Below are 57671 nucleotides of genomic sequence, written 5' to 3'. Positions count from 1 at the left end.
TCCAGCGCGGCGGGCTGGAAGCCGCCGAAGAGCAGTTCCGGGCCGGGGAGCGAGCTCGGTGCGGGGCCGATGGGCCCGCAGCTGGAACTGAACGGCTTGCCCGCCCAGAGGTCGCGCATGAGGCCGATCTGCTGATCGAGGCGGCGGCCGCGAGTGCGCAGGTCGGTGCCGGAGGCCTCGTGGTCGTCGGCGCGCCCGCCCACGCCGAGGCCGAGCACGAAGCGCCCGCCGGACAGCACATCCAGGGTGGCGGCCTGTTTTGCGAGCAGTGCGGGATCGCGCAGGGGCGCGATGAGGACCTCGGTCTGCAGCTTGACGCGGCTGGTCGCGCCGGCGAGCACGCCGAGGGTGACCAGCGGTTCGGGATTGTCGTAGACCAGCCGATCGAGCAGGCCGAGGGTGGAGAAGGGGCCGGCGTCGGCGCGGCGCGCCCAGTCGAGCAGGGCGAGGGGATCGGAAATGGGGAGTCCGAGACCGATGTGCATGGGATGACCTCCATGGAGAGCTGAGTGGGCACAACTGCACTGCCGCCCACTCCGCGCCTCTCCGGAGGCGGATGCTCTCATTCTGCGGCACAACTTCTGGAGAGCATCTCTTGGATTGTGGCCAATATAGGGCGCTTTCGAACAATGTCGCAAACCGGCCGGTAGCTCCGGGTGCGCCGGGCCGGGTTGGGCGATAGTGTTGCTGCGCCGCCCTGGCGGGCCGGTGGATGGTGCTAGCGTGCCCGTACGCTGTCCGAGTTCAATCGGGGTTTTCCAGGTAATGACGATGAGAACACAACTGCCGCTGCGGCCCTACGATGTCGTGCTGATCGGCGGCGGCATCATGAGCGCGACGCTCGCGATGCTGATCAAGCATCTGGAACCCAGCTGGACCATCGGCGTGTACGAGCGATTGCCCGAGGTGGGCTCCGAAGCGTCGGCGGCCTGGAACAATTCGGGCACCGGCCATGCCGGACTGTGCGAACTCGATTACACCACCGAGAATCCCGACGGCAGTATCGATATCGAGCCGGCGCTGGAGCTCAATGAGCAGTTCCAGCTCACCCGGCAGCTGTGGGCGTCGCTGGTGGAATCCGGGGTGCTGCGCAAGCCGGAGACCTTCATCAATCCGGTTCCGCACCTGACGCTGGCGCGCGGGCAGCGGGAAGTGGATTTCCTGCGCCGCCGCCACGAAACCATGTCCGCGCACCACCTTTTCGCGAATATGCGATTCAGCGACGACCCCGAGGTCATTGCCGACTGGGCTCCGCTGATCACCCGGGGCCGTGACGCCTCCGAGCCGATCGCCGCGACTCGCGATATCACCGGCAGCGATGTGGATTTCGGCGAACTGACCGGCCAGCTCTTCCATTGGCTGCGCTGGCAGGATGTCGAGATCCACCGCAATTGCGAGGTGCGCGGGCTGCGCCGCAACAATGACGGCACCTGGCAATTGCGGGTCGACTGGCGCACCGACAACGACCGCCTCACGCGAAAGGTGGACGCCCGCTTCGTATTCGCGGGCGCGGGCGGCTGGGCGCTGAAAATCCTGCAGCGGGCCGGTGTTCCGGAAGTGCACGGTTACAGCCTGCTGCCGGTCAGCGGTCGATTCCTGCGCTGCGACAATCCCGCCGTGGTGGCCGAGCACGACGGGAAGGTCTACGGCAGCGCGCCCTCGGGTGCGCCGTCGATTGCCATGCCGCACTTGGATACCCGGGTGATCAACGGCGATCGCGCGCTGCTGTTCGGTCCGTACGCGGGGGCGAATCCGCGTTTCCTGAAACGGGGTTCGCTCTTCGACGCCGCGGGGGCGGTGCGGCCGGGCAACGCGGGCCCGATCGCGGCCATGCTGAAGTCGAATCCCGAGCTGATGCGGCTGCTGGTGACGCAGCTGGCCTCGACCCGGAAGAAGAAGCTCGCCGCGCTGCGGGAATTCGTCCCCGAGGCCCGCGCCGAGGACTGGACCCTGGTCACCGCGGGTCAGCGCGCCCAGCTGGTGAAGCCGGATCCGGAGCAGGGCGGGGTGCTGGAGTTCGGGACGGAAGTCGTTGCCGCGCAGGATGGTTCGATGGCAGCGGTGCTGGGCGCGACACCGGGTGCGTCGACCGCCCCGGTGATCCTGCTCGAGGTGCTGGAGCGCTGTTTCCCGCGCTACTCCAGGCTCTGGGAGCCGCGGTTGCGCGAGCTGATGCCGACACTGGGGCAGAGCCTGGCCAAGGATCCGCGGCTGGCGCGCCAGACCATGGCCCGGACCGCGGAGGCGCTGGGGCTGGCCGGCCGGGTGGTGGGCTGATCCGGCGGGAAGCTGCCGTATATCCGTGGCTGGAAGCTGCCGTGGACAAAGCCGCGCCCGGCCCGGTATGAAATTGGAACAGGTTTCAATTTCTGGCCGGGTAGGAGAGGCGATGGACAGCGCTACCAAGGACGAGGCGAACGCCGCCATGGGTGAGATGGTGATGGCGGGCTTCCAGAAGCTCGGCTTCATCCAGTTCACCGGTATCGAGGGTGTGCACTACGCCCCGGGCCGCAATGTGGTCCGGATGGCCGCGCGCCCCGAGCACTTCAACCACAATGGCGATATCCACGCTGCCCTGCTGTTCGGCCTGGCCGAGACGGCCGCCATGGGCGCGTCCATCTCCGGCATCGTGGACCTGCTCGGCGACACCTTCATCGTCGCCCGCGACGGCCGCATCGAATACCTGGCCCGCGCCAAGGGCGAGGCGGGCCCGTTCAGCGCCACCGCCGAGCTGACGCCGGAGACCATCGCCCAGACCCGCGCGAACATCGAATCCCGCACCGAGATCGAGCTCGAGGTGCCGGTGACGATCGCCGACGTCACCGGCAAACCCGTGGCCCGCGCCGCCTTCACCGCGGTGATCCGGCCGCGCCGGAAGTGATTCCGGCTCCAGCGAGGTGACTCAGCGCTCGCTGTCGAGCATGGCCATCTGCGCGGGCGCGTAGCGGCCGCCCGCCACCTGGTCGGCGGGCACCGCCGCCTCGATGGTGGCCAGCTCGGCCTCGGACAGCCGAATATCCACCGCCGCAACGGCTTCGGCCCAGCGTTCCGGCTTCCGCGCGCCGATCAGCGGCACGATGTCCGTGCCCCGCGACAGCACCCAGGCGATGGCCAGCTGGGCCACGCTCACCTGGTGCTCGGCCGCGATCTTCGCCAGCGCGTCGACCAGGCGCAGGTTGGCGTCGAGGTTCTCACCTTGGAAACGCGGGCTGTGTGCCCGGAAATCGGAGGGTGTGAACTGCTGCCCGGGCCGCAGCGAATCGCTCAGCAGGCCGCGGGAGAGCACCCCGTACGCGGTGATGCCGATGCCGAGTTCCCGTGCGACGGGCAGGATTTCGGCCTCGATGCCGCGCGAGACCAGGGAGTATTCGATCTGCAGGTCCACGATCGGGTGCACGGCCGCCGCCCGGCGCAGCGTCTCCGCGCCCACCTCGGACAGGCCGATGTGGCGGATGTAGCCGGCCTGCACCAGCTCCGCCAGGCCGCCGATGGTCTCCTCGATCGGAATGTTCGGGTCCAGCCGGGCGGGCCGGTAGATGTCGACGTAGTCGGTGCCCAGTCGCTGCAGGGAGTAGGCGAGGAAGTTCTTGGTGGCCGCGGGCCGGGTGTCGACGCCGCCGAAGCTGTTGTCGGGTCCGCGCAGCGCGCCGTACTTCACGCTGAGCAGGATGTCCTCGCGCTTGCGGTCGGCCAGCGCCTGCCGGATGAGCAGTTCGTTGTGGCCCATGCCGTAGAAGTCGCCGGTGTCGATGAGGTTCGCGCCCGAGTCGAGGGCGGCGTGCACGGTGGCGATCGAGACGGCGTCGTCGGCCGTGCCGTACATGCCGGACATCCCCATGGCCCCGAGGGCCAGGCGGGAGACGGCGGGCCCGGTCTTGCCGAGCTGAACGGTGCTGAGGTTCGTGGTCATGCCGATAACACTGCGCCGCCGCGGCGCGGTCCGGGAGAGGAGCGTTCATCCAGGGATCGACGATCCCTGGTTCCGCCGGTGGACGGCCGGGGCGGGATTCGCGCGGCGCAGACTGGGATCGCCGGTACCTGGCTAGCGGGCCTGGGACGGGGGACAGTGGTGAGGTGGATCGAACCGAGCTGGCCGACTTCCTGCGCCGCCGCCGTGAGCAGCTGCAACCCGCCACCGTCGGGTTGCCGCCGGGCGCGCGCCGCCGCACCCCCGGCCTGCGCCGCGACGAGGTCGCCATGCTCGCCGGCATGTCGACCGACTACTACACCCGGCTGGAGCAGGCGCGTGGCCCGCGCCCGTCCGTGCAGGTGCTGGCGTCGCTGGCGCGGGCGCTGCGGCTGACCGACAGCGAGCGCGACCACGTCTACCACCTGTCCGGCCACCAGGCCCCAGCGCGCGGCGGCGACAGCCACGTGGGACCGGGCCTGCTGCACCTGCTCTCGAAGCTGGACGACACCCCGGCCGTGGTCATCTCGGACCTGGGTGAGGTGCTGGTGCAGAACCGCATGCACACCCTGCTGTCCGGGGACTACTCGCAGCGGCGCGGGCTGGAACGATGCATTCCGTGGCGCTGGTTCACCGAACCGGGCTCCCGCGCCATCTTCCCGCCGGAGGACTGGGAAGCCATGAGTCACAAGCATGTCGCCGATCTGCGCGCGGTCTCCGCCCGTCGCGCCGGCGACGCCGACGTGACCGAGCTGGTGGCCCGGTTGCGGGCCGCCAGCCCGGAGTTCGAGCGGCTGTGGAACGAGCACGAGGTGGGTACCGGAACCGGCCACATCAAGCGCATGGTGCACCCGGAAGTCGGTGTGCTGGAGCTGATCTGCGAACCGCTGCTCACCCCCAGCGCCACCCGGCACGTGCTGATCTACTACCCCGCGCCCGGCACCGACACCCAGCAGAAGCTGGATCTGTTGCGGGTCATCGGAACTCAGTCGATGACCAGCCGCTGACTGCCGGCCGCAACGAAATCGGCCCCGAACCAGTGCGGTTCGGGGCCGACCTTGTCACTCGTGCGGCACGCCGCAGCGGCGCTTGCGCGGCTTCAGATGCAGCCCCGGCAGCGGCGGCGCCGGGATCCGCTGGTCCGGCGTGTGCCCGGCGATATCGGCGAAGCGGCCGACATCGTGCTTCTCCCAGTCGTTGCGGGCCTGTTCGATCTCCTCGTGGCTGCGGGCCACGAAGTTCCACCACATGACCAGATCCTCGCCGAACGGTTCACCGCCGAGCAGCAGCAGATGCGCGCCGCCCGTGGAGTCGTGCAGCCGGAGGGACTCGCGGTCGCTGCCCAGGTAGAACAGGCTGCCGGGCGCGACGTCGGTGTCGTCGACGCGGAGCCCGCCCGCGATCACCAGCACCGCGTGCTCGAAGTCCGGATTCAGCGGCAGCGTCACCGCCGCTCCCGCCTCGAGCCGCAGATCGGCGCCGACGATCGGGGTGTAGGCCCGCGCCGGCGAGGTGGCCCCGCCGAGCGAGCCCATCAGGACGACGCCGTGCAGCCCCGGCAGCGTGAACTCGGGCAGGTCCCGATACTGCTCGAAATGCGGTGCGATATCCCGGGATTCGTCGGGCAGCGCCACCCAGAGCTGGAGCCCGTGACCCGAGATGTGGCCCGGCACTCGATATTCCGAGTGCGCGATGCCGCGTCCGGAGGTCATGAGGTTCAGCTGCCCGGGTGCGATCTCCACATCCGAGCCCACACTGTCGCGGTGGCGGATCCGCCCGTCCAGCGGCCACGTGACCGTTTGCAATCCGATATGCGGATGCGGGTCGATGTCGTGCCCCTCCGGGTTGGCGGGCGAGCCGCCGTCGAAATGGTCCAGGAAGCACCATGCGCCGACTGTCGGCAGGTCCCGCTGCGGCAGCGACCGGAAGACGGTCACCCCGCGCACGCCGCCCAGCGGCACCTCGCGGGCCGGGAAGAACTCGGCGCGTGGCCCGGGCCGCCCGGACGATTCGCACAGCGCCTCTTCCGGCCGTGGCTCCAGATCACTCATGCCCGCTTCTCCCTGCTCACCTCTTGATGCCCTTGCCCACTACGTATTCGTCGTATTCCGGGTGCTTGTCCAACCAGCCCTTGATGAACGGGCAGCGTGCCACGATGACGCGGCCGCGGGCGATCACATCCTTGATCGCCTCCTGCGCGAGCAGATTCGCCAGGCCCTTGCCGCTGAATTCCTGATCCACCTCGGTATGAATGAAGGTGGTGTCGTTGTCGTCGCGCTCGCGGTACTCGCTGAACCCGGCGAGCGAATTCCCGTACCACACCTCGTACCGGTGTTGCGCGTCGTTACGAACGACTGCGGCCGTCACGGCCTGTTCGCTCATTGTTCAGTTCTCCTTCCGCACCCGCACCGGATGTCTGCTCATAATCGACACGCGATTGAACGCGCCGATAGTGGTCGCAGCCCAGATGAGAACGGACATCTGGTCATCCGACAAATGTTGCCGCGCAGCAGCATACTCACGCTGCATGGTCTCCTCATCCGGCAATGAAGTGACCGTCTCGGCCACCGAGAGTGCGGCCTGCTGCAGTTCCGTGAACAGGTATGGACTGCGGCGCCAGGTGGTCAGGACATCCAATTGCTGCTGGGTGACACCGGCTTCGCGGGCGTACCGGGAATGCAGGTCCAGGCAGAACGGGCAACCGGTGAGCTGGGAGACGCGGACATTCACCAATTCCATGACCGCGCGGTCCAGATCGGCGGCCGCGGCGGCGTTCCGCACGGCGAACGCGACGCTGTTGAGTTCGCGGAAGACCCCGGGCGTCTGCTTGTCGATCCACACCCGGTCGTGAGTTACAGGCGACTGCATAGTGGCTGCATCGTAAGCCGAGAATGTGAACCGTGCCTTCTGGTCTGAAAATTGGTGTTTCAGACCGGGGTCTTCCGGGTGAACTCAGCGGGGTCTTCGGCGTGAACTCAGCGTGCCGCGGCCGCCCGCTGCCGGGCGAAGAAGCCGAGCACGGCCGCGTGCCAGGCATCGGGCTGCTCCACCATGACGACATGCCCGCCCGGGAGCTCGGTGTACTCGGCCCCCGGAATCCCGGCGGCCTGCTCGCGGGCGTTGGCCGGATCGCAGCGCAGATCGCCGGCGTGCCCGATGACCAACGTCGGCACCGCCACCTGCGGCAGGTCGGCGCGCACGTTCCGTGTGCTCGATCAGCGCCGCCTGCGCGGCCGTGCCGCCCGGGATGTTCGCGGCGGTCTGCGCCAGGATCTCCGCGAGCCGGCGCCGGATGCTGCTGGCCCGGCAACGGGACGCGGTCCTGGCCGCGCCCTACGACCCGAATCCCGGTGTGGCCGAGGCGTCCGGAGCCGACTCGGAACGGTTACGCGGTTTCTTCCCGGAGGCGACGGTTGACCTCGGTGAATCCCGTTGCCACAGCGGCCAACTGCTCCGGGGTGAAGGCGTCGACGAAGAACTCGCGCACCGTCTCGACGTGGCCCGGGGCGGCCTGTTCGAGGCGCTCGCGTCCGGCGTCGGTGAGGCGGGCGTAGACCGCGCGTAGATCGGTGCGGCAGTTGCGGCGGGTCACCAGGCCCGCCTTCTCCAGCTGGTCGACCTGGTAGGTGAGCTTGCTCTTGGAGTTGAGCAGGGTCGAGGCCAGTTCGGTCATGCGCAGTTCGCCGTCGGGGGCGGCGGCGAGGCGGACCAGGATCTCGTATTGCAGGTGGGAGAGTCCGGAGTCCCGCTCGAGCTGTCTGCCGAGTCGGCGTTCCAGCAGGCTGGCGGCGCTCAGGAAGGCCAGCCAGGCCGCCCGTTCCTCCTCGTTCAGCCAGCGTGGACTCATCTGCCCAGGTTACAGCCGGTTGTTCGGGTTGGAATAACCTCTCTCACCCTGCGGTTCAAATTTGAACAGTGCCCCATTCAATGAACTGGTCCCTGGCCTCAGGAGAATTCTCATGAGCAGCACCTTCGTCGGCGCAAGCGTCCGCACCCGCGTGCGGATTCCGCTGACCTTCGCCGACGGCTACTCGACGACCGCACAGGCGGTCACCTTCGACGGCCTCGCCGACGGCCGCGAGCACGTGGCCCTCGTCCTCGGTGAACCCGACCTCGGAGCGGACGGCCCGGCCACGCCGCTGGTGCGGCTGCACTCCGAATGCCTCACCGGCGACGTCTTCGGCTCCGCCCGCTGCGACTGCGGACCGCAGCTGCGCGAGGCCGTCGAGCTCATCTCCGGCACCGGCGGCATCCTGCTCTACCTGCGCCAGGAGGGCCGCGACATCGGCCTCTACAACAAACTCGACGCCTACGCGCTACAGGACTCGGGCCTGGACACCTACCAGGCCAATACCGAACTCGGCTTCGACGAGGACGCCCGCGACTACACCGCAGCCGCCCAGATGCTGACCGCCCTCGGCGTCGGCGAACTCGACCTGCTCACCAACAATCCCGACAAGGTCCGCCAGCTGACCGCGCTCGGCGTGACGGTGCGCGACACCGTCCCCACCGGCGTCCACGCCACCCCCGACAACCTGCGCTACCTGCGCGCCAAGGCCGAGCACACCGGGCACACCATCCGGCTCGTCGGCTGAGCCGACCATCCAGCTCCGTGGCTGAGCCGACCATCCAGCTCCGTGGCTGAGCCGACCATCCAGCTCCGTGGCTGAGCCGACCATCGAGCTCCGTGGCTGAGCCGACCATCGAGCTCCGTGGCTGAGCCGACCATCGAGCTCCGTGGCTGAGCCGATTTCGAAATCAGCGAGAGGAAATCCCATGTCCCAGGCCGTGACTCATGAGCGGACCGACCGCATGCCGGTGCTCTACCTGAGCCACGGCGCACCGCCCCTGGCCGACGACCCGATCTGGCCCGGCCAGCTCGCCGCCTGGTCGGCCGAACTGCCCAGGCCCGCCGCCATTCTGGTGGTCTCCGCGCACTGGGAGGACGCGCCCGTCACCCTCGGCGCGACCACCACCGTGCCGCTGCTCTACGACTTCTGGGGCTTCCCCGAGCACTACTACCGGGTCCGCTACGCCGCCCCCGGCGCTCCGGACCTGGCCGCGAAAGTCCGTGCGCTGCTGGGCCGTCCGGGGCAGCCGGTGCACGAGGCGCCGACCCGCGGCCTCGACCACGGCGCGTACGTGCCGCTCGTCGAGATGTACCCCGATGCCGACATCCCGGTCCTGCAGCTGTCCCTGCCGACTCTCGACCCGGTCGGCCTCTACGACCTGGGCCGCCGTCTCGCCCCACTGCGCGACGAGGGCGTCCTCATCCTCGGCAGCGGCTTCTTCACGCACAACCTGCGTGAGGCGAACTTCTCCATGCCGGCCGACCTCGCGCCCGGCTGGTCCCGGGAATTCGACCACTGGGGTGACGAGGCACTGGCCGCCGGCGACATCGACGCCCTGCTGGACTTCGAGCGCACCGCCCCCGACGCCCGCCGCGCCCACCCGCGCACCGAGCATTTCGCGCCGCTGTTCGTGACCCTCGGCGCGGGCGCGGACGAACTGGCCACGCAGCACACCGCCATCGACGGCTTCTGGTACGGAATGGCCAAGCGCTCCATCCAGATCGGCTGATCCGGGCGGAGCCGGCGCTCAGTTCCCGTGGCGAGCAGCGCCGTTCGACTCGACCCGGGCAGCGCCGTTCGACCCGACCGGCGGATCACACGTCTGTCCGCCGCCGTAGAGCTCGATCTTGTAGTCCAGGACCACCAGGGTGGATTGCAGTTCCTCGATCTGGGCGAGGACTTCGGCGCGGGTCCGCCGGAACATCTCGAGCCGCTCCGGATAGGTGTGCTCCCCAGCCCGCACCAGCTCCGCGTACTTGACCATGTCGGCCACCGACATGCCCGTGCGCCGCAGCTTCCCGATGAACGCCAGCCAGCCCAGATCCCGGTCGCTGAACCGGCGCTGGCCGGAATGATCGCGGCCCACGTAGTCCATCAGGCCGATGCGCTCGTACCAGCGCAGGGTGTCCCGGGTCAGGCCGCACCGATCGGAGACCTCACCGATGGAATATCGCGGCCGTTCGTGCTCCACGGTGTCCTGCGGTGCCGGATTGCGCTGTTGGACCGGTGCTGCGCTCATCGGTCTCGCCCCTTCCTGCCGAACTATCCACGACGTTAGTGGGTTGGAGTGCACTCCAAGCAAGCCTACGGGCGTGCGACGTCGAGGGTGTGGGTGCGCGAAGTTTCGATGTGCGGCTCGACCGGCTCGTTTCGCGCCTACCCTGGGGTCATGGCTGGAAAAGACGTGGATCGGATCAGGGCCCGCTCGGCTCTGGAGACGGCCAAGGAACAACCGGTGATCACGGCCATTGCCGCGCTACCCGTGGTGGCGGTGCTGGGCGTGGTGTGGTGGCTGCTCGGCTTCTGGCCGGCGCTGCTGCTCCTGCTGATCTTCGGTGGTGTTGTGGTGTGGAAAGGCAAGCTACTCGGCTGAGCCCGGCCCTGCCGAGGTGGCCGGGCCTACCGCGGCACGTGGAATCGCACCAGTTCACCCGTGCCCGGGTCGGCGGCTGCCCACGGGCGGTCGAACTCGATGACCGCCAGCGCCGAGGTGGGGAATTTCGCGCTCATCTCCTCGGCCGGGCCGGAATGCCGGTTGGCCGCCAATTCCCATGCCGTCCAGGGCATTCCGGGGGAGTGGCCGATGACCAGCAGGGTTTCCACGGCATCGTCGGTGAGTTGCAGCATCTCGATGATGATGTGCGGGGACGCCTCGTAGATCGAGCTCTCGAACGTCACCGGCGCGGTGATGCCGGTGGCCGTCAAGGTCTCCCGCGTTCGCGTCGAAGTGGAACAGAGGACGGCGTCGATCTCCGGCTGGGTGGCGCGCAGCCAATCGCCCGCCAGCGCCGCCTCGCGCCGCCCGCGCGGGGCCAGGGGTCGCTCGTGGTCCTGCACGCCCTCGGGGTATCCGGATTTGCCGTGCCGCATCAGGATGAGAGTCCGCACCATGGGCATTACGGTAGGGGGCCTCGAGTGCGCCCGGGAGACCGGTCTCACAGCGGTGCACGCCGGTGCCGACGCGAGACAGTGCTCACACTCGAGGCACACTGAAGGTGGCGACACATCGCAGTGCCGACACCCGATGGAACGCCGCCTATATTAGAACGTGTTCTACCGACCCTGCTCGAGCCCGAGCGGAGTATTACACGCGACAGTTTCGAGGATCTGCGAGATATGGCCTATGTGATCACGCAGCGTTGTTGCAACGACGCCAGCTGCGTACCCGAGTGTCCGGTCGATTGCATTCGTCCCACGCCCGAGCAACGCGAGTTCGCCACCACCGAGCAGCTCTACATCGACCCGGACACCTGCATCGACTGCGGCGCCTGCGTCGACGCCTGCCCGGTCGACGCGATCTTCTCCGAGGACGATCTGCTCGCCTCGCTGGCGCGCTTCCGCGATATCAATGCCGCCTACTTCCAACGGCATCCGCTGGAGTCGAACTTCGAGCCGCTGGTCGCGCCGTCCCGGGCGCCCAAGGAACTGGGCACGCTGCGGGTCGCCATCGTCGGCGCGGGCCCGGCCGCCTGCTACGCCGCCGAGGAGCTGCTGCGCCGCGCCGATGTCGAGGTGGAGCTGTTCGACCGGCTGCCCACGCCGTACGGCCTGGTGCGCGCGGGCGTCGCCCCCGACCACCCGGGCACCAAGTCGGTGGCCGGCCTGTTCGAGTCGGCCTTCCGGCGCGAGGCGCTGCAGTACCGGTTGAATGTCGAAGTCGGCAAGCACATCTCACACGAGGAGCTGCTCGCCCACCACCACGCCGTCATCTACGCCGTCGGCGCGGCCACCGACCGCCACCTCGGCATCCCCGGCGAGGACCTGCCCGGCAGCCACTCCGCCACCGAGTTCGTGGCCTGGTACAACGGCCACCCGGACTTCGCCGACCGCGAATTCGACCTCTCCGGCGAGCGCGCCGTCATCGTCGGCAACGGCAATGTGGCGCTCGACGTGGCCCGCGTGCTCACCGTCGACCCGGACGAGCTGGCCAAGACCGATATCGCCGACCACGCTCTGGATGCGCTGCGCCGCAGCAACATCAAAGAGGTCGTGGTGCTGGGCCGCCGCGGTCCGCTGCAGGCGGCCTACACCTCGCCGGAGTTCCTGGCGCTCACGCACCTGAAGGGCGTCGACATCATCGTCGACCCCGAGGACCTGGTCCTGGACCCGGCCTCGCAGGCCGAGCTGGACGACCCGGAGGTCGAGCCCTCGCTGCAGCTCAAGTACACCCTCGCCCAGGAATACGCCGCCGGTTCCCGCAACCCGGACAACAAGCGAATCGTGTTCCGCTACCTGGTCTCTCCCACCGCCATCACCGGCGACGGCAAGGCCGAGGCGGTCGAGTACGTGCACAACGAGCTGGTCGAGGAGAACGGCCGCACCGTGGCCCGCGCCTCGGACCGCACCGGCACCGTCGAGGCGTCGCTGGTGCTGCGCTCCATCGGCTACAAGGGCGAGCCCGTCGCGGACGTGCCGTTCGACGAGTCCGCCGGCGTCATCCCCAATGACAAGGGCCGAGTCCTGGCCGCCGGCAACCCCGTTGCGGGCGTGTACGTCTCCGGCTGGATCAAGCGCGGCCCGCGCGGCGTCATCGGCTCCAACCGCATGGACTCGCAGGAGACCGTCGACCAGCTCATCGAGGACTTCACCCAGGGCAAGCTCGCTGCCCCGCAAGCCGGTCGCGCCGCGCTGGATGCCCTCCTCTCCGAGCGCCAGCCCGACCAGATCGGCCGGGACGGCTGGAAGGCCATCGACGCCGCCGAGAAGACCGCGGGCAAGTCCGCGGGCCGCCCGCGCGTGAAGTTCACCAGCGTCGAGAACCTCCTCAAGGCCGCCAAGGGCTAGACCAGCTCCCGGGACTCTCAGGGCACGCACCAACAGCTGTGCCCCACCTGTAATGGGTGGGGCCACAGCCGTTTTCGCGGTTGTTCGGGTGCAGTATCGAATTCAGCTCGGCAGTATCGAATTCAGCTCGGCAGTACCGGATTCAGTTGGGCAGTATCGGATTCAGCTGGGCAGCGGCCCGATGCGCACCGCCGTGGTCGTCACTCCGCCCACCACGAACCACAGCCGCAGCGCCGCCGGATGCCCGGTCCGATCGCCCGGCTCGTACCGGCTGCGCACGCTGATGTGCTGGCGCGCCAGCACCGGCGCCACGTACTCGATGACCGCGCGATGCGGCCCGGCCACCAGCTTCGGGTAGTCGACCAGGTACTGCTCCACCGCCTGCCAGTAGGCCGCGTTGTTCACGTGGTTGTACTGGTCGATATCGGTGGCACGCACCGGGAACGGCAGATCCACATCCGATTCCGGCGGCGTGGGATCGGTGAGCCAGGGCCGCCAGCGCAGCCGGTGCTGATCGGTGGTGCGGGCGAGCTCGGCCAGGCCCTCGTCACTGATCCGGGTCGGCATATTGGTGAACTCGTTGATATTGATCCAGAACCCTTCGGTCTCGATCAGGCCGCCGTTCTCGCTGGTGATTCGCACCCGCATATTGGTCCACCGCGTCGACATGGCCGAACACCAGCGCCGCAGTTCCACCCGGTCCGGCCAGTGGATGGGCCGCACCACGTCCACCACGGTGCGCCGCACGATCCAGGCCGGATCCGTCCGATGGAAGAATCCGGATTGCATTTCCTCCCAGGCGATGTCCTGGAGGTAGCGGGCCACGGCATCGAATCGCAGCCGTTGATAGGGATCCATGTCGCCGGCTCGGACGGGCCACGCGGAAGCGAAGCCCATGCCCTCCTGGGGAAGCGGGGCGAGTGGCTCATCGAGTGACACTGGTGCTCCTCGCGCTGCACGGTGTGCCGCATGTCTTTCCAAAAGCACCGGTGAGGTGCCTACTGACCGAAGTCCGTGACATGACTCTACGGGGCGTGCGGGACACACTCACGTCGAGTCACCTGTACTTCTGTTCGGGGAACGACAGTGTTTCTCGGCTGCGGAGATCAGTCCAGCCGAATGGGAAACGGCACTGTTCGGGGCTTGACGGGGCCGTCGCGCACAGTCGCGGTCATCGGCGGAACGACGGTGCCGCGATCGAGGGAATGACAGTGCGTCGCACGGCCCGTAGCCTTTCCTGTTGTATATCCAGCGGCAGGGAGGACGACGCAGGGTGGCCGCAGGGGCGAGGGCCGGTTCGCGGTTCGGGCAGTACGAGTTGCGGCGGCTGCTCGGGGTCGGCGGCATGGGCGAGGTCTACGAGGCCTACGACACGGTGCGCGACCGGGTGGTCGCGGTGAAACTGCTGGATGTCGACCTGGCGCGGCAGCCCACCTACGTCGAGCGCTTCCGCCGTGAATCCCGCACCGCCGCCAAACTCCAGGAACCGCACGTCATTCCGGTACACGACTGGGGTGAGGTGGACGGCGTCCTGTTCATCGACATGCGGCTGGTGCGCGGCCGCGACCTCAAGGCCTACCTGCACGACGAGGGCCCGATGGTGCCCGAGCAGGCCGTCACCGTGGTGGAGCAGGTCGCCGCCGCACTCGACGCCGCCCACGAGAGCGGACTCGTGCACCGCGACGTCAAACCCGCCAATATCCTGCTCACCGGCGAAACCTTCGCCTACCTGGTGGATTTCGGCATCGCGCACACCGAGTCCGACGTCCAGCTCACTCAGACCGGCAATGCCATCGGCTCCTTCGCCTACATGGCCCCGGAACGCTTCGAGCACAATGCCTCGGTCTCGCCCGGCGCCGACATCTACGCGCTGGCCTGCGTGCTCTACGAATGCCTCACCGGCGGGCCGCCGTTCCGGGTGGAGGGCAATCTCGCCACCATCCGGGCCCACATGCTCACGCCTCCGCCGCGGCCCAGTGTCCGCGCCGGGGTCCCGGTCGGCCTGGACCAGGTGGTCGCCATCGGCATGGCCAAGGATCCGACCCGGCGCTACGCCACCGCCGGGCAGCTCGCTCGCGCCGCCCGGGCCGCGCTGATACGGGCCGGCCACGGCGAGCCCACCCGCACCACCGTGCCGCCCGCCCCGCCGACCATCGGCTCCCCGGCCGTCCCGCCCGGGCACTCCGGGCCGAATTACCTCGACCAGCCGTCGGGCTCCGTCGAATACCCGCGCCCGGGTCACCCGTCCGGGTCCGGCAATGTCCCCGGGGGCGCCCATCCCTCGGGCCCGGTGGATTACCCCCGCGGCGGTCGGATTTCCGGTCCGCACACCGGGCCGGGCAACAACGAACCGACCGTGCTGCGCCCGATTCCCGCCGGGCAGGCCGGGTACCTGCCCGGTCACGCGCCGCACGAGAACCCGGCAGCGTCCTACGCCGCAAACCCCGCAGCGCCCTACGTACACCCGGCCCTGCCCCGCGAGCACCCCTCCGCGCCGCTGCCGTTGCCGCCCCGGCAGCGCAACAACCTGCCGCTGCTGGTGGGCGCGCTCATCGGGGTGGTCCTGGTGCTGGGCGCGGTGCTCGCGTGGGCACTGTTGTCCGGCAAGACCGGTGGCAACGGTGCCGGCGGCGTCACGACGGTCACCGGTCCGGCGCAGACCACCGCCGCGTACACCTCCATGACCACCGCCCGCACGACCGCCCCGACCACCACCCTGGTCCCGCTCTCGGGCACCGTATCCGGTACGGACACACAGGGTTTCACCGCGCAGCCGCCGCGCTGCAATGCCGACGACCCGGCCATGGCCATCGGCCGCACCGACAAATCGCGCCTGGTGGTGTGCCGCACCGCGACCGGCCGTTTCTACTACAAGGGCGTCCGCATCAGCGACAACGCGGGCATTCAGCTCGACGACCCGGTGCCCGACGGCACCGGCGGCTTCACGGTCACCAATCCCACCGACGGCACGCAGTACCGGATCACCGCCTACAGCTTGGTCATCACCACCGGCGGTCAGGTCGCGGCCAATGAGTCCATGATCGAATACGCCCATCGCTGAGCCTCGGCGACCGAATTCCTTCGCGCCTGCCGAATGATGTTGTTGCTCTCGGCCGTCCGCTGAAGGCGCGGGGTGCTACGTTCGGCTGGTATCCGCCGGTGAATTGATCGGAGTTGATCGAGAATGCGCGCAGCCGTGGTGAGCAAGCTGGAAGGCCCGGAGGCCATCGAGGTTCTCGAGATTCCCGAGCCGGCGGGGTATCCGGGCGGCGTCGTCATCGACGTGCACGCGGCCGGGATCGCCTTCCCCGATGTACTCATGACCCGCGGCCTGTACCAGATGAAGCCGCCGCTGCCCTACGTCGTCGGCTGCGAGGTCGGCGGCATCGTGCGCGAGGCGCCGGAGGGCTCGCACGTGCGGCCCGGCGACCGGGTGGTCGCGCTGACCCTGCTCGGCAATGCGGCCGCGGAAGTCGCGGTGGCGCCGGCGGAAATGGTCTTCACACTGCCCGACAATGTCTCGCTGGAGTCCGGGGCGGGCGTGCTGTTCAACGACCTGACCGTGCACTTCTGCCTCCGCAACCGCGGCCGGCTGGCCCCGGGGGAGACCGTGCTGGTGCACGGCGCCGCCGGCGGCATCGGCACCTCCACGCTGCGCATGGCGCAGGCGTTGGGCGCTGGGCGCGTCATCGCCGTGGTGAGCACGGAGGAGAAGGCCGAGGTCGCGCGGGCCAACGGGGCCACCGACGTGGTGCTCACCGACGGCTGGCTGGCCGCGGTCAAGGAACTCACCGGCGGCCGCGGCGTCGACATCGTGCTCGACCCGGTCGGCGGCGACCGCTTCACCGACAGCATTCGCTCGCTGGCTTCGGCCGGGCGGCTGCTGGTGGTCGGCTTCACCGCGGGCGACATCCCCACCGTCAAGGTGAACCGCCTGCTGCTCAAGAACGTCGAGGTGATCGGCGCGGCCTGGGGCGAGTGGGTCATGTCCCACCCGGGCTACCTGCAGGAGCAGTGGGCGGAGGTGGAACCGCTGCTCGCGAACGGCAAGATCACCCCGCCGGAGCCCGTGCTCTACGCCCTCGCGCACACCGCCGAGGCGGTCTCCGCCCTCGACAAGCGCACCGCCACCGGCAAGGTCGTCGTCACCCTCCGCTGACCCGGATCGCCCGGCGCGATCGCGCGCGCACCGCGCCCGGCTCCCGTAGCGTCACCGATCGTGAAGCTGTCCAACCGGGTGCTGAATCGGACCCTGCTCGCGCGTCAGCATCTGCTCGAGCGGTCCGGGCTCGGCGTGCACGAGCTGTGCGACCACCTCATCGGCCTGCAGGCGCAGGACATGCTGCCGCCATTCGTCGCATTGTGGAGCCGCACAGCCGATTTCGATCCCGAGACGGTGTCGAAGGCGCTCGATGACCGGTCACTGGTGCGAATCACCCTGATGCGCGGCACCATTCATCTGGTCACCCCGCCCGACGCACTGCGCATCGCCCCGCACATCCAGCCGGAACTCGAAAAGATCCCCTTCCGTAAGGGTTTCAACTTCGGCGCGCTGGTCGGCCTGGATCCCGAGGAGGTGCGCGCGCAGGGGGAAGAGGTATTCGGCGACGAGCCGACCCCCGCCGCGACGCTGCGCGAACACGCCGCCGCCCGGTACCCGGACCGCGATCCCGGCGCGATCGTGCAGGCCTGGCTCTACCAGCTCCCCGTCCTGCAGACCCCGCCGCGCGGCCGGTGGGGCGACAGCAGCCGCCCGGTCTGGTCCCGCCTGCAACCCTGGCTCGGCGCATCCCTCGACCCCGGCTACCCGCTCGAGGAACTGCTGCTGCGCTATCTGCGCGCCTTCGGTCCCGCCACCACCATGGACATGCAGACCTGGTCCAAGCTCACCGGCATGAAGAAGGCCGTCGAGAAGCTCGGCGACCGGGTCCGCACCTACACCGACGACCGCGGCCGCACCCTCTACGACGCCGCCGACGCCACCCTCGCCGACCCGGACCAGCCCGTCCCCGTCCGCCTGCTCGGCTGGTACGACAACGCCATCCTGTCCCACCAGGACCGCACCCGCATCGTCCCCGACGGCAATGCCCCGCCCCTGCGCGCCTTCGCCAACCAGGTCTCCCCGATCCTGATCGACGGCTTCCTGTCGGGCGTCTACAAGGTGTTCGCCAAGGGGGACACCGCGTCGCTGCGGATCAGCCCGCACGCCGGCTGGTCCCGCGCCGACCGCGCCGCGGTGGAGGCGGAAGCCGCTGCCCTGCTGTCCTTCTCGGAACCGGACCGCAAGCCCGTCATCGAAATCCTCGATCCCGGAGTGGACCTGCGGCCCTGACCAAGCGATCCCGTCGCGGATTCTCAGCGCACGGCGCGGTACGCCGGCGCCTTGCTCGACCCGGACGGGGTGAGCGTGCGCAGCAGCGGCAGGGTGCGCTGCGGCACGACGGTGGACAACACCACCACGCTGTGCGATCGCACCACCGAGCTGGTCCGGTCGATACTCAGCAGGACCGCCTGCAATCCGGCGTGCGAATCCGCGCCGATCCGGCACAGCACATCCCCGGAACCGGTGGTGGCGTAGGCCTCCAGCACCCCGGGGATGGCGTCGAGGTCGGTGGCGACCGCTTCCAGCGCGCCCTGCGCGATCTCCAGCGTCACGAACGCCTGCACATCGAAACCGGCCGCGGTGACATCGATCTGCGGATCGTAGGAGGAGATCACCCCCGCCTCCTCCATGCGCGCGATGCGCGACTGCACGGTGGCGCGGGCGACCCGGGTGCGGCGGGAGAGTTCCAGAATGCCCGCCTTCTGGTACTCGTGCATGGCGGTGAGGATGGCCAGATCCAGCTCATCCAGCCGGGCGGGCGTGCGGGACATGGCGGAACCTCCGCTCGTGAGTTCGCTGCTATTCAAATTGTCCAGCACCCGGCGGCAGATGGTGGTGCAATTCACCAGAGTGTCCAGTGGAATTCGGCGATATTGCCTAGTCGCGCCGCTGGGCCTTTCCTGGGCACATGAGCATCGACGCAGGACACCACGGCAGCGCCCACGCCCGCCCCGGGTTCGCTCGGGCCCGATCCGGCGACCTGCCCGGCGACGACGAACTCCGCCGCCTCGTCGGCCTGGTGGACCACGATGCCGCTGCCGACCCGTTCCCCGTGCTGGGCTGGGACGCCATCGTCTGGGTGGTCGGCAATGCCACCCAGACCGCGCACTACCTCCAGTCCGCCTTCGGCATGCGGCTGGAGGCCTACTCGGGTCCCGAAACCGGCAATCGTGACCACAAGGCGTTCGCGCTGCGCAGCGGCGGCGCCCGATTCGTCGTCAAGGGTGCGGTGGATCCGGCCAGTCCGCTTGTCGCACACCACGATCTGCACGGGGACGGGGTGGTGGACATTGCGCTCGAGGTCCCCGACGTGGACCGCTGCATCCGCCGCGCCCGCACCCAGGGCGCCACCGTGCTGGTCGAACCGCACGACGAGACCGACGACTACGGCACCGTCCGCACCGCCGCCATCGCCACCTACGGCGACACCCGGCACACCCTCGTCGACCGCTCCCGCTACTACGGCCCCTACCTGCCCGGCTACACCCCGCGCCGCTCCGCCTACGCCCCGCGGGCCGGGCAACCCCGGCGCATCTTCCAGGCCATCGACCACGTGGTCGGCAATGTGGAACTCGGGCGCATGGACGAATGGGTCGAGTTCTACCGGCGCGTCATGGGTTTCGAGAACATGGCCGAATTCGTCGGCGACGACATCGCCACCGAGTACTCCGCCCTGATGAGCAAGGTGGTGGCCAACGGCAACCACCGGGTCAAGTTCCCGCTCAACGAACCCGCCCCCAGCCGCAAGCGCTCCCAGATCGACGAGTACCTCGAGTTCTACCGCGGCCCCGGCGTCCAGCACATCGCGCTGGCGACCGGCGACATCCTCGCCGCCGTCGACGTGCTGCGCCGGGAGGGCATCGAATTCCTCGACACCCCCGACAGCTACTACGAGGACCCGGAACTGCGCGCCCGCATCGGCCACGTCCGCGTCCCGGTCGCCGAACTGCAGCGCCGCGGCATTCTGGTCGACCGTGACGAGGACGGCTACCTGCTGCAGATCTTCTGCAAGCCCATCACCGACCGGCCCACCGTCTTCTTCGAGCTGATCGAACGCCACGGCTCCCTCGGCTTCGGCAAGGGCAACTTCAAGGCGCTCTTCCAGGCCATCGAGCGGGAACAAGAGGCACGCGGAAACCTCTGAGCTGTATCCAATTCGCCCTCCGCTTCGCTCCGGGGTTCGCGGCGCTGAAGGTCGCAGGTCTATGGAGCCGTTCGCTCCCCCCGCTCCGCTCGGTCCAGAACGAGACGCGCCGCGAACCATGGGGTTTCGCTCTCCGTGCAACGGCTGCTGCTGGCTGTGCACAGTAGAGTCGGGTCCATGCGAATGGCGTCCGCGGTTGTCACGGGGTTGAGCCTCGCGTTGCTGCTGTCGGCGTGCGGGGGGAAGAGCGATTCCGGCGACGAACCGGGGTTCCGCCCGCCGCAGAAGGTGGCGGCGCTGGGCCCGTTCGTCGGGGAATGCGGCCACCTCACCGATGACGAGGTACGCGACCTGGGTGGGCTCGGCACCCTCACCACCGTCTTCAAGAACTCGACCGGCTGCAACTGGCAGGCCGGCGGAATCAGTTCCTCCAGCGTCACTTTCGCCTCCTACCGCGGCAGCCCCATCGATCGCGAGAAGGCGTGGGTCGCCAGCGTGGGCCGCACCCCGGACACCATCGAGGTGGGCGGGAAGAAGGGCTTCCAGGCCCTGGACCCCAGCAACGCCGTCTGCGATCTCGCGGTGCAGCTCGACGACGACTTCTTCGAATGGTCCATCTCCTACGGCGTATTCAGCAGCGGCAACCTCGGCAACCCGTGTGACCGCACCCGCAAGATGGCCGAACTGACCGTGCAGCGGCTCGGATGAGAGGGACCGGAATGTCAGGTCGATCCAGGCGGGTGCGCGGCGCGATCGCCCTCTCGGTGCTGGCCCTGACCGCCGCGCTGGGCGGCTGCGGCAAGACCGTCCCCGGCAGCGCGCTGCCCGCGGGCGGCACCACCGGCACCGGTACCGGCGGAACCTCGCGCATCAACACCAATTTCGACAAGCTGCTGCGCGAATGCCAGGTGGTCGCCCAGGACGACATCGCGAAATCGGTGGGCGACAACATGTATGTGGAGCCGTCCTTCAATGGCGCGGTCTGCATGTGGAATCTCACCGGCGGCACCGCCGGCAGCGGCATGGTCACGCTCAGCTGGTACGAGCTGGGCTCGCTCAACAACGAGAAGCAGAACAACGACCGCCTGAAGTATGTGACCAACGACATAACCGTGCAGGGCCGCCGCTCGGTGGAAACCCGCCGCCCGAACGATCCGGACTCCTGCGGCGTGAGCGCACCGGCCGCGGATACCGGCATCGTCGGCTGGTGGGTCAACTACCGCAGCGGATCTCAGCATGCGGACCCCTGCGATGCGGCGCGCAAGCTGGTCGAGCTGACGTTGAACCTGGCTCGATAACGGCTCTACCAGGCCCGGTGGGGGGACCCTCTTTTGCCCCTGAAAGAGCCGACGAGTATCGTGGACCGCTGTGCCCGGAGCATGCGGGCAAGTTGATGTGCAGTACGTAGGCCAGCGAGAGCGGCTGACCGTTTCAGCATGCCTTGAAAAAGGCCTCTGAACTGTGCACGACACGCCCGACCTCGTGGAGACGAAATGCCATGAGAACAGGGCGGGAAGCTCGAATGACAAAGACATGAAGTTCCAGACACCTGGTTACTAAAAGGAAAGCCGGTCTATGCCAACCATCAACCAGCTGGTCCGCAAGGGTCGCCGCGACAAGGTCGCCAAGACCAAGACTGCGGCCCTCAAGGGGAGCCCGCAGCGTCGTGGCGTGTGCACCCGCGTGTACACCACGACCCCGAAGAAGCCGAACTCCGCGCTGCGTAAGGTCGCGCGTGTTCGCCTGACCAGCGCGGTCGAGGTCACGGCTTACATCCCTGGTGAGGGCCACAACCTGCAGGAGCACTCGATGGTGCTCGTCCGCGGCGGTCGTGTGAAGGACCTCCCGGGTGTGCGCTACAAGATCATCCGCGGCTCGCTCGACACCCAGGGTGTCAAGAACCGCAAGCAGGCCCGCAGCCGCTACGGCGCCAAGAAGGAGAAGAGCTAATGCCGCGTAAGGGTCCCGCTCCCAAGCGTCCCCTGATCAACGACCCGGTCTACGGCTCGCCCCTGGTGACGCAGCTGGTCAACAAGATCCTGCTGGACGGCAAGAAGTCCACCGCCGAGCGCATCGTCTACGGCGCCCTCGAGCAGGCTCGTGAGAAGACCGGCACCGACCCGGTCGTCACCCTCAAGCGCGCGCTCGACAACGTCAAGCCCGCCCTCGAGGTGAAGCCCCGCCGCGTCGGTGGCGCCACCTACCAGGTGCCGGTCGAGGTTCGTCCCGGCCGCGCCAACACCCTGGCGCTGCGCTGGCTGGTCAACTACTCCCGCGCTCGTCGCGAGAAGACCATGATCGAGCGTCTGGCCAACGAGCTGCTGGACGCCAGCAACGGCCTGGGCGCTTCGGTGAAGCGTCGCGAGGACACCCACAAGATGGCCGAGTCCAACCGGGCCTTCGCGCACTACCGCTGGTGACCTGTGGCCCGGCCCTCCGTTCGGAAGTGCCGGGAGACGAGTCACATGTCGGGCGCGACAGCTGAGCTGTTCCAAGCGAGGCACCCACGCGTCGCGCCCGACGTTGACACCGAGGGCTTCGGAGAACTCGAGGCCTATCCCGTTGAATCCCAACTAGCTACGAGCGGGGAAGATTTCCGTGGCACAGGACGTGCTCACCGACCTGCACAAGGTCCGCAACATCGGCATCATGGCCCACATCGATGCCGGTAAGACGACGACTACCGAACGCATCCTCTTCTACACCGGTATCACCTACAAGATCGGTGAGGTGCACGACGGCGCCGCCACCATGGACTGGATGGCGCAGGAGCAGGAACGCGGCATCACCATCACGTCGGCCGCGACGACCTGTTTCTGGAAAGACAACCAGATCAACATCATCGACACCCCCGGCCACGTGGACTTCACGGTCGAGGTCGAGCGCTCGCTGCGCGTCCTCGACGGCGCCGTCGCGGTGTTCGATGGCAAGGAAGGCGTCGAGCCGCAGTCCGAGCAGGTGTGGCGCCAGGCCGACAAGTACGACGTCCCGCGCATCTGCTTCGTCAACAAGATGGACAAGCTGGGCGCCGACTTCTACTTCACCGTCCAGACCATCAAGGACCGCCTGGGCGCGAAGCCGCTGGTCATCCAGCTGCCGATCGGCGCCGAGGACACCTTCGAGGGCATCGTCGACCTGGTCGAGAACAATGCCAAGGTCTGGCGGGGCGAGACCAAGCTCGGTGAGCAGTACGAGGTCGTCGAGATCCCGGCCGATCTGAAGGACCGCGCCGAGCAGTACCGCCAGGAGCTGCTCGAGACCGTCGCCGAGTCCGATGAGGCCCTGCTGGAGAAGTTCTTCGGCGGCGAGGAGCTCTCGGTCGAGGAGATCAAGGGCGCCATCCGCAAGATGACCGTGAACTCGGAGCTCTACCCGGTGCTCTGCGGTTCGGCGTTCAAGAACAAGGGCGTGCAGCCCATGCTCGACGCCGTCATCGACTACCTGCCGTCCCCGCTGGACGTCGAGTCCGTGCACGGTCACGTGCCGGGCAAGGAGGACGAGGTCCTCACCCGCAAGCCGAGCTCGGACGAGCCGTTCGCGGCGCTGGCGTTCAAGATCGCCACCCACCCGTTCTTCGGCAAACTGACCTACGTTCGCGTGTACTCGGGCAAGGTCGACTCCGGCGCCCAGGTCATCAACGCGACCAAGGGCAAGAAGGAGCGTCTGGGCAAGCTGTTCCAGATGCACTCCAACAAGGAGAACCCGGTTTCCGAGGGTGTGGCCGGCCACATCTACGCGGTCATCGGCCTGAAGGACACCACCACGGGTGACACCCTGTGCGATCCGCAGAACCAGATCGTGCTGGAGTCCATGACCTTCCCGGACCCGGTCATCGAGGTGGCCATCGAGCCGAAGACCAAGGCCGACCAGGAGAAGCTGGGCGTCGCGATCCAGAAGTTCGCGGAGGAGGACCCCACCTTCAACGTGAAGCTGGACCAGGAGACCGGCCAGACCGTCATCGGCGGTATGGGCGAGCTGCAGCTCGACATCTACGTGGACCGCATGAAGCGCGAGTTCAAGGTCGAGGCCAACATCGGCAAGCCGCAGGTGGCGTACCGCGAGACCATCACCAAGAAGGTCGAGAAGCTCGAGTACACCCACAAGAAGCAGACCGGTGGCTCGGGTCAGTTCGCCCGCGTGATCATCGGCCTGGAGCCCTTCGTGGGCGAGGACGGCGCGACGTACGAGTTCGAGAACAAGGTCACCGGTGGCCGCGTTCCGCGTGAGTACATCCCGTCGGTCGACGCCGGTGCGCAGGACGCCATGCAGTACGGTGTCCTCGCCGGATTCCCGCTGGTCAACATGAAGGTCTCGCTGCTCGACGGCGCCTACCACGAGGTCGACTCCTCGGAAATGGCGTTCAAGATCGCCGGCGCGATGGCCCTCAAGGAAGCGGCCCGCAAGGCCGGTCCGGTGATCCTCGAGCCGCTCATGGCTGTCGAGGTCACCACGCCCGAGGATTACATGGGCGAAGTGATCGGCGACCTGAACTCCCGCCGTGGCCAGATCCAGGCCATGGAGGAACGCAGTGGTGCCCGTGTCGTCAAGGCGCTGGTTCCGCTCTCGGAGATGTTCGGTTACATCGGTGACCTGCGGTCGAAGACCCAGGGCCGAGCGAACTTCTCGATGGTGTTCGATTCGTACGCGGAGGTTCCGGCCAACGTGTCGAAGGAGATCATCGCCAAGGCGACCGGCGAGTAATTCGCTGCGGGACGGGTTTGCGAGAATCCGTCCCGCGTCGGTCGTCTGAACGACCCCCTGTAAGAAAAAACCGCACTGCTGCAAAAGCAACGCACTAACTAGTCCAGGAGGACAACAGTGGCGAAGGCGAAGTTCGAGCGGACGAAGCCCCACGTCAACATCGGCACCATTGGTCACGTCGACCACGGCAAGACCACGCTGACTGCCGCGATCACCAAGGTGCTGGCTGACAAGTACCCGGACCTGAACGCGGCCTTCGCGTTCGACCAGATCGACAAGGCGCCGGAGGAGAAGGCTCGTGGTATCACGATCAACATCTCCCACGTCGAGTACCAGACGGAGAAGCGCCACTACGCGCACGTCGACGCCCCGGGTCACGCGGACTACATCAAGAACATGATCACCGGTGCCGCCCAGATGGACGGCGCGATCCTGGTCGTGGCCGCCACCGACGGCCCGATGCCGCAGACCCGCGAGCACGTGCTGCTCGCCCGCCAGGTCGGCGTGCCCTACATCCTGGTCGCCCTGAACAAGTCCGACATGGTCGACGACGAGGAAATCCTCGAGCTCGTCGAGATGGAGGTCCGTGAGCTGCTGGGTTCGCAGGAGTTCGACGAGGAGGCGCCGGTCGTCCGCGTTTCCGGCCTGAAGGCCCTCGAGGGTGACCCGAAGTGGACCGAGTCCATCGTCGAGCTGATGAACGCCGTCGACGAGTCGATCCCGGACCCGGTCCGTGAGACCGACAAGCCGTTCCTGATGCCGATCGAGGACGTCTTCACGATCACCGGTCGTGGCACCGTCGTCACCGGTCGTATCGAGCGTGGCATCATCAACGTGAACGAGGAAGTCGAGATCGTCGGCATCCGCGAGAAGGTCACCAAGACCACCATCACGGGCATCGAGATGTTCCGCAAGCTGCTCGACAACGGCCAGGCGGGCGACAACGTCGGTCTGCTGGTTCGTGGCATCAAGCGTGAAGATGTCGAGCGCGGCCAGGTCGTCGTGAAGCCGGGTACCACCACCCCGCACACCGAGTTCGAGGGCCAGGCGTACATCCTGTCGAAGGACGAGGGTGGCCGCCACACCCCGTTCTTCAACAACTACCGCCCGCAGTTCTACTTCCGTACCACCGACGTGACCGGCGTCGTGACCCTCCCCGAGGGCACCGAGATGGTCATGCCGGGCGACAACACCGAGATGAGCGTCAAGCTCATCCAGCCGGTCGCCATGGACGAGGGCCTGCGTTTCGCGATCCGTGAGGGTGGCCGCACCGTCGGTGCCGGTCGCGTCACCAAGATCATCAAGTGATTTTCCGGAATCACTGGTGATTCTCTGAATCGCTGACGAACGGCGTCGCTCCGAAAGGAGCGGCGCCGTTTGCGTTCTGGATGGCGAAAGGGCCGTTCCCGGTGTGGGAACGGCCCTTTCGCCGTGTTCGGAGATCCGCGCGTCAGGATATGGTGAGCCGGACCGCGGCCGTGCCGCCGAGCAGGCGGCCGGATTCGAAAGCGGCTGCGGCCGTGGGAAGTTGGGCGGCACGGCCGGAGGCGAGGACGCGGACGGTGCCGGCGCCCGCGGTGGGGCGGTCGAGGGCGTCCATGCGGCGGAGGGTTTGGCCGGCGACGGCTTCGGCGCTGTCGAAGACGCGGACGCCCGGGGGGAGGGCGGTGAGGATGTCGTCCAGGACGAGGGGGTAGTGGGTGCAGCCGAGGACGATGCCCTCGGTGTCGGCGGGGGTGCGGGCGGCGGCGTCGGCGATGGCCTCGGCGATGACGGGGAGGTCGCCGCGGTCGATGGCGTCGGCCAGGCCGTGGCAGGCGACGCCGGTGATGTCGGCGTCGCCGCCGAAGCGGGCGATGAGGTCGGCCTGGTAGGCGCTGGCGGTGGTGGCCGCGGTCGCCCAGACCGCCACCTTCCGGCAGGCCGCGGCGGCCGGTTTGATGGCGGGCACGGTGCCGATGACCGGCACGCCGGGGCCGACCATGGTGCGGACGTGTTCGAGGGCCTGCACGCTGGCGGTATTGCAGGGCAGCACAATGACTTCCGCGCCCTCACCCAGGGCGAGGCGCGCGGTGTCCAGTACCCGGTCGATGACCCACTGCTCGGGTTTGGGCCCCCACGGCGCGCCGTCGGGGTCGTTGAGCAGCAGCAGGTCGAGATCGGGCCGCAGCTTCCGCAACCAGGCGGCCGTGGGGAGCAGCCCCAGTCCGGAGTCGATGAGCGCGACGATCACACCCTGCACGGTAGTGAAGGAACCGCCTCCGCCGCGAACCGCGGGTCGAAAAACCGCGTGGGCGTGGCGCAGCCGACCGCGGCGGAAAGCCTCAGCCGATCCGGCGGAGGGCCTCAGCGACCGCGGTAGAGGCTCAGCCGACCGCGATAGTGGGCCTCAGCCGACTGTCGCCGAGGGGCGCAGGGTCGCGGCGAGCTGGGCGCGGGCCTTCATGACCTTGCCGGCCATGCTCGCGCCGACGACCGCGACGAGTTCGCCGCCGCGCAGGTAGTGGGCGAGGAACTTGCGCCCCTTGTCCTCGACGATCTGCACCTCGTCGGCGAGCGCCGGGATGCCGAGCACCTGGATCTTCATGTCGTACTGGTCGCTCCACACGTAGGGCACCTGCACCTCGGCGGACCGGTCGGCGCCCAGCAGCGCGGCGGCCAGCAGCTGGGCCTGCTCACCGGCATTGGTCCAGTGTTCGACGCGCTTGTTGCGGCCGCTCGCGTGCGGCCAGGCGGCCACGTCGCCGACCGCCCAGACGCCCGGGACACTGGTGCGTCCGGTGTCGTCGGTGAGGACGCCGCCGCCCTCGGCGGGCGCGGCCAGCGGGATGCCGGAGTCGTCGAGCCAGCCGGTGACGGGCACCGATCCGATGCCGATGACCACCAGGTCGGCGTCGATCACGCTGCCGTCGGTCAGCCGCACGCCGCGGACCCTGTCGTCCTCGGTGACAAGCGATTCCACGCCGATCCCGCACCGCAGTTCGACGCCCTCGGTTTCGTGGAGCCGTGCCACCAGCGCGCCGACCTGTTCGCCGAGGGCGGCGAACAGGGGAGTGGGCTGGGGTTCGACGATGGTCACCGCGAGGCCGCGGGACCGGAAGCTGGCGGCCAGTTCGCAGCCGATGAAGCCCGCGCCGACGATCACGGCCTTGCGTGCGCTGCCGAGGTGCTCGCGCAGGGCGTGGGCGTCGGAGTGCGAGCGGAGCACGTGGACGCCGGAGACCTCGGGCAGACCCGGGATTCGACGCGGCCGCAAACCCGTGGCGATCACCAGGGCGTCGTATCCGGCTTCGCTGCCGTCGGAGAGCCGCACCCGCCGGGCGGCGGTGTCGACGCCGGTGGCGGCGACTCCCAGCCGCAGCCGGATCTGCTGCTCGGTGAAGAATTCCGCGGGCCGCAGGGCGGTGTCGTCGGTTTCGCCGCGCACGTACTGTTTGGACAGCGGCGGCCGGTCGTAGGGCGCGCGGTTCTCGTCGCCCAGCAGGGTGAGTTCGCCGGTGTAACCGCCACGTCGCAGCTCTTCGGCCGTGCGCAGTCCCGCGAGGCCCGCGCCGACAATTAGAACGTGTTCTACCGAGTGCGACATGCGCCAACCATAGCGGTTCCCGAAGTCGCGCGCCGACGTGTCGACCGTCACACCCGAGATGCGGCCCAATCGTATCCGGGCATTTATTGATCGGGCGGTCAATCAGGAATACAACGGGATCAGAACATATTCCCTGGCCTTTCAAAGGAGGCATTCCATGTTCACCGTGAGTCGCGCGGAGCAGGCCATGACGGTCGTGCTCGGCGCAATCGCCGCGCTGTCCCCGATCTGGGTGGCGCACAGCAACCGCGCACTGTGGACCCTCGTGGTGCTCGGCGTGCTGGTCGCACTCGCGGGCCTGGCGCAGATCGCGGAAATGGCGACCGGCATGGTCGGCTACGCGCTCGGCGTGCTGGGCGTCCTGATGTTCATCTCCCCGTGGGTGATGAACTTCCACTCCTACAGCGGCGCATCCTGGGTCGCGTGGATCGTGGGTGCGTTGACGGTCGTGGTCGCGCTGGCGGAGATGCCCGAGGTGTCGGGCCGCTTCGGCGCAGCGGCGCATCACTGACCGATTCGCGGCGTGCCGGCCTCGGCTCTCCGTGCTCACGGGTGCACAGCCCTCGTGAGCATGGGAGACGCAGCGAGGCCGGCGCGTCCGCGCGTTATGCTTGTCGTCTACGTCCGCCGACCGGTGGCGGCCGCCTCCGCGTCGAAGCGTGAGGAGGAAGTCGAGCAGTGCCCACATCACGCAAGGCGGAATCGGATTCGCCGCGCACAGCAGAGTCTGAACTGCTGCGCAATGTGGGACCCGCGCCCCGCCGGGTGGGGCGTCGTCGCAGCAAGAAGGTCGACGGTGACGCTCGCCAGCTCATCCTGGATGCCGCCGAGAGGCTTTTCGCGGCCCATGGATTCGACGCGACTCCCACGGCGTCGATCGCCGAGGAGGCCGGGGTGCCCAAGGGCCTGATCTTCTACTACTTCCCGACCAAGGGCGCCATTCTGTCGGCGCTCATGGCCGAGCGGGTCCCCTCGCAGCCGCTGGACGATATCGAGTCGGTGGTGGTGCCGGGCGATCCGGCCAAGAGCCTGGTCAATATGGATGCCGCGCTGAATCTGCGCGAGAACAATTCCTCGGTGCTGCGGGTGATCATGTGGCGCGAGGCCGATACCCACCCGGATGTGCGGAAACAATTGCGCCGCATGCGGGATCAGCTGCTGGACGCGACCGCGCGGGTGCTGGCGGCGAGCGCCCCGGCCCCGGTGCAGCCGGGGACATTGCGGGCGTGTGCGGCGGCGTGGGTGTCGGCGATGCTGGCCATCGCGAGTACGGATCGGTTGCACGCCCTGGACGGGGTGCCGCTGCCGACGGCCGACGAGATTCTGAATGTGGCGCAGGTGGTGGCGGCGGGCATGACCCACCTGGGTTGAGCGCGTAACCGGCCGACCTCGCCGGCCATGATCCGGGCGACGTGCCGGCGGTGCGGCCGATGCCGCCGCACATGCCCGCAATGGCCAATGGCTGCACCCATCAGATCATGGCGATCGGCGTCGGGCACAGTGCGCGCGAATTCGCGGCCAGCACCTCGCTGATCGACGATCCGGCGGTGATGTCGGTGCTGCGGGAGAACAGCCTGGAACTGTACGACGGGGTGCCGAATACACCCATCTTCGAATGGCATTCGCCGACTGATCCGCTTATTCCGGTGGACGCCATCGTGAATACCGATCAGCGCTATTGCGCGGCCGGGGTGCGGCTGGACATGGATATGAATCCGTCCTCGGAACATCTGTCGGCGGCGGTGCTGGGACTGCCCGCCGCACTGTGGTGGATCGACGCGCGGTTGCGCGGCGAACCCGCTCCGAGCAATTGCTGAGCGGCGTCAACACCCCAATACTGTTGATCGTGAGCCGGTTTCGCGGTGCCTGCGCTCATGCCCCGGCCCCAGCCCGAGTCGCACCCCTTCCCGCGGGCCGGTAAGAATGTCGGCCATGGATGCCGATTTCACCACCGGCCCGGGGGATTCGCGCCCCGCGCGCCAGCCGGGCTACCGACTCACCCATCCCGATACCCCGTCACCGGGCACGTCGCCGAACCCGGTGCTGACCGGCATCGACACCGGCGGCTACGCCGGCCCGGGCCGAAATGGCCAGGAGCAGGCCGTGCAGTGGTCGACCGCGCCCGTAACCCTGCGCGCCACACCGGAACCCGATGCGCTGCCGCGCCGGATCGCCCCCGATCTGCCGCAGCGCACCGCGGACCCGGAGGCGGTGGCCGCCCGGCTCGCCGCCGACGGCGAGCCGTTCTCGGCTCGGATCACCACCGACAGCGAACCGCTCGCGATGCCCGCCACCAATGGCGAGCCCTTCGCCGTGCGACCCGCCACCAACGGCGAGCCCTTCGCCGTCCGACCCGCCACCAACGGGTCGCCCTACGCCCGATCCATGTCCGACAGCGGATCGTTCACCAGTGCCGCCCTCGACAGCGAGCCCTACGCGGCGGCGCCCGTGGCGGACAGCGAGACGATCGCCGTGCGCCCCGCCGCCAATGGCTCGCCCTTCGTGGCCCATTCCGGTGTGCACGAGGACGTATTCGCGGCGAGCCGGCCCGCCGACCTCGAGGCCCCCACCGGTCGCCGGCACGCGCCGGACCCCGAGCCGCCGGCCCGGCTGGAGAGCCCCGCCCGCTTGGAGAGCCCGGCCCCCGCCCGGATGGAAGACCTGGAGGCCGTCGCGGCGTCGCTGCGGGAGAGCGCGCCCGCTTCGCCGGCCAAGCCCGAGCGTCCGGCGAGCGTCAGGTCCCGGCGGCGCGCCGCCCCGGAACCCGCTGTGGCGCAGCCGGATTCGACCCCGGCGCAGACCAAGGCCGGCGCCGAGTTCCGGACCGGCGACGCCACCATCGATCTGCACCACATCATGCGGCTGCTGGTGGCCAGCCACGATCTGGACGTGGCCGCGGCGGCGGTCGAATCCGGCGAGATCACCGTCGCCGAATTGGCCGAGGTCGCGCGGCGCACCCGCACGGCGGCCGTGGAATTGGTGGCGGCCTGGTACGGCGGAGCGGATCACATGCGGAAATTCGGCGAGGTGCTGTTACAGGCCGCGGCTGAAACCGCTTGATAGAGATCTAGAATTCGATCGACAGACTCTCCGGCTCACGGACGCAGGAGGCGCGATGAGCGGAACCGGCGTGCCGTCGAAAACCCTGACGGCGGCCGCGGTACAGGCGGAATTGGCGGCCTTCGCCGATCCGGCCGACGCGGTGCATCTGCAGCGGTTCTTCAAAACCGGGCCGGGTGAGTACGGGGAAGGGGATGTATTCATCGGCGTCCGGGTTCCGCAGACCCGGAAGGCGGTGAAACAATTTGCCGGCCTGCCGCTTTCGGAGATCGATCTGTTGCTCGACAGTCCGGTGCACGAGCACCGGCTGGCCGCATTGGTGATTCTGAACGGCGAAATGGCCAGGGCGACACGCAAACGCGGGGGCGGGACACACAATCGCGGCGGTGATGCGGCGCGACAACGGGAGATCGTCGATCTGTATGTGGCGGCCGTGCGCCGCGGCCGGGTGAACAACTGGGATCTGGTGGATTCCTCGGCCGAGTTCATTCTCGGCCCGTGGCTGTTGGAACGTCCCCGGGACCTGCTCGACGAATTCGCATCGGGAGATTCGCTCTGGGAGCGGCGGGTGGCCCTGCTGACCACATTCGCGTTCATCAAGCAGCGCGATACCGCGACCACGCTCGAGCTGTGCGAACGCCTGCTCTCCGATCGCCGCGATCTGATCCAGAAGGCGGTGGGCTGGATGCTGCGGGAGATCGGCAAGCGGGTGGATTCCGCGATTCTCACCGGATTTCTGGACGCGCACGCGGCGGATATGGGCCGTACCGCACTGAGTTACGCGACCGAGCATCTCGCTCCCGAACAGCGGGCGAAGTACCGCGCGCAGCGGTGATCAGCGGGCGAAACGGGCCGGACAGGTGACGCTGTCAGATTGCTGTGACGAACCACTCGGCTAGTTCGCACCGAGTGTTCATCCTGTGTTCAGTTTGCGTTTACTTGGCGAGATCAGTCTGTGATCAGTCGGTGAAGGCCGATACCAGCTCGAAATGAGCCGGTGACTACCACGCAGAGACCGCCGCCTTCGGCGGGAGCGTGACTGAACGGTGATAGCTGGGAAATATCCCCTATCTCGTTCCGCCACTTGCACATCACAACCCATGCAGTGCATCGGCGAGTTCCTCCGGGTGCCCGCCGTGGTGAGCTCTGCGCCTGTTACCACCATGAAACGAAACCTGTTCGCCCAGCCCGTCAAGACCATCACCGGCGCAGCCGCCGCGGCCCTGGCCGTCTCGGCCGTGATCGCCGCCGGTCCGGCCGCCGCCGACATCAACGGCGTCCCGCCCGAGTTCCAGGCCACCGCTCAGCAGGTCCAGCAGCAGGCCACCCAGCTCGACAACGGCCTCCCCGCTGCGCAGCAGGACCAGGTCCGTCAGGTCGTCCAGGGCCTCCCGGCCCCGTTCAACCAGGTCCTCCCCCCGGCCTTCGGCAACGACCTGAACGGCTGGATCCAGAATGCCCTGTTCGTCATGGGCCAGCACGGCATCCCCGGCAGCTACGACGGCGTCTTCCGCAACATCCAGCGTGAGTCGGGTGGCAACCCGCAGGCCATCAACCTGTACGACTCCAACGCCGCCGCGGGCATCCCGTCCAAGGGCCTGATGCAGGTGATCGATCCCACCTTCCAGGCGTACCACGTCGACGGAACGTCCTGGGACATCTACGACCCGGTCGCCAACATCACCGCCGCCTGCAACTACGCGGCGCACCGCTACGGCTCCATCGACAACGTCTTCTCGGCGTACTAGGCAGCACCGACTTCTCGGTTGCTCACCGGGGTTCAGCGCCGCACCCCTCGAATAAGAATGTGGCCGTCGCGTTTTCGACGCGGCGGCCACATTTCGCTTTTCGCGGGCTGGTCAGAACTGGATCTTCAGGTGATCCGTCACCGGGCGGGCCTGGCAGCCGAGGATGTAGCCGTTGGCGATGTCCTCGGGGTCGAGGATTTCGGCGTTCTCCATTTCCACTTCGCCTTCGAGGACGGTGCAGGCGCAGGAGCCGCATTCGCCTTCGAGGCAGGAGTAGGGGACGTCGAGGCCCTTGGCGAGCATGATGTCGACCAGGGTCTGGCTGCGGGGCCAGGTCATCTCGTGGGTTTCGCCGTCGAGTTCGACCTCGACACTGGCGGCGTCGGCGGCCTCCTCGGCGGTGATCTCGCTCGGTGCGACCTCCGCGAAGGGATCGCCGGAGAGCGAGTTGAAGACCTCGGCGTGGGTGCGGTTGCGAGGCATGCCGAGCTGGCCGAGGGCGTCGTGGACGCGGTCCATGAACGGCTTGGGGCCGCACATGAACGCCTCGTGCGCGACGTAGGGCGCGACCAGGGTGGCGAGGGCGTCGGCGGTGGGCAGGCCCTGCAGGTGCTCGAGCCAGTGGATCACGACCACCCGCTGCGGGTGCTTGTCGGCCAGCTCGCGCAGTTCCCGGGCGAAGATGACCGAGTCGTGGTCGCGGTTGGCGTAGACGACCACGATGCGGCCGTTGCCGCGGGCCAGCGCCGACTTGAGGATGGACATCACCGGGGTGATGCCGCTGCCGGCCGCGAACAGCAGCAGGTCCTCGTCGAGGTTCTTGGGGGTGAAGACGCCCGAGGGTGGCAGCACCTCGAGCGAGTCGCCCGCTTTCACGTTGTCGCACACCCAGTTCGACGCGTACCCGTCGACGGTGCGCTTGATGGTCACCTTGGGCTTGTCGTCGGTGTGCGGCGAGCTGGCCAGCGAGTAGCAGCGGGCGACGGACCCGGTGAGGTCGCTGGGGATGCGCAGGGTCAGGAACTGGCCCGGCTGGTAGGTGAAGCGCTCACGCAGGTCCTCGGGCACGTCGAATACCAGCGAGCAGGAGTCGGCCGTCTCGTTGATGACCGCGGAGACCCGCAGCACGGCCGATCGCGAGCTGTGCGGTACGTCGACGGTGGTCATAGTGTCCTCTCGAACCCGGCGGTGCTGGGCAGCCGGTGCAGTCTACCTAAACTAGAACGTGTTCTAGTTTGACTATACGTGGCCGTCCCGCTGCCGGACAAGCTGAGCTTCCAGGCCCGCGATCAGCACGTCCATCGAGAAGTCGTAGGAGTACTTGCCGCGGAGATCCGCCAGGTGTTTGGTGGCGCGTTCCACCGCCTCCGGAAGCACCCGGTCCAGCAGGCCCGCCCGATCGCGCGGGTTCACCTTCGAGCGCCCGAACAGATACGTGTGGATGGTGGCATAGGCGGAGAGCACATTGCGCTCGTCGAAACCGGCGTCGAAGAGGATTTCCATGACGGCGGCGATCAGGTCCAGCTGTTTGCCGAGCATCTGCTCGATCAACACGTCGCCGAGACCCGGGTGCTTGCGCAATTTCTCGTCGATCTGGTCGATCAGATCCCGCAATCGCATTTGCCACGTGCCGAATTCGGGTGGCGGCTTGCGCACGCCGGTGAGGGCGGCGGTGGCGACCAGATCGAGTAGCTCGCGCTTGTCGGCGACGTAGTAATAGGGGGCCATCGGCGAAACTCCGAGTTCGCGGGAGAGCCGTCGCATGGACAGCTTCTCCACACCGTCCTGCCGGACCACCCGCAGGGCGGCCTCGACGATCTCGGATTCCGAGAGGGTGTTACCGCCCCCGCCTGTCTGCATGCGCCCGACTCCCATACCGCCTCGACCACCACGGGCACGGATATCCGTCCCCTACCTGTTCAACTGCCGATTTTCCTCCCGCAGTGTAGAGCGCTCCCCGCATCAGCCGTCGAGCTACGGTCCGATGCGTGGACAAGGCCGAATCCCGGGCCAAGATCCCCATTCCTCGTGAACCTGTCGGAGCAGTCACCATCCTGGCGCGAGATCTCCATTCGTCGTGAACCTGTCGAAGCCGTCACCCAGAGGTTCGCGGCCGTCTCGATTCTGGACTGCGGCTGGAATCGACCTCGGCCTTGGAGTGGGGGAGCGAAGCGGAGGAGCGGAGGAGGGAAGAATCGAGACCTCGGGGCCGCGAACCCGCCCGGAGCGAAGCGGAGGGCAATTAGACACAGCGCGCCAATCATCATTGCCAGTGGTTGGCTGACTTAGCATTCGGGAATGCGCCATGATCGCCTTCCCGATGGTTTCGGGGTGCGAATCGATCCCAGGGTGCGCACTTATTCCGGTGGACGGCTCCTGGTCGGCGGAACGCCGACGAGGTTGCTACGGCTCGCCCCGGAAGCTGCGGCCTTGATCGGTGACGGGTACCTCGAGGTGACCGACCCCGCGTCGGCTCGGGTTGCCAGACGTCTTCTCGATTCCGGCGTCGCGAATCCGCGCCCGCGGCTGCTGCCGTCGCTGGAGGACGTCACCGTGATCGTTCCGGTGCACAACAATGCTCCCGAGCTGTCCCGGCTGCTGTCGGCGCTGCGCGGCCACACGGTGATCGTGGTGGACGACGGCTCGGATCAGCCGGTGCAGATCCCGGACGCCAGAAGCCGCTGCCGGATCACGGTGCTGCGCCGCGATCGCCGGTACGGGGCGGCCGCCGCCCGCAATTTCGGATTACGGGCCGCGGCAACCGAATTCGTGGCCTTCCTGGACCCGGAGGTGGTGCCCCGCACCGGCTGGCTGGAGGTCATGCTCGGGCACTTCAGCGATCCCAAGGTGGCGCTGGTGGCCCCGCGCATCCTGGCCATGGATCCGGATTCCACCCTGCTGGCCCGCTACGAGCACACCCGCGGCTCGGTGCATCGCGGCCGCCGCGAGTCGGCGGTGCACGCGCACGGCCCGGTGCCGTACGTGCCGAGTTCGGCGGTGCTGGTGCGCCGGCTGGCGCTGCTCGGCGAGGGCGGGTTCGACGAGACCATGGCGGCGGGCGGCGATGTCGACCTGTGCTGGCGGCTGGACCGCGCGGGCTGGCGGCTGCGCTACGAACCGGCCGCCCGCGTGGCGCACAGCAATCCGGTGTCACTGCGAAAGTGGTTCGCCCACAAGGTCACCCACGGGACCGGTGTCGCGCCGCTGGCCCAGCGGCATCCCGGCCTGGCCGCGCCGCTGTCGCTGCCGATCTGGACCGCGGTGTCCGCGGTGCTGTTGGGCACGATGTCGCGCTGGGGCGTGTTCGGCGGTCTGCTGACGCTGAGCGCCACCCTGGTCCGGCTACGCCGGGTCTTCGCCGGACTGGACAATCCGACCCGGGTGGCCGCCATCTATCTGACGCGCGGTTTCACCGGCGGCGTGTGGCGGCTGGCCACGGCCATGTGCCGGCACTACTGGCCGATCACGCTGCTGGGCATGCTGTGCTCGCGGCGGGTCCGTCACATCGCGTTCACCCTGGCCATGGCCGAGGGCCTGGCGGACTGGTTCACCCATCGGGAGCCGGGCAGCCTGGACCCGGTCCGGTACGTGCTGTGCCGGCGGCTGGACGATGTCGCCTACGGGACGGGTCTGTGGTGGGGTGCGGCCCGCATTCGCAGCGCGGCGGCGCTGAAGCCGACCTTGCCGACGAGCTGAATTCGACGCTGCTCCCGGGCTGCGGAAAGCCGCGTGCAGCGGTCGATGTCGGTCGGGCCGATGTCCTCCACGGACCCACCCGGACACAGCGCACGGGAGCCGGGCGGTACATTCGATGCACCGTACGGCCGTGAAACCCTGCTCACCGCAAGGTGATTCGAGCCTCCGCGGACGGCCGTGACCGGTCCGCAGCGCCACCGCAACCCTCCCGGACGGGGGAGTGACGCGCGGGTGCCGCGCCATCACTGAACACGCCGTGTTTAACAAAATGCTGTGTAGCTCACATTTTGTGAGGCGCCCGTTGGCGTGTGACCTGCCGGACAAACGTCCGGCTTCTGCCTTGAGGTCTTCGGTGCGCCGGTACTCTTTGGGGCGGAAAGAAAGGCAAATGGTCAGCAATCTCGCAGGTGGTGGGCAACCCAACCACGGCGTCGAACCGGGCAGTCAGCTCGGGGCGCTCGAAACATATGCCGCCCAGGCGCACGGATATCTCAGTGTGGGCGGGGATCAACTGGGGCAGTTGCCCGGCCTGCTGCGGCCGATGGTGCTCGAGTCATGGCTGCGCAGTGTGCGCGGCGGCGTCGATCCGATGGACGACGGAGACGGTCGTGGCCTGCGCGGCGCCGACCTCGAGCGTTACCGTGACGCGCATCCGATCGCCTCGGTCATGCCGTTGGTGGACAAGCTATTGCTGCGCGACGCGACCAGCACCGGATTGATCGTGGTGGTGGCCGACCAGTTCGGCCGCGTGCTCTCGGTGCACGGAAATGCCGATCGGGTGCAGGCGGCCGCGGAGGCGGGCCTGCGCGAGGGCAATGACCTGAGCGAGCGCCGGGTGGGCACCAATGCGGTGGGCCTGGTGGTGCGCACCGGCCGCGCGGCCTGGATCCACGGGCCGGAGCATTTCCTGCATCGCATGCACCAGATCACCGGAGCCGCGGCGCCGGTGCACGATCCGGACGGCCGCCTGGTGGGCGTGCTGATGATTGCCGGCGGGGTGCGGGTGGCGCGCCCGGAGATCCTGGCGCTGGTGAAGGCGGCCGCGACGGCCGCGGAGATGGATCTGCTGCTGGCCGCGGTCCGTTCGGGTCAGGATCGGCGCGCGAACGCCGATGCGCCGCAGCCGGAACGGCTCGGGCTGGAGGTGCTCGGACTCGGGCAGCCGCAGCTGACGGTCGCGGGGGAGCGAGTTCCCTTGTCGCAAAGGCATGCCGAGATCCTGCTGCTGCTGGGCGAGCACACCGAGGGCCTGTCGGCCGATCACCTGGCGCTGCTGCTGGACGATGCCGATCTGGACAACGCGACCATTCGCGCGGCCATGTCGCGTTTGCGTTCGGTGGTCGGGTCGAATGTGTTCGGCTCGCGTCCCTATCGACTGCGCGTGCCGATCGCCACGGATGTGGAGGCGTTGCGCGCCGCACTGGATTCCGGGGATGTGGATTCGGCGGTGCGGCTTTACGCGGGTCCGGTGCTGCCGCGTTCCACGGCGCCTGGAGTTATAGACATTCGCGATGAATTGCGGGTGCGTCTGCGCACCGCCGTATTACGTTCCGGCGACGCTTCGGTCTTGAGTCGGTGGACATCCGGTGCCGAGGGCCGTGACGATGCGGCCGCGTGGGCGACCTATCGCGCCAACGTCGATCGTGAGTCTCCGCTGTATGCGCAGATCGAGGCCAAGATTCGGGTGCTGGATCGGCGCCTGGGCGCCGATGCAACGCAGTTGCAACGTTTCGACTCATAGTCTCCACATCCGAAAGTGCGGTCGGTCACACCGCTGCCTTGTCATGTGGTCGTACCCACATTCATCGCGCTCTCGGCGCGCGGCTGTCAGCCAACTAGACGCTCGTCCAACTTTTTTTCGGGAAAAAGTTCCTTTTTATTGTGTAAACGCCTAGTGTCCACATGCATGAACGGCATCCCTGTGATGCAGGTGACAGTTGGAGGAGATCGGCAGCAGGAAACCCAGGATGCGATGACCCGGAGGCGGTCGCATCCCGGCCGGTGGACCAGAAGTCCAGGCCGCTTCGAGCATTAGTTGGATCACGGCGCGGGCCCATCCGCGCATTCGTCGAATCACCCAGGGCGGTGCGGTTTTCCGCGACCTGGGCGGCGCGATACGTCGCACCGCCGCAGGTCCATTTCGTGATGCCCGAAAGCGGTCGGCGGCATAGCAATTCGCCATAGGAAGGGAGACTCTGGTGCAGGGTACGGAGTTGGGTGGTGTCGAGTCGTGCGACGTGTCGGGGTCGAACGAATCGAAGGGCCGGGGGGCCCCGTTCCCGCTCGGACCAGGGCAGGTGGGCGTCTGGTACGCCCAGCTCCTGGAGCCGGACGTGCCGATCAATATGGCGCAGTACGTTGATATCGAGGGCGACTGGGACCTGGACCTGCTGGCCCGGGTGGGCCGCGAGGGCGTCCCGATCTGGCGCACCTCCCAGCTGCGATTCGCCGAGATCGATGGCCGCCCGCACCAGTACTTCGACCTCGACGCGGACGCGGACCCGACTACCTTCCTGGACCTGCGCGCCGAGCCGGATCCCATTGCGGCGGCCCGGGAATGGATGCTCGCCGAAGTGGTTCGCCCGGTGGACGTCCTGACCGATGTGCTGTTCGCCCCCACCATCATTCGCATCGCCGACCGCCGCTGGTTCTGGTTCGTGCGTGCGCACCACATCGTGGGCGACGGCTACGCCGCCATGAACGTCATGCAGTGGTCGGCCAAGCGCTACACCGCGCTGTCCCGGGGCGAGCAGCCCCCGACGGTGAAAGTCGGTGCGCTGCAGGAGGTTGTGCAGTCCGAGCTGGAGTACCGCGACAGCACCCGCTTCCAGTCCGACCGCGAGCACTGGATCGAGCGCACCCGTCGCCTGGGCGGCACCACCACGCTCAACGCGCGTCCCGCGCCGCACGCCGCCCTCAACCGCCTGTTCGGCTCGGCGCTGCCCGAGGGCCTGCAGGAGCGCATGCACGAGGTCGGCGTCCAGCACGATTCCGGTCTGCCGGTGGTGCTGGTGGCGGCCTTCGCGGTGTACCTGTCCCGGATGACCGGCAAGGACGAGGTGGGCATCAGCCTGCCGGTGGCCGCGCGCACCACCGCCATGCTGCGCAATTCGGTGGGCATGCTGGCCAATATCGTGCCGATGCACATGTCGGTCCGAGCCGAGACCACCTGGGCCGAACTGCTGCACGCCACCCGCGTCGAGCTCTCCGGCGCACTGCGGCATCAGCGCTACCGGCAGGAGGACATCCACCGGGATGCCGAGCGCGAGGGCAATCCGCCGCTGCGCAGCCTGTTCGGTCCGGCGGTCAACATCATGTTGTTCCACAACCGGATCGAGTTCGGCGATGTCACCGCGCGGCTGCATCCGCTGTCGTCCGCGCCCATCGAGGACATGAACCTCAATGTCTTCTACGGCGACAACGACCGGGTGCACCTGAACATCGAAGTGAACCCGAACCTGTACAGCGACAGTGAGATTCGCGCCCACCACGCCCGCTTCCTGGATTTGCTGGAGCGACTGGTGGAACTGGATTCGGCGACGCCGCTCGCGGGTGTCGAGGTGGCCACCGCCGCGGAGCGCGAGACGGTGCTGCGGACCTGGAACAACACCGCGCATCCGGTGGCGGAGGCCACCCTGGTGTCGATGTTCGCGGCACAGGCCGCGCGGACGCCGCACGCGACCGCGCTGCGCTTCGCCGGCACCCCGGACCTGACCTATGCCGAATTCGCCGATCGGGTGAATCGTCTTGCGCGCTATCTGATCTCGCGTGGCATCGGCCCCGAGACGCGGGTCGCGCTGCATCTGCGCCGGTCCCCGGAACTGGTGATCGCCATGTACGCGGTGCAGGCCGCGGGTGGCGCCTACGTGCCGCTGGATCCGGATCATCCGGTCGAGCGCACCGGTCACATTCTCGCCAGCGCGCAGCCCGCGCTGGTGCTGGCGTCGACCCGGGATCTGCCCGACGCCGCCGTCGACGCGCTGAACCTGAACGAGCTGGAGCTGTCCGGCTTCTCGGGCGCGCCGCTGACCGACGCCGATCGCCTGGCTCCGCTGCGGCCCGCCAATGCCGCCTACGTCATCTTCACCTCGGGTTCGACCGGTCGCCCGAAGGGTGTGGCGGTCAGCCACGCCTCGGTGGTGAACCGCATGGTCTTCGGTCAGGAGACCTACGGCCTGACCCCGGACGATGTGGTGCTGCAGAAGACCCCCGCGACGTTCGACGTGTCGGTGTGGGAGTTCATGTGGCCGTTGCAGATCGGTGCGACGCTGGTGCTGGCGCAGCCGGACGGGCATCGGGATCCGGCCTACCTGCGGTCGGTGATCGCCGAGAACCGGGTCACCGTGACGCATTTCGTGCCCTCCATGCTGGAGGTGTTCGTGGCCGGGCTGGAGGCCGAGCCCGGTGTCGCCGATCGCGCGCTGTCCTCGCTGCGGATGGTCTTCACCTCGGGCGAGGCGCTGTCGGCCGCGACGGCGCATCGGCTGCGCACGCTCTCGGGCGCGGCGCTGCACAATCTCTACGGCCCCACCGAAGCTGCGGTCGAGGTCACCTTCCATGAGGTGACGGCCGCGGACACCGAATTCGTGCCGATCGGCGCGCCGGTGTTCAACACCCGGCTGTACGTGCTCGACGCACGACTGCGGCCGGTTCCCGTGGGCGCCCCGGGCGAGCTGTATCTGTCGGGGGTTCAGCTCGCCCGGGGTTACCTGGCGCAACCCGGTCTCACCGCGGGACGCTTCGTCGCGGACCCGTACAGCGCGGAGGCCGGTGGCCGGCTGTACCGCACCGGCGATCTGGTGCGGTGGACCGAGAGCGGCGAGCTGGAGTACCTGGGCCGCACCGACTTCCAGGTGAAGCTGCGTGGTCTGCGCATCGAGCTCGGCGAGATCGAGACGGTGCTGGGTGAGCTGCCCGAGGTCGCCCGCGCCGTGGTGATCGTGCGCGACGACCAGTTGGTCGCCTACGTGGTGCCCAGCGCCGAGCTGGACGAGACCCGGCTCAAGGCCGCGGCCATGCGGGCGCTGCCCGCGTATATGGTGCCCACCGCCTACGTGCTCATGGACGAACTGCCGGTCAACACCTCCGGCAAGCTGGATCGGGCCGCATTGCCCGAGCCGGTGCGGGTGGCCCACCGCTACGAGGCGCCGCGCTCGGTGGTCGAGCAGACGGTGGCGCGGGTACTGGGCGAGACGCTCGGCATCGAACAGGTGGGCCGCACCGATGATTTCTTCGCGCTCGGCGGCAACAGCCTGATCGCGACCCAGGTGGCGGCGCGTCTCAATGACGAGCTGGGCTGCCGGCTGACCCTGCGCGAGCTGTTCACCGCGACCAGCGTCGCCGAGCTGGCCGCGGTCATCGACGCCCAATTCCTGGACGAGGACGCCGATTCCGCGGCGGCGCGACCGGTGGCGCTGGGCGCGAACCGTCCGGTCCTGGTCCCGCTGTCCCCGGCCCAGCAGCGCATCTGGTTCCTCAATCGCTTCGACGTCACCGCCGCGAACTACAACATGCCGTTCGTGGTGCGGCTGCGCGGTGAGTCCGCGGATCTGCCGACGCTGCGCGCCGCGGTGACCGATGTGCTGACCCGGCACGAGGCGCTGCGCACGGTCTTCCCGGTGACCGAGGACGGTTCGGCCTACCAGCGGGTGATCCCGGTGGCCGAGCTGGATGTCCAGGTGACCCACGAGACGGTTGCCGACGAGGCCGAACTCACCGCGCGCCTGGCGGCCATCGCCGCGCGCGGCTTCGACCTCGTTGACGAGATCCCTTTCCGTGCGCAGGTTTTCACCGCCGGTGTGCAGGACGAGTACGCCCTGGTCATGGTGCTGCACCACATCGCCGCGGACGGTCTGTCGCTGCCGGTGCTGGCGCGCGACCTGATGCGGGCCTACACCGAGCGGCTGGCCGGCGGCGCGCCGACCTGGTCGGAGCTGCCGGTGCAGTACGCCGATTACACGGTGTGGCAACGCGATCGCCTGGGTGCGGTCGAAGATCCGGCCTCGCTGCTTGCCGGTCAGCTGGAGTTCTGGCGGCGGACCCTGGCCGGTGCGCCGGATCTGCTGGAGCTGGCGGGCGACCGTCCGCGTCCGGCGGTGGCCAGCGGCCGCGGCGGCAAGCGGGTCTTCGACTGGCCCGCCGAACTGCACGTCCGAGTCACCGAAACCGCTCGGGCCGAAGGTGTTTCGACATTCATGCTGGTACACGCCACCATGGCCCTGCTGCTGTCGCGGATGTCCGGTGAATCGGACATCGTCATCGGCACCCCGGTGGGTGGCCGCGGTCTGCGTGAACTCGACGACCTGATCGGCATGTTCGTCAATACCGTGCCGCTGCGCACCGAGATCGACGAAGCGGCGAGCTTCCGGGACTTCCTGCACCGGGTGCGCGAGGTCGACCTGGCCGCCTTCGCGCACGCGGACGCGCCGTTCGAGACCCTGGTCGAATCGCTGAATCCGCCACGCTCGCAGGCCCGCCATCCGCTGTTCCAAGTCTTGTTGTCGTTCGCCGCCCCCGGACCGACCGGTGTCGAACTGCCTGGATTACTTGCCACGACGGGTACCCTGGAAACCGGAGTGACCAAGTTCGACCTCTCGGTCGTGGTCACCGAAAGCTTCGTCGGTGCCGGTCCTGGGGAAGGTCCGGCACCGGCGGGGATTACCGCCGAGTTCGAGTTCGCGGCGGATCTGTTCGACCCCACCACCATTGACGCCCTTTCCGACCGTTTCGTGCGCTTGCTGACCGCGGTCACCGCGGATCCGGCCGCCGGGTTGGACGCGATCTCGGTCCTCTCCGAGCATGAATACGCCAATCTGACCACGCGTTCCGGCGGCCCGGCCCCGACCGGCGTGACCCTGCCGGGCATGCTGGCGGCCGCGGTGGCCACCCGCCCGGATGTGATCGCGGTGGTCGACGGTGCGCGCGAGCTGACCTATGGAGAGTTGGACGCCGCCTCGAATCGGGTGGCGCGCATGCTGATCGAGCGCGGCGTGGGTCCGGAGGACCTGGTAGCCATCGGGATGCCGCGCACGCTGGAGACGGTGCTGGCGATCTGGTCGGTCATCAAGACGGGCGCGGGCTGGATGCCCCTGGATCCCGCCTACCCGGCCGACCGGATGGAGTACATGGTGGCGGACTCGGGGGCTGTGGTCGGTCTGACCATCGCCTCCGTCCGCGCCGGACTGCCGGATTCGCTGTCCTGGTTGCTGCTCGACGATTTCGCGACGCCGTCGGGCGAGGCCGTGGACGCGGTGACGCTGCTGCGTCCGGTGCACCCCGGCAACCTCGCGTACACCATCTACACCTCGGGTTCGACCGGTCGGCCCAAGGGCGTGCTGCTCGCGCACAAGGGTGTCTGGGCGCTCGCGGCCGAGCAGACCCGCAACTACTTCGCCGAGCCGGACGCGCGCGTGTTGCAGGTCGCTTCGCCGTCGTTCGACATCTCGGTGGCGGAGCTGCTGCTCGCCGCGAACTCGGGTGCGACCCTGGTGGTCGCGCCGCCCGAGGCGTCGGTCGGTCCCGAACTGGCCGCGGTGATCCGGTCGCACCGGGTCACGCACATCATCATCACCCCGTCCGCGCTGGGCACCATCGACCCGGCCGAGGTGCCGGACGTGCGCGTGGTGGTGGTCGGCGGCGAGGCCTGTCCGCCGGAGCTGTTGCGGCGCTGGGCCGGTGCCGATCGCGTCTTCGTCGACGCCTACGGCCCGACCGAGACCACCATCATCGTGAACGCCAGCGCGCCGCTGCCGGCCCAGGGCCCGGTCTCCATCGGCGGCCCGATGTCGGGCGTGCGGGAGTGGGTGCTCGACGAGCGGCTGCGCCCGGTCCCGATCGGCGTGCCGGGCGAGCTGTACGTGGGTGGTGACCAGCTGGCGCGCGGCTATCGCGGGCGGCCCGGCCTCACCGCCGACCGCTTCGTGGCCTGCCCCTGGATCCCGGGTGAACGCATGTATCGCACCGGCGATCTGGTCCGCTGGGGCGCGGCCGGTGACGTGCAGTATCTGGGGCGCAACGACTTCCAGGTGAAGCTGCGCGGGTTCCGCATCGAGCTCGGCGAGATCGAGGCCGCGCTGACCGAGCTGCCCGGCGTGCGCCAGTCGGTGGTGCTGCTGCACACCGACCCGGCCCGCGGTGAGCAGCTGGTCGCCTACCTGGTGTCGCAGGGCGAGCCGCTGGATCCGGCGGCGGTCCGCGCGGGCCTGGCGGGCCGGCTGGCCTCGTACATGGTGCCCGCCGCTTTCGTGGTGCTCGACGAGTTCCCGGTCACCGCCAACGGCAAGCTGGACCGAAACGCCCTGCCCGCACCGGAGTTCGAGTCGGCCGGCTACCGGCGGCCGAGCACCATGGCCGAGGAGGTGGTGGCGGGGGTCTTCGCCGAACTGCTCGGGGTGGAACGGGTCGGGGCCGACGACGACTTCTTCGCGCTCGGCGGCAGTTCGCTGCTGGCGACCAAGGCGGCGGCGCGCGTCGGTGCCCTGCTGAACGCGACGGTCGGGGTGCGCCTGCTGTTCGAGGACCCGACCGTGGCCGGGCTGGCCGCGCGTGTGCTCGCGGGTACCGGCGAGACCCGGCGTCCCGCGCTGGTGGCGGGGGTGCGGCCGGACTCGCTGCCGCTCTCGCCCGCTCAGCGGCGCATGTGGTTCATCAACCGCTTCGACCGCGAGTCCACCGCCTACAACCTGCCGGTGGCGCTGCGGCTCTCGGGCGAGCTGGACGCGTCCGGGCTCTCCGACGCACTGGGCGACGTGCTGGACCGGCACGAGGCGCTGCGCACCGTCTACCCCGAGACCGCCGACGGCCCGGCCCAGGTGATCCTGCCGGTGGCGCAGGCATATGCCGGCCTGAAGGCGATCGAGGTCACCGAATCCGAACTGGCCGTGCGGATTCCGGAAATTCTGAACACCGTCTTCGACGTGACCGTCGAGGTGCCGGTCCGGGTGGAGCTGCTGCGCCTGGTGGACGCCGCGGGCGAGTTCACCGGCGAACACGTGCTCGCCGGTGTGCTGCACCATATTTCGGCCGACGGATCCTCGGTGGTCCCGTTCGTCCGGGATCTGATGGTGGCCTATGACGCCCGGCGCGCGGGCGCCGCCCCGGCGTGGGCTCCGCTGAGCGTGCAGTACGCGGACTACGCGCTGTGGCAGCACGCGCTGCTCGGCTCCGATGACGACGCGACCTCGGTGGCGGCGGCGCAACTCGGGTACTGGCGCGAGACCCTTGCCGGGCTGCCCGACCAGCTGGACCTGCCCACCGACTTTCCGCGTCCGGCACGCCAGAGCCTGCGCGGCCGCCAGCTGAAGCTGAGCCTGGACGCCGAATTGCACGCCGGGCTCACCGAATTGGGCCGCGCCCAGGGCGCGACCCTGTTCATGGTGGTGCACGCGGCCTACAGTGCGCTGCTGTCGCGCCTGTCCGGCGTGGCCGACCTCGCGGTGGGCACCCCGATCGCGGGTCGCGGCGACAGCGGTCTCGACGACGTGATCGGCATGTTCGTCAATACGCTGGCGCTGCGCACCCGGGTGGATTCCGGCGCGCCGTTCACCGAGCTGCTGGGCCGGGTGCGGGCCGGTGACATCGCGGCCTTCTCGCACGCCGACGTGCCCTTCGAGCGCCTGGTCGAGGTGCTGAACCCGGTGCGTTCGCAGGCCCGGCACCCGCTGTTCCAGGTGGGCCTGTCCTTCCAGAACTTCGAGCAGGCCGAGCTGGTGCTGCCCGAGCTGACGGTGTCGGTGGTCGAATTCGACACCCACATAGCGCAATTCGACCTGCACCTGTACGCCTGGGACCGCTACCTCGACTCCGGCGCGCCCGCGGGACTGGACCTGGCCCTCACCTACGCCACCGATCTGTTCACCGAGGCCACCGCCCGCGAGTTCCTGGCGGCCCTGACCCGGGTGCTGGAAGCCGTTGCGGCGAAACCGGATCGGGTGATCGGCGATATCGATCTGCTGGGTCCGGAGCTGCGGCAGCGGATGCTGGTGGACTGGAACGCCACCGCCCACCCGGTCGCCCTCGGCACGCTGGTGGACCTGGTCGACGCGCAGGTTGCGCGCGATCCCGGCGCGGTGGCACTGCTGGACGCGCACACCGGGATCGAGCTCGGCTATGCCGAATTCGACGCCCGGGTCAATCGCCTGGCGCGGCGGCTCATCGCCGCGGGCGTCGGCCCGGAGACCGGCGTGGTGCTGGCCATGCGGCGCGGTATCGAGCTGGTGGCGGCCATGTACGCGGTGGTCAAGGCGGGCGGCGCGTACGTGCCGGTCGACCCGGACCACCCGGCCGACCGCATCGCCTACATCGTCGAGACCGTCGCTCCCGCAGCGGTTCTCACCACGGCCGCCGATGGTGTGTCCTTCGCGACCGAGGTGCCGGTGCTGGAGATCGATCGACTCGACCTGGACGGCTTCTCGGCCGCGCCGATCACCGACGCCGAGCGGGTGCGCCCGCTGCGCCCGCAGCACCCGGCCTACGTCATCTTCACCTCCGGCTCCACCGGACGGCCGAAGGGTGTGACGGTCGCGCACGCCGCAATCGTCAACCAGTTGCACTGGCTACGAGCCACTTTCGAGCTGGGCGCGGGTGACCGCGCCCTGCTGAAGACGCCCGCCACCTTCGACCTGTCGGTGTGGGAGTTCTGGTCGCCGCTGACCAGCGGCGGCAGCCTGGTGGTGACCTCCGCCGGTGACGAGCGCGACCCGGATCGGCTGCGCGCCATCATCGCGAACCGCGGTGTGACGGTGCTGCACCCGGTGCCGTCGCTGCTGGGCATGCTGCTCACCGGCGGCGACGTGCCCGCCTCGGTGCGGACAGTGCTGGCCATCGGCGAGGCGCTGCCCGCCGCCACGGCCGCCGAGTTCCTGGAGCGGAGTGCCGGTGGCGCAAGGCTTTTCAACCTCTACGGCCCCACCGAGGCCGCGGTGTCCGTCACCGCGTTCGAGGTGCGGGAGCGGCACCGGCTGGCCGTGCCGATCGGCGCGCCCGCCTGGAACAGCCGGGTGTATGTGCTCGACGGCCGCCTGTCGCCGGTCCCGGTCGGCGTGCCCGGCGAGCTGTACCTGTCCGGCGACCAGCTGGCGCGTGGCTACCACGGCCGGGCGGCACTGACCGCCGATCGCTTCGTGGCCGACCCGTTCTCGCCCGGCCGCATGTACCGCACCGGCGATATCGTGCGCTGGCTGGCGGACGGCACCCTGGAATACGTCGAGCGCGCCGACTTCCAGGTCAAGATCGGCGGCTTCCGCATCGAGCTCGGTGAGGTCGAGACCGCCCTGCGGCGGCAGCCCGGCGTGACCGCCGCGGTGGCCGTGGCGCACACCGCCGCCGACGCGGGCGCCCGGCTGGTGGCCTACGCCGCCGTACCGGACGCCGACCTCGATCGCCGCGCCGAGATCGCCGCGACCCTGCGATCGGCGCTGGCCGTGGAGCTGCCCACGTACATGGTCCCGGCGACGATCACCGTGCTGGATGCCCTGCCGCTCAATGCCAACGGCAAGGTCGATCGCGCGCTGCTGCCCGCGCCGGTGTTCACCGCCGCCGAGTACCGCGCGCCGGTCACCGAGCTCGAGCTCGCCGTTGCGGAGGGCTTCGCCCAGGTAGTCGGACTCGCCGAGACCGGGACCGTCGGACTGGACACCGATTTCTTCGCCCTGGGCGGCAATTCGCTCATGGCGACGCGGCTGGCCGCGAGGCTTGGCTCGGACCGGGGCCTGCGGGTCCCGGTGGCCGCGATCTTCGAGGCCCCGACGGTGGGCGAGCTGGCGCGCTGGCTGGACACCGCGGATCCGGCCGAGTTCCGGCCCGCCCTGGTCCGCCGGACCGACACCGGTCCGGCCCCGGTTTCGCTGGCCCAGCAGCGCATGTGGGTGCTCAACCGGCTGCATCCGGAGTCGGGGGCCTACAACGTCCCCGCCGCTATCCGCCTCACCGGTGATCTGGACGTGCCCGCGCTCAACGCCGCGCTGCGGGATGTGCTGGAGCGCCACGAGATCCTGCGCACCAGCTACCCGGAGAAGAACGGCGAGCCGGTGCAGCTGGTGTTCGGTCCCGACGAGCTCGACGCCGGTTTCTCCCCGATCGCTGTATCGCAGAGCGAGATTCACGATCGGGTGGCCGAGGTGGTGGCCGGCGGCTTCGACGTCACCGCCGCCCCGCCGGTGCGGATGCGGCTGTTCCGGCTGACCCCGCACGAGCACGTGCTGGTCGTGGTGGTGCACCACATCAGCGCCGACGGCTACTCGGTGGTCCCGCTGACCCGGGACCTGGTGCTGGCCTACACTTCCCGGGCCGCGAACCAGGCACCCGGCTGGTTGCCGCTCGAGGTGCAGTACGGCGATTTCGCGGCCTGGCAGCGCGAGCTGCTCGGCTCGGACACCGTGGCGGAGAGCCTGATATCGCGTCAGCTCCGCTTCTGGGTCGACGAATTGTCCTCCGCGCCCGAGCAATTGACGCTGCCCACCGATCGGCCGCGACCGGCCCGCCGCGATATGCAGGGCGCGACGGTCGAATTCGAGGTGGACCAGGACACCACCGAGCGCCTGAGCAGGCTGGGCCGCGAACACGGGGCCACCCTGTTCGGAGTCGTGCACGCCGCTTTCACGGTGCTGCTGGCCAAACTGTCCGGCCAGCGCGACATCTCGGTCGGCGTCCCGGTCGCGGGTCGCGGGGAACGGGCCTTGGACGACCTGATCGGCATGTTCGTCAATACCGTGGTGCTGCGCACCGAGGTGGACGGCAAGCTGTCCTTCCAGGAGCTGCTGCGCCAGGTGCGCGACCGCGATCTGGCGGCCTTCGCCCACGCCGAGGTGCCCTTCGAACGGGTGGTGGAGGCGGTCTCTGCCGCCACCGGCCGCGCGCGTTCGGCCGCGGTGACCCCGCTGTTCCAGGTCATGTTCGCCTTCCAGAACATCGCGGCGGGCGCGGTGGAGTTGCCGGGCCTGGTGGTCGAGGCGCTGGAGGCGGATCTCGCGGAGGCCAAGTTCGACCTCCAGCTCACCGTGGTCGAGCGCCGCGACGACGGCGGCCGGGTCACCGGCCTGAGCATGCGATTCGGTTACGCCACCGATATTTTCGGGGAACACACCGTGCGGCTGCTGGCGCAGCGGCTGCTGCTGGTCCTGCGCGCCGTGGTCGCGGACGCGACCGCCCAGGTGCGCACCATCGACATTCGTGTCGATGCCGAGCGGATCGGTCGCGCGGGTGCGACCGCGACCGGATCCGCCTTGCCCGAGGGAGATTCGGCCGGGCATGCCCCGGCCGACCTGCCCACCCTGATCGCCGCCGCGGCCGTGATCGCCCCCGAGGCGGTCGCGTTCGAGCACGGCGATCGCACCGTCACCTACCGGGCCTTCGCCGACAAGATCGGCGCCACGGCCCGGGCGATGGGCGCCGCCGCCAAACCGGAAGCCCTGGTGAACGTCGCACTGGCCGGATTGGTGCCCGGCATCCTGACCGCCCTCGGCGGGGCCGGTCTCGGACACGTTCTGAGCACGCTGGCCGACCAGACGCAGACCCTGGTCCGGAGCTCGGAAAGCTCGTCGGAAGGAATCCTCTGATGCACTATGCGGAGTCGATCGCTATCAGCCGGACCGGCCGCTTCGCGGTCCTGCGCCGAGCCTATGGCGTCGGCGATCTACCGAACCTCATAGCGGTCGTGGCCGAGCTGGACCCCGAGCGCGTGGCCCTGCGGTACGCCGGCGACACCGTCGCCTATGGCGCGCTGGCCGCCGAGTTGGCCGTGCTGACCGAGGCCATGGGCGGTGCCCTGGAACCGGAGGCGCTGATCCAGGTCGTGGTGTCCGGGCAGCTGCCCGCGCTCATGGACGGTCCGGCGGGCGAGCTGACCGCGGTGCTGGAGGCGCTCACCGATGACGCCGTCGTCGCCGCTTCCGAGGTGCTGGAACCGAATCTGGCCCCGGTCGAGACGCTGACCACGCAGTTTCGCCAGCAGGCTCGGCTCACTCCGGACGCGGTCGCCCTGGAGTTCAGGGGCGAGCGGCTGACCTACGCGCAGTTCGCGGCGCGGATCACGGTGCTGGCGCGGCACCTGCGCGACCTGGGCGTGGGCCCGGACGTGCTGGTGGCCATCGCGGCCCGGCGTTCCTTCGAAATGCTGGTCGGCATGTACGCGATCCTGGAGGCGGGCGGCGCGTACCTGCCCATCGACCCGGATCACCCGTCCGATCGCATCAGCTACGTGCTCGAGGTGTCCGCGCCCGCGCTGCTGCTCACCACCACCGCCGACCAGCCCGATTTCGACGGCGGCGTGCCGGTGCTGCGGATCGACGAATTCGAGGCCACTGCACGGGAATTGGCCGCCGACCCGGCCCGGGTGCCATCCCCGGCCGACGACCCGCGGCTGGCGCAGCCGGGCAATGACAACCTCGCCTGCCTGCTGTTCACCTCCGGCTCCACCGGCCGCCCCAAGGGTGTGGCCATCACGCACCAGGCGATCCAGTCGGTGTTCCACTGGCAGCAGCGGCTGATGACGTTGTCATCCACGGACATCATGCTGTTCAAGACTCCCTTCACCTTCGACGTCTCGATGTGGGAGATCTTCCTGCCCCTGCAGAACGGCGCCCGGCTGGTGATCGCGGAGCCCGAGGGCCACCGCGACACCGACTATCTGCTCCGCACCATGCGCGACGCGCAGATCACCGCGGCCTTCTTCGTGCCGTCCATGCTGTCGGTGCTCATCGCCGCGGCCGAGGCCGATCCCGACGGGCTCAGCGATTCGCTGCGCTTCATCATCGCCGGCGGCGAGGCCCTGCCCGCCGCCACCGCCGCTGGCTTCCGCAGCGTCAACGGCGCGACCCTGTACAACATCTACGGTCCGACCGAGGCCGTCATCATGGTCACCACCCACGAGGTGACCGCCGCGGACGTCGATTCGGTGCCGCTGGGCATGCCCGGAGACGATGTCGAACTGCTGGTGCTCGACGAGGATCTGCGCCCGGTGCCGCCGGGTGTCGTGGGTGAGCTCTATCTGGGCGGAAGTCAGTTGGCCCGAGGCTACTTCAACCGTCCGGGGTTGACCGCGGAACGGTTCGTGGCCAATCCGGAGGGGCCGGCCGGCGATCGCATGTACCGCACCGGTGACCTGGTGCGCTGGGTGGCCGGGATCGATGGCGGTCCCACCGAACTGGAGTACCTGGGCCGCAGTGACTTCCAGGTCAAGCTACGTGGCCAGCGCATCGAGCTCGGGGAAGTGGAGGCCGCGCTGCTGCGCGACGAGACCGTCGCGCAGGCGGTCGTCGTGCTGCATACCCGGGCGACCGGTGAGCAGGCGCTGGTCGGCTATGTGGTGCCCGCCCGCGGTACCGAGATCGATGCCACCGCGGTGCTTTCCGCCGCCCACGCGCATGTGCCCGGCTATATGGTGCCCTCGCTGCTGGTGTCGCTGCCGGAGATGCCGGTGAGCGCGCACGGCAAGCTGGATCGGCGGGCACTGCCCGAACCGGTGTACGCGGACCAGGCCGCCGGCTACCGCGAGCCCACGACGCCCGCCGAGCGGGCGGTGGCGGTGGCCTTCGCCGACCTGCTCGGTGTCGAGCGGATCGGCGCCGACGACGACTTCTTCATGCTGGGCGGCAATTCCCTGGTCGCCACCCGCGCCATCGCCCGGATCCGCGAATCGCTGGGCGTCGTCGTGGACGTGCGTGACTTCTTCGACCGGCCCACCGTGGCGGCGCTCGCCGCGCTGGCCGAGAATGCCACTGCCGGTGCGGGTTCCGTGCCGGTGCTGGCGTCCGGCGGGCGGCCCGAGGCGCTGCCGCTGTCGCCCGCGCAGCAGCGCATGTGGTTCCTCAACCAGTTGGCGCAGGACGGATCGGGCACGGCCGATTTCGATCCTGCCGCCGTGGACAATGTGGTCGCGGCCCTGCGCCTGCGCGGCACCCTCGATGTCACCGCTCTGCGTGCGGCGGTCGCCGACCTGGTCGACCGGCACGAGATTCTGCGCACCCACTACCCGCAGACCGCCGGCGGCCCGGTTCAGATGATCGGCGCGGCAGGGGAATCCGGCCTCGCCGAGCTGGATCTCACCCCGGTCGAGACGGACGAGCGAGAGCTGTTGCGGGCCGTGATCGCCGCGGCCGCACGCGGTTTCGACGTCGCCGCACGAGTCCCGCTGCGGCTGCGGCTGCTGCGCCTGGGCGCGGACGACCACGCCCTGGTGCTGGTGGTGCACCACATCGCGGCCGACGGGTTCTCACTGGGCCCGCTGGTGCGCGACCTGGTGGTCGCCTACGCGGCGCGCGAGGCCGGGATGCTGCCCGGCTGGCAGCCGCTGGCGGTGCAGTACGCCGACTACGCGCTGTGGCAGCGCGCGGTGCTGGGCGACGAGGCGGACCCGGAGTCCACCGCGGCCCGCGAGATCGCCTTCTGGACCGCCGAACTCGCCGAGCTCCCGGCGCAGCTGGACCTGCCCGCCGACCGGCCCCGCCCGGCGGTGTCGAGCTACCGCGGCGCGACCTACCGGACCTCGATCCCGGCCGAGCTGCGCGCCGCCGTCGAGGCGGTGGCCGCGAGCCGCCAGGCCACGCCGTTCATGGTGCTGCACGCCGCCCTGGCCGCGCTGCTGTCGCGGCTGTCCGCCACCACCGACATCGCCATCGGCACCCCGGTCGCCGGGCGCGGTGAGGCCGCTCTCGACGATCTGATCGGCATGTTCGTCAACACCCTGGTGCTGCGCACCGAGGTGCGCGGCGACCGGTCCTTCGCCGAGCTGGTGGACCACGCCCGCGATCACGACCTGCGCGCCTTCGCCCACCGCGAGGTGCCCTTCGAGCGCCTGGTGGAGGTGCTCAACCCGGTGCGCGCCCGCAACCGGCACCCGCTGTTCCAGGTGGCGCTGTTCATGCAGAACCAGGGCATTCCGGCGCTCGCGCTGCCGGGCATGTCCGCCGAGCTGGTCGAATTCGACCAGGCCGTCGCCAAATTCGATCTGAACCTCGAAGTCACCGACGAGGATGCGGGCTACCGGGTCGACTTCACCTATGCCACCGACCTCTTCGACGAGGGCACGGTCGCGGAGTTCGCCGCCAAGTTCCTGCGCCTGCTGAGCGCGGCTACCGCGGACGCCGAACGCGCCGTCGGCGATATCGAGCTGCTGGACGCCGGTGAGCTCGATTATGTGCTGGGCAGCTGGAACGCCACCGGCGCGAAGGTCACCGACACCCTGCTGCACGCCGGTTTCGACGCCCAGGCGCAGCGCACCCCGGCCGCCGTCGCCCTGGTCTCCGGTGACGAAACCCTCACCTACGCCGAGCTTTCCGAGCGCGCCAACCGCCTGGCCCGCCGGCTCATCGCGGCGGGCGTGGGCCCGGAGTCGCTGGTGGTGCTGGCCATGGCGCGCTCGGTCGAGCTGGTGGTGGCCATGTATGCCGTGCTGCGCGCCGGGGCCGCCTACGTGCCGATCGATCCGAGCCATCCGGCCGAGCGCATCGCCACCGTGCTGGACACCGCACGCCCGGCGCTGGTGCTCACCACCGCCGTCGACGCCTTCCACACCGACGCCGCCCCGGTGCTGCGCGTGGACGAGGCCGACCTGTCCGGCTTCGCGGCGGGCAAGATCGGCGACCGCGAGCGCCGCGCCCCAGTCCACCCCGAGCACCCGGCCTACGTGCTGTTCACCTCCGGCTCCACCGGCACCCCCAAGGGCGTGGCCGTGAGCCACCGCGCCATCGCCAACCAGATGGCCTGGATGCAGTCCGAATACGGCATCAGCCGGTCGGATGTCTACCTGCAGAAGACGCCCAGCACCTTCGACGTCTCGCTGTGGGGCTACTTCCTGCCGCTGCGGGTCGGCGCGACGCTGGTGCTGGCCACCCCGGACGGCCACCGCGACGCCCGCTACCTGGCGGAAACCATTGCCGCGCGGGGCGTCACGCTGACCGACTTCGTGCCCTCGATGCTGTCGGTATTCGCCGCGCACGCCGAGCCGGGCGAATTGGATTCGCTGCGTGACGTTTTCGTCGCCGGCGAGGCGTTCCCGGCCGAGACCGTCACGGCCTTCCGGGCCGTCTCCGACGCGACCCTGCACAACCTCTACGGCCCGACCGAGGCCGCCATCACCGTCACCTACCGCGAGGCCGACGAGTTCGCCCCCGCGGTGCCCATGGGCGAGCCCGAGTGGAACACCCAGGTCTACGTGCTGGACGCGCGGCTGCGCCCGGCGCCGATCGGGGTGCCCGGCGAGTTGTACCTGGCCGGTGTGCAATTGGCGCGCGGTTACTACGATCGCGCCGACCTCACCTCGGATCGCTTCGTGGCCAACCCCTTCGGCGATCCGGGCGCGCGCATGTACCGCACCGGCGACCTGGTGAAGTGGACCCGTGACGGCGAACTGGCCTACCTGGGCCGCATCGACTTCCAGATCAAGTTCCGCGGTCAGCGCATCGAACTCGCCGATATCGAGAGCGCGCTGCTCACCGCGCCGGAGGTGGCGCAGGCCGCCGTCCGGCTGATCACCGCCGACACCGGCGACTACCTGGCCGGATACGTGATCGCCGCGGAGGAAGCGGAGATCGGCACCGAGGCGCTGCGGGAGCGGCTGACCGCGCTGCTGCCGCCTTACATGGTGCCGACCGCCGTCGTGGAGCTCACCGAGTTTCCGCTGGGCAGCAGCGGCAAGCTGAACCGCGCGGCCCTGCCCGTTCCGACCCTGGCCGCCAAGCGCTTCCGCGCCCCGGTGGACGCCGCGCAGCGGGTGGTGGCCCGCGTCTTCGCCGAGGTGCTCGGCCTCGACCGGGTCGGTCTGGATGACGACTTCTTCACCCTCGGCGGCAGCTCGCTGCTGGCCACCCAGGTTGCCGCCCGCACCGGCGCGGAACTCGGCGTGCGGGTGCCGGTCGGGATGCTGTTCGAGGCCGGGTCGGTGGCCGGGTTCGCCGCCGCCGTGAGCCGGTTGTCCAGCACCGCACCGCGTCCCGCGCTGACCGCTCGGGTGCGGCCCGAGCGGATTCCGCTCTCGCCCGCGCAGCAGCGGCTGTGGTTCCTCAACCGGCTCGAGAACGAGCTGGACGCCCCCAGCCTCTACAACCTCCCGCTGGTGCTGCGGCTGTCCGGCCGCCTCGACGCGGTCGCCCTGGAGACGGCCGTCATGGATGTGCTGGCGCGCCACGAATCGCTGCGCACCCAGTACCCCGAGGACGAGACCGGCCCCTACCAGCAGGTCCTGGACGCCGCGGATATCGGGCTCACTCTGGCCCCGGTCCCGGTGTGGCAGGACGAGGTGACGGCCGCTGTCACCGCCATCGCGCAGGCCGGCTTCGACGTCACCCGCGAATTGCCTTCGCGCATCGCGCTGCTCGTGGTCGATCGCGGCCCCGACGCCCCCTCGAACGCCGACGAGCACATCCTGGTCGTGGTGGTGCACCATATCGCCGGTGACGCCTTGTCACTGCGTCCGTTGATCACCGACCTGATGTCGGCCTACCACGCCCGGCTGGCCGGCGTCGCCCCCGAGTGGGAGCCGCTGCCGGTCCAGTACGCCGATTACAGCCTGTGGCAGCGCGAGGTCCTCGGATCCACCCGAACGCCCGGCGATCTCGGACATCAGCAGCTGGAGTTCTGGCGCGACGCGCTGGCCGCGGCCCCCGCCCAGCTGCCGCTGCCGGTCGACCGCCCCCGTCCCGCGCAGCCGCGCAACACCGGCGGCACAGTCGATTTCAGCATTCCCGCCGAGGTGGCCACCGGCCTGCGCGAGCTGGCCCGAGCGCAGGGCGTGACCCTGTTCATGGTGGTGCACGCGGCCTTCGCCGCCACCCTGGCCAGGCTGACCGGCTCCTCGGACATCGTGATCGGCACGCCCGTCGGCGGGCGCGGCGACCGCGAATTGGACGGCCTCATCGGCATGTTCGTGAACACCCTGGCGTTGCGCACCACGGTGGCGGCGGCGGATTCGTTCACCGAGGTGCTGGCCGGGGTGCGGGACGCCGACCTGGCGGCCTTCGCCAATGCCGAACTGCCCTTCGAGCAGATCGTGGATGAGCTCGTCACCGATCGCACCACCGGTGCGCATCCGCTGTTCCAGACCATGCTGAGCTTCGGCGGCGGCGAGGGCCGGTTGGCGGACCTGCGCCTGCCGGGACTCACCGTGAGCCCGGTGCCGCTCACCGACCCGACCGCCAAGTTCGATCTGCACCTGGTGGTCGACGACGACGGGCAGGGCGCGCTCGACGGCGTACTGCGCTACGCCGATGAGCTTTTCGACGGCGAGACCGCCGCCGCGATCGCGGTCCGCTGGGACCGCATGCTGCGCGCGGTGGCAGCTGATCCCTCGGTGCCCGTAGGCGATATCGACCTGCTCGACGCGGAGGAGCGAAGCGCGGTCGTCGAGATCTGGGTGGCGTCGGGCGAGCCCGCCGCCGACTCGGAGGCGACGCTGTCGAGCCTGTTCGACGCCGCCGTGGCGGAGAATGCTGAGCGGGTCGCGGTGCGCTCCGGTGACGAGGAGCTCACCTACGGTGAGCTGGATCGGCGCGCGAATGTGCTGGCGCGCAGGCTGATCAGTGCGGGCGCGGGTCCGGAGTCGTTGGTGGCGGTGCTTTTGCCCCGTTCGGCGGACCTGGTGGTGGCGTTGCTCGCGGTAGTCAAGACCGGTGCGGGCTACGTGCCGATCGATCCGACCTATCCGGCCGACCGCATCGCCTACGTGCTCTCGGACGCGAAGCCGACCGGCGTGCTGACCGATACGGCCATCGAAGTCGAACTGCCGGAGGCACTTCCGGTCGTCCTGATCGGGGACGCCGCCGCGCAGACCACCGTGTCCGATGCCCCGGTCACCGATTCCGACCGCCGGGCGGCGTTGCGTCCGGACCATGTCGCCTATGTCATCTATACCTCCGGTTCCACGGGCCGCCCGAAGGGTGT

The 57671-nt window shown here is 69.1% G+C and carries 41 protein-coding genes and 1 pseudogene (1 of these 42 running past the window's edge); 27 read left to right on the top strand and 15 right to left on the bottom strand.

Going from position 1 to position 57671, the window contains the following annotated elements; all coding sequences use genetic code 11:
• Positions 1-485: the 5' portion of an LLM class flavin-dependent oxidoreductase gene (locus ACWEKS_RS37890; RefSeq protein ID WP_452344549.1), read on the bottom strand. Its footprint begins 364 nt before the window's first position; the window shows 485 of its 849 coding nt (coding positions 1-485); its start codon is at positions 483-485; its stop codon lies off the left edge, out of view.
• A 286-nt stretch (positions 486-771) separates the two neighbouring features.
• Here ACWEKS_RS37890 and mqo point away from each other — a divergent pair, with 286 nt between their 5' ends.
• Together mqo and ACWEKS_RS37880 are read left to right on the top strand one after the other, a co-directional pair.
• Complete coding sequence (mqo, locus tag ACWEKS_RS37885) at positions 772-2277, top strand: malate dehydrogenase (quinone) (protein ID WP_452344548.1); 1506 nt, start codon at positions 772-774, stop codon at positions 2275-2277.
• A 112-nt stretch (positions 2278-2389) separates the two neighbouring features.
• Positions 2390-2881: a PaaI family thioesterase gene (locus ACWEKS_RS37880; protein ID WP_452344547.1), complete on the top strand. Its 492-nt coding sequence runs from the start codon at positions 2390-2392 to the stop codon at positions 2879-2881.
• 21 nt (positions 2882-2902) lie between these two features.
• Here the strand turns inward: ACWEKS_RS37880 and ACWEKS_RS37875 are convergent, their stop codons facing one another.
• Entirely contained in the window at positions 2903-3910 is a 1008-nt protein-coding gene (locus tag ACWEKS_RS37875) for an aldo/keto reductase (protein ID WP_452344546.1), read from the bottom strand.
• A 164-nt stretch (positions 3911-4074) separates the two neighbouring features.
• On the opposite strand from ACWEKS_RS37875, the gene ACWEKS_RS37870 reads away from it, so the two are divergent.
• Positions 4075-4914 carry a helix-turn-helix transcriptional regulator gene (locus ACWEKS_RS37870; protein ID WP_379389286.1) on the top strand — a complete coding sequence of 280 codons (840 nt, stop codon included), beginning with the start codon at positions 4075-4077 and terminating at the stop codon, positions 4912-4914.
• Between the two features lie 54 nt (positions 4915-4968).
• Here the strand turns inward: ACWEKS_RS37870 and ACWEKS_RS37865 are convergent, their stop codons facing one another.
• The 5 genes from ACWEKS_RS37865 to ACWEKS_RS37845 form a co-directional block, all read right to left on the bottom strand.
• Positions 4969-5958 (bottom strand): pirin family protein, encoded by a 990-nt coding sequence (locus ACWEKS_RS37865; RefSeq protein ID WP_452344545.1) that lies wholly within the window; start codon positions 5956-5958, stop codon positions 4969-4971.
• A gap of 16 nt (positions 5959-5974) precedes the next feature.
• Positions 5975-6289 (bottom strand): GNAT family N-acetyltransferase, encoded by a 315-nt coding sequence (locus ACWEKS_RS37860; RefSeq protein WP_354836525.1) that lies wholly within the window; start codon positions 6287-6289, stop codon positions 5975-5977.
• Positions 6290-6292: 3 nt separating this feature from the next.
• Complete coding sequence (locus ACWEKS_RS37855) at positions 6293-6775, bottom strand: carboxymuconolactone decarboxylase family protein (RefSeq protein WP_452344544.1); 483 nt, start codon at positions 6773-6775, stop codon at positions 6293-6295.
• A 107-nt stretch (positions 6776-6882) separates the two neighbouring features.
• On the bottom strand, positions 6883-7107 hold the full coding sequence (locus ACWEKS_RS37850; RefSeq protein WP_452344543.1) for a hypothetical protein: 225 nt from the start codon (positions 7105-7107) through the stop codon (positions 6883-6885).
• Between the two features lie 185 nt (positions 7108-7292).
• Positions 7293-7754: a MarR family winged helix-turn-helix transcriptional regulator gene (locus ACWEKS_RS37845; RefSeq protein WP_452344542.1), complete on the bottom strand. Its 462-nt coding sequence runs from the start codon at positions 7752-7754 to the stop codon at positions 7293-7295.
• A 112-nt stretch (positions 7755-7866) separates the two neighbouring features.
• Here ACWEKS_RS37845 and ACWEKS_RS37840 point away from each other — a divergent pair, with 112 nt between their 5' ends.
• Together ACWEKS_RS37840 and ACWEKS_RS37835 are read left to right on the top strand one after the other, a co-directional pair.
• Positions 7867-8502: a GTP cyclohydrolase II gene (locus tag ACWEKS_RS37840; protein ID WP_452344541.1), complete on the top strand. Its 636-nt coding sequence runs from the start codon at positions 7867-7869 to the stop codon at positions 8500-8502.
• A gap of 181 nt (positions 8503-8683) precedes the next feature.
• Positions 8684-9487, top strand: a complete 804-nt coding sequence (locus ACWEKS_RS37835; RefSeq protein ID WP_452344540.1) for a dioxygenase family protein — start codon at positions 8684-8686, stop codon at positions 9485-9487.
• Between the two features lie 18 nt (positions 9488-9505).
• Here the strand turns inward: ACWEKS_RS37835 and ACWEKS_RS37830 are convergent, their stop codons facing one another.
• Positions 9506-9997: a MerR family transcriptional regulator gene (locus ACWEKS_RS37830; RefSeq protein WP_452344539.1), complete on the bottom strand. Its 492-nt coding sequence runs from the start codon at positions 9995-9997 to the stop codon at positions 9506-9508.
• 150 nt (positions 9998-10147) lie between these two features.
• Between ACWEKS_RS37830 and ACWEKS_RS37825 the strand changes: the two genes are divergently transcribed.
• Positions 10148-10351, top strand: coding sequence for a hypothetical protein (locus ACWEKS_RS37825; RefSeq protein ID WP_354836509.1), 204 nt, complete (start codon positions 10148-10150; stop codon positions 10349-10351).
• A gap of 26 nt (positions 10352-10377) precedes the next feature.
• Here the strand turns inward: ACWEKS_RS37825 and ACWEKS_RS37820 are convergent, their stop codons facing one another.
• Complete coding sequence (locus tag ACWEKS_RS37820) at positions 10378-10869, bottom strand: SixA phosphatase family protein (RefSeq protein ID WP_452344538.1); 492 nt, start codon at positions 10867-10869, stop codon at positions 10378-10380.
• Positions 10870-11094: 225 nt separating this feature from the next.
• Here ACWEKS_RS37820 and ACWEKS_RS37815 point away from each other — a divergent pair, with 225 nt between their 5' ends.
• Complete coding sequence (locus ACWEKS_RS37815) at positions 11095-12762, top strand: FAD-dependent oxidoreductase (RefSeq protein ID WP_452344537.1); 1668 nt, start codon at positions 11095-11097, stop codon at positions 12760-12762.
• Between the two features lie 162 nt (positions 12763-12924).
• Here ACWEKS_RS37815 and ACWEKS_RS37810 read toward each other — a convergent pair whose 3' ends face one another.
• Positions 12925-13701 (bottom strand): acyl-[acyl-carrier-protein] thioesterase, encoded by a 777-nt coding sequence (locus ACWEKS_RS37810; RefSeq protein ID WP_452344536.1) that lies wholly within the window; start codon positions 13699-13701, stop codon positions 12925-12927.
• A 334-nt stretch (positions 13702-14035) separates the two neighbouring features.
• Here ACWEKS_RS37810 and ACWEKS_RS37805 point away from each other — a divergent pair, with 334 nt between their 5' ends.
• The 3 genes from ACWEKS_RS37805 (at position 14036) to ACWEKS_RS37795 (ending at position 18094) form a co-directional block, all read left to right on the top strand.
• Positions 14036-15823, top strand: coding sequence for a protein kinase domain-containing protein (locus tag ACWEKS_RS37805; protein WP_452344535.1), 1788 nt, complete (start codon positions 14036-14038; stop codon positions 15821-15823).
• A gap of 123 nt (positions 15824-15946) precedes the next feature.
• The gene (locus ACWEKS_RS37800; protein ID WP_452344534.1) at positions 15947-16921 is read left to right on the top strand and encodes an NADPH:quinone oxidoreductase family protein; all 975 of its coding nucleotides are present in this window, start codon (positions 15947-15949) and stop codon (positions 16919-16921) included.
• Between the two features lie 60 nt (positions 16922-16981).
• A complete protein-coding gene (locus ACWEKS_RS37795) occupies positions 16982-18094 on the top strand; it encodes a winged helix DNA-binding domain-containing protein (protein WP_452344533.1) in 1113 nt (370 codons plus the stop codon).
• A 23-nt stretch (positions 18095-18117) separates the two neighbouring features.
• On the opposite strand, the gene ACWEKS_RS37790 is transcribed toward ACWEKS_RS37795, so the two are convergent.
• Positions 18118-18636 (bottom strand): Lrp/AsnC family transcriptional regulator, encoded by a 519-nt coding sequence (locus ACWEKS_RS37790; protein WP_452344532.1) that lies wholly within the window; start codon positions 18634-18636, stop codon positions 18118-18120.
• Positions 18637-18773: 137 nt separating this feature from the next.
• Here ACWEKS_RS37790 and hppD point away from each other — a divergent pair, with 137 nt between their 5' ends.
• The 7 genes from hppD to tuf all read left to right on the top strand — a co-directional run bounded on the left by hppD (position 18774) and on the right by tuf (position 26018).
• The gene (gene hppD, locus ACWEKS_RS37785; RefSeq protein WP_452344531.1) at positions 18774-20009 is read left to right on the top strand and encodes a 4-hydroxyphenylpyruvate dioxygenase; all 1236 of its coding nucleotides are present in this window, start codon (positions 18774-18776) and stop codon (positions 20007-20009) included.
• Positions 20010-20186: 177 nt separating this feature from the next.
• Positions 20187-20717 carry a DUF3558 domain-containing protein gene (locus ACWEKS_RS37780; protein ID WP_379389303.1) on the top strand — a complete coding sequence of 177 codons (531 nt, stop codon included), beginning with the start codon at positions 20187-20189 and terminating at the stop codon, positions 20715-20717.
• Between the two features lie 11 nt (positions 20718-20728).
• A complete protein-coding gene (locus ACWEKS_RS37775) occupies positions 20729-21307 on the top strand; it encodes a DUF3558 domain-containing protein (RefSeq protein ID WP_354836489.1) in 579 nt (192 codons plus the stop codon).
• A 277-nt stretch (positions 21308-21584) separates the two neighbouring features.
• Positions 21585-21959: a 30S ribosomal protein S12 gene (gene rpsL, locus ACWEKS_RS37770; protein WP_014353064.1), complete on the top strand. Its 375-nt coding sequence runs from the start codon at positions 21585-21587 to the stop codon at positions 21957-21959.
• On the top strand, positions 21959-22429 hold the full coding sequence (rpsG, locus tag ACWEKS_RS37765) for a 30S ribosomal protein S7 (protein ID WP_030517120.1): 471 nt from the start codon (positions 21959-21961) through the stop codon (positions 22427-22429). The genes rpsL and rpsG overlap by 1 nt, the downstream gene beginning before the upstream one ends.
• A gap of 178 nt (positions 22430-22607) precedes the next feature.
• Positions 22608-24710 carry an elongation factor G gene (gene fusA / locus ACWEKS_RS37760; protein ID WP_364614108.1) on the top strand — a complete coding sequence of 701 codons (2103 nt, stop codon included), beginning with the start codon at positions 22608-22610 and terminating at the stop codon, positions 24708-24710.
• 117 nt (positions 24711-24827) lie between these two features.
• A complete protein-coding gene (gene tuf, locus ACWEKS_RS37755) occupies positions 24828-26018 on the top strand; it encodes an elongation factor Tu (protein ID WP_452344530.1) in 1191 nt (396 codons plus the stop codon).
• A 142-nt stretch (positions 26019-26160) separates the two neighbouring features.
• Here the strand turns inward: tuf and ACWEKS_RS37750 are convergent, their stop codons facing one another.
• Positions 26161-26943: a glutamate racemase gene (locus tag ACWEKS_RS37750; protein WP_452344529.1), complete on the bottom strand. Its 783-nt coding sequence runs from the start codon at positions 26941-26943 to the stop codon at positions 26161-26163.
• Positions 26944-27099: 156 nt separating this feature from the next.
• On the bottom strand, positions 27100-28296 hold the full coding sequence (locus tag ACWEKS_RS37745; RefSeq protein WP_452344528.1) for an NAD(P)/FAD-dependent oxidoreductase: 1197 nt from the start codon (positions 28294-28296) through the stop codon (positions 27100-27102).
• A 157-nt stretch (positions 28297-28453) separates the two neighbouring features.
• Between ACWEKS_RS37745 and ACWEKS_RS37740 the strand changes: the two genes are divergently transcribed.
• From ACWEKS_RS37740 to ACWEKS_RS37715, 6 genes and pseudogenes are all read left to right on the top strand, one after another.
• On the top strand, positions 28454-28807 hold the full coding sequence (locus ACWEKS_RS37740; protein ID WP_354836478.1) for an SPW repeat protein: 354 nt from the start codon (positions 28454-28456) through the stop codon (positions 28805-28807).
• Between the two features lie 233 nt (positions 28808-29040).
• Positions 29041-29667, top strand: coding sequence for a TetR/AcrR family transcriptional regulator (locus ACWEKS_RS37735; protein WP_379389359.1), 627 nt, complete (start codon positions 29041-29043; stop codon positions 29665-29667).
• 80 nt (positions 29668-29747) lie between these two features.
• Positions 29748-30113: pseudogene (locus ACWEKS_RS37730) on the top strand (lipase family protein); the annotation flags it as partial.
• Between the two features lie 115 nt (positions 30114-30228).
• Entirely contained in the window at positions 30229-31356 is a 1128-nt protein-coding gene (locus ACWEKS_RS37725) for a hypothetical protein (protein ID WP_452344527.1), read from the top strand.
• Positions 31357-31411: 55 nt separating this feature from the next.
• Entirely contained in the window at positions 31412-32191 is a 780-nt protein-coding gene (locus ACWEKS_RS37720; RefSeq protein WP_452344526.1) for a DNA alkylation repair protein, read from the top strand.
• A gap of 328 nt (positions 32192-32519) precedes the next feature.
• Entirely contained in the window at positions 32520-33104 is a 585-nt protein-coding gene (locus ACWEKS_RS37715; RefSeq protein ID WP_452344525.1) for a transglycosylase SLT domain-containing protein, read from the top strand.
• Positions 33105-33215: 111 nt separating this feature from the next.
• Here ACWEKS_RS37715 and ACWEKS_RS37710 read toward each other — a convergent pair whose 3' ends face one another.
• Positions 33216-34271 carry a 2Fe-2S iron-sulfur cluster-binding protein gene (locus ACWEKS_RS37710; protein WP_452344524.1) on the bottom strand — a complete coding sequence of 352 codons (1056 nt, stop codon included), beginning with the start codon at positions 34269-34271 and terminating at the stop codon, positions 33216-33218.
• Between the two features lie 72 nt (positions 34272-34343).
• Positions 34344-34964, bottom strand: coding sequence for a mycofactocin system transcriptional regulator MftR2 (mftR2, locus tag ACWEKS_RS37705; protein WP_354836466.1), 621 nt, complete (start codon positions 34962-34964; stop codon positions 34344-34346).
• Between the two features lie 438 nt (positions 34965-35402).
• On the opposite strand from mftR2, the gene mftF reads away from it, so the two are divergent.
• The 4 genes from mftF to ACWEKS_RS37685 form a co-directional block, all read left to right on the top strand.
• Positions 35403-36800, top strand: a complete 1398-nt coding sequence (gene mftF, locus ACWEKS_RS37700; RefSeq protein ID WP_452344523.1) for a mycofactocin biosynthesis glycosyltransferase MftF — start codon at positions 35403-35405, stop codon at positions 36798-36800.
• A gap of 388 nt (positions 36801-37188) precedes the next feature.
• Positions 37189-38541, top strand: a complete 1353-nt coding sequence (locus ACWEKS_RS37695; protein WP_452344522.1) for a GAF domain-containing protein — start codon at positions 37189-37191, stop codon at positions 38539-38541.
• A gap of 457 nt (positions 38542-38998) precedes the next feature.
• Positions 38999-50353, top strand: coding sequence for an amino acid adenylation domain-containing protein (locus ACWEKS_RS37690; RefSeq protein WP_452344521.1), 11355 nt, complete (start codon positions 38999-39001; stop codon positions 50351-50353).
• On the top strand, positions 50353-57671 hold a 7319-nt coding region (locus ACWEKS_RS37685; protein WP_452344520.1), incomplete at its 3' end, for an amino acid adenylation domain-containing protein. The genes ACWEKS_RS37690 and ACWEKS_RS37685, both read left to right, overlap by 1 nt.

The sequence above is a fragment of the Nocardia sp. NPDC004711 genome (genome assembly GCF_053601595.1).
This window is presented reverse-complemented; position numbering and strand designations above follow the sequence as displayed.

Coding starts and splice junctions, on each gene's coding strand:
- mqo (WP_452344548.1), top strand. CDS start 772: ATGAGAACACAACTGCCGCTGCGGCCCTACGATGTCGTGCTGATCGGC.
- ACWEKS_RS37880 (WP_452344547.1), top strand. CDS start 2,390: ATGGACAGCGCTACCAAGGACGAGGCGAACGCCGCCATGGGTGAGATG.
- ACWEKS_RS37875 (WP_452344546.1), bottom strand. CDS start 3,910: ATGACCACGAACCTCAGCACCGTTCAGCTCGGCAAGACCGGGCCCGCC.
- ACWEKS_RS37865 (WP_452344545.1), bottom strand. CDS start 5,958: ATGAGTGATCTGGAGCCACGGCCGGAAGAGGCGCTGTGCGAATCGTCC.
- ACWEKS_RS37860 (WP_354836525.1), bottom strand. CDS start 6,289: ATGAGCGAACAGGCCGTGACGGCCGCAGTCGTTCGTAACGACGCGCAA.
- ACWEKS_RS37855 (WP_452344544.1), bottom strand. CDS start 6,775: ATGCAGTCGCCTGTAACTCACGACCGGGTGTGGATCGACAAGCAGACG.
- ACWEKS_RS37845 (WP_452344542.1), bottom strand. CDS start 7,754: ATGAGTCCACGCTGGCTGAACGAGGAGGAACGGGCGGCCTGGCTGGCC.
- ACWEKS_RS37840 (WP_452344541.1), top strand. CDS start 7,867: ATGAGCAGCACCTTCGTCGGCGCAAGCGTCCGCACCCGCGTGCGGATT.
- ACWEKS_RS37835 (WP_452344540.1), top strand. CDS start 8,684: ATGTCCCAGGCCGTGACTCATGAGCGGACCGACCGCATGCCGGTGCTC.
- ACWEKS_RS37830 (WP_452344539.1), bottom strand. CDS start 9,997: ATGAGCGCAGCACCGGTCCAACAGCGCAATCCGGCACCGCAGGACACC.
- ACWEKS_RS37825 (WP_354836509.1), top strand. CDS start 10,148: ATGGCTGGAAAAGACGTGGATCGGATCAGGGCCCGCTCGGCTCTGGAG.
- ACWEKS_RS37820 (WP_452344538.1), bottom strand. CDS start 10,869: ATGGTGCGGACTCTCATCCTGATGCGGCACGGCAAATCCGGATACCCC.
- ACWEKS_RS37815 (WP_452344537.1), top strand. CDS start 11,095: ATGGCCTATGTGATCACGCAGCGTTGTTGCAACGACGCCAGCTGCGTA.
- ACWEKS_RS37800 (WP_452344534.1), top strand. CDS start 15,947: ATGCGCGCAGCCGTGGTGAGCAAGCTGGAAGGCCCGGAGGCCATCGAG.
- ACWEKS_RS37790 (WP_452344532.1), bottom strand. CDS start 18,636: ATGTCCCGCACGCCCGCCCGGCTGGATGAGCTGGATCTGGCCATCCTC.
- hppD (WP_452344531.1), top strand. CDS start 18,774: ATGAGCATCGACGCAGGACACCACGGCAGCGCCCACGCCCGCCCCGGG.
- ACWEKS_RS37780 (WP_379389303.1), top strand. CDS start 20,187: ATGCGAATGGCGTCCGCGGTTGTCACGGGGTTGAGCCTCGCGTTGCTG.
- ACWEKS_RS37775 (WP_354836489.1), top strand. CDS start 20,729: ATGTCAGGTCGATCCAGGCGGGTGCGCGGCGCGATCGCCCTCTCGGTG.
- rpsL (WP_014353064.1), top strand. CDS start 21,585: ATGCCAACCATCAACCAGCTGGTCCGCAAGGGTCGCCGCGACAAGGTC.
- rpsG (WP_030517120.1), top strand. CDS start 21,959: ATGCCGCGTAAGGGTCCCGCTCCCAAGCGTCCCCTGATCAACGACCCG.
- ACWEKS_RS37745 (WP_452344528.1), bottom strand. CDS start 28,296: ATGTCGCACTCGGTAGAACACGTTCTAATTGTCGGCGCGGGCCTCGCG.
- ACWEKS_RS37740 (WP_354836478.1), top strand. CDS start 28,454: ATGTTCACCGTGAGTCGCGCGGAGCAGGCCATGACGGTCGTGCTCGGC.
- ACWEKS_RS37725 (WP_452344527.1), top strand. CDS start 30,229: ATGGATGCCGATTTCACCACCGGCCCGGGGGATTCGCGCCCCGCGCGC.
- ACWEKS_RS37720 (WP_452344526.1), top strand. CDS start 31,412: ATGAGCGGAACCGGCGTGCCGTCGAAAACCCTGACGGCGGCCGCGGTA.
- ACWEKS_RS37715 (WP_452344525.1), top strand. CDS start 32,520: ATGAAACGAAACCTGTTCGCCCAGCCCGTCAAGACCATCACCGGCGCA.
- ACWEKS_RS37710 (WP_452344524.1), bottom strand. CDS start 34,271: ATGACCACCGTCGACGTACCGCACAGCTCGCGATCGGCCGTGCTGCGG.
- mftR2 (WP_354836466.1), bottom strand. CDS start 34,964: ATGCAGACAGGCGGGGGCGGTAACACCCTCTCGGAATCCGAGATCGTC.
- mftF (WP_452344523.1), top strand. CDS start 35,403: ATGCGCCATGATCGCCTTCCCGATGGTTTCGGGGTGCGAATCGATCCC.
- ACWEKS_RS37695 (WP_452344522.1), top strand. CDS start 37,189: ATGGTCAGCAATCTCGCAGGTGGTGGGCAACCCAACCACGGCGTCGAA.